Origin of the sequence: Klebsiella sp. CN_Kp075, from assembly GCF_040065055.2 — a bacterium.
Classification (GTDB): domain Bacteria; phylum Pseudomonadota; class Gammaproteobacteria; order Enterobacterales; family Enterobacteriaceae; genus Klebsiella; species Klebsiella aerogenes.
The window spans coordinates 345262-402932 of sequence record NZ_CM198050.1 but is presented as its reverse complement, the minus strand read 5'-3'; the positions used below and the strand labels follow the sequence as shown (position 1 = coordinate 402932).

Below are 57671 nucleotides of genomic sequence, written 5' to 3'. Positions count from 1 at the left end.
AGCGCGATTCTTTTTCATGCTGCCTAACTAATTACACTTTCTCCGGCTGTGGAGAAATCGCTCCGACAGCATCCTGCGCTTAAGACTACTCGCGGCATTACTTCAGGTCAGCTTGTACCTGATGCAGCGGTTTTGCCCATGGATTTTTCGCCTGAACATCCGCAGGGAGCGTGGCGACGGCACGTTTCGCTTCATCTTTCGAAGCGTAGATGCCGCTGACCAGCACATACCACGGTTGACCGTTGCGAGTCGTCTCATAGACAACATATTTTTCCAGCTTCTCTTTCTTCGCCCAGTTGTTCAGGTTGTTGTAGTTAGAGGAGCTGCTGAGCTGCAACGTATAGTTACCTGACGGCGCAGACTTCATCGAACCAACATCGCCAGCCGTTTTGCTACCAGCCGCTGCGGTCGCCGCAGGCGCAGTGGCCGCCGGGGTGGAGGTCGTTGCGGCAGGCGCAGTCGCGGTAGCCGTTGGCGCGGTTGTCGCAGCCGGTTTAGTCTGCGCAGTGGCGACAGGCTTGCTGGCGGTAGCCGCCGGCGCGCTCTCTACGCGCTTAGGTTTGGTTTCAACCGGCGCTTTGGCGGTAGCCTGCGGCTTGCTTTGCGGTTTCGGTTCAATCACCACCTGTTTACGCTCGGCAGGACGCGGCGCGGCAGCCGTCTGGCGTTCGGTCGTTTGACGCGGCGCGGCGCCATTACGCATTGGCGCAACGGTCGCAGGTTCGGTCGGTAAGGTGGAGTTAGCAACGGCGCTATCCAGTTGACCCTGCTGCTGAGTCAGTGCGTTGTTCAGGTCGCCCTGAACTTCCACACGCTGCTGGCCCTGCGGCTCAGAGGCGGGTTGACCCTGAGTCGGATTAGAGGCGATCGGCGGCAGAGAAACGTCCTGCGGCTGCTGCTGGTTGGTGTTGCCCGCAGTTTGATCGACCGGCTGCGCGGCATTGTTGTTCTGGTCAGCGGTCATGCTTTGATCGCCTGACAGGTTAACGCTCTTCTCACCAGAAGCGGATTCATTGGAAGAAGATGGCGATTTCAGCGCCGAACCCACGCCGACAATCAGCAGCAGGAGTACCAGCACCCCGACGCCCATCATGACATACTGGCGGGAAGCCGGTTTAGCAGGGGCCTTTTTGCGTTTACGCGGACGGCGTTCAACCTGCTGCTCTTCTTCTGCTTCTTCTTCGGACTCAAGGTCCTCTTCATACTCTTCTTCATCGCGTTCACGACGGGCTTTGTTCGCGCGCGTCGGACGGCTTTCATCAGCCTCGAGATCGAGATCGTCGAAATTGATCTGCGGATCGGCGTCACGCTCGGAAGACTGACGGGAACGACCAGTACGACGATCGTTGCGATCGGCTTTCATATCGTCTTCTGGTTTGAAATCATCCATTTAACACCCCACTAAAAGGCTTATGCTCACGATTATTGCATGTTGCCCGAAATGATAACGCCGCGCGGACGCGGCTAGACCTTCTTATTGTTGCGCCTGCTGAGTATCAGCAATCGCGCCAAGAACTACATCGTGCGACACTCCGCCGCGGACCTCGCTCTTTCCTATAGCGAGCGGCAATACCAGGCGCATTTCGCCTGCCAGTACCTTTTTATCACGCATCATGTGAGGCAAGTACGCTTCTGCAGACATTTCCTGCGGCCCGCATACCGGCAACCCTGCTCGTTGCAACAGCGCAATCATACGCTGCGTATCCTGCACGCTAAACTGCCCTAAACGCTCGGACGTATGCGCCGCCATGACCATTCCTGCCGCCACAGCTTCGCCATGTAGCCAGTTACCGTAGCCCATTTCAGCTTCGATGGCATGACCAAATGTATGTCCCAGATTCAGTAAAGCACGTAACCCGGTTTCGCGCTCGTCGGCAGCGACAACTTCGGCTTTTAGCTCACAACAACGGCGAATACAGTACGCCATCGCTGATTCATCCAGCGCCATCAGCGCATTGATGTTGTCTTCAAGCCAGCAGAAGAACTCGCCGTCGAGGATAATGCCGTACTTAATGACCTCAGCCAGGCCGGAGGAGAGCTCGCGCTTCGGCAATGTTTTGAGACAATTAAGGTCGACGACCACGGAAACCGGCTGCCAGAAGGCGCCAATCATATTTTTACCGAGGGGATGGTTTACGGCCGTTTTGCCGCCAACCGAAGAGTCCACCTGCGAAAGCAGCGTGGTGGGAACTTGAATAAAACGTACGCCGCGCTGATAGCTCGCCGCGGCAAAACCGGTTAAATCGCCAACCACGCCGCCGCCGAGCGCCACGAGTGTGGTGTCGCGGCCATGTGGTTTTTGCAACAGCGCGGTAAATACCGTATCCATCACCGCCAGGCTTTTATACTGCTCGCCATCCGGCAGGATCACGCTGTCGACATTGACACCCGCTTGCTCCAGTACGGAGCGAACGGTATCAAGATAAAGCGGCGCCAGCGTTTCATTGGTGACCAGCATAACCTGGTCGCCTGATTTCAGTGGCAGAAAAGAAGCTGGATCGTTAAACAAACCAGCCGCGATGGTAATCGGGTAACTACGTTCCCCGAGAGTTACAGTCAGCTTCTCCATAACGCGACGTCCACCTCAGTTGCTTTACTCTGACGCACTTTATTAAGCCAGAATCAGTTGCTTTCCAGCATATGAATAATCTGGTTTGCAACGACTTTCGCGCTTTGATCGTCGGTGCGGATAGTCACATCGGCAATCTCTTCATACAGCGGATTACGCTCATCTGCCAACGCTTCAAGAACTTCACGTGGCGGCGCATCTACTTGTAATAAAGGACGCTTTTTATCGCGCTGCGTACGAGCAAGTTGTTTTTCGATCGTTGTTTCCAGGTAGACCACCACGCCGCGGGCGGAGAGACGGTTACGCGTTTCACGGGATTTTACTGAGCCGCCGCCAGTGGCGAGTACGATTCCCTGTTTTTCCGTCAACTCATTGATGATTTTTTCTTCACGATCGCGGAAGCCTTCTTCGCCTTCGACATCGAAGACCCAGCCGACGTCTGCGCCAGTGCGTTTCTCAATCTCTTGATCAGAATCGTAAAATTCCATGTTGAGCTGTTGGGCTAACTGGCGCCCAATAGTGCTTTTGCCGGCACCCATAGGCCCAACCAGAAAGATATTGCGTTTCTCTGCCATTTTTTCGGTACTACTAAGACTATTCGTTAATGATAAACCCGCTTCGCAGACACCCAGCGCAGCAGGACATGAACTGAAACCTCATATGCAATAGAGCGAGAGTCAGACTAAAAATTATCTCAATACTCCGGCTGGTTTGGCAACAGAATAAAATCACCGGACATAAAGGGAGGATTGATGTCGTACCCGACTCTCAAATCGGTACCCCTTGTATGCTAAATCCGTCCCCGCGTCAAACACCTGAAACGTGTTTAGCATGAAAAACCCGCTTAATGTACTGCCAGAATACGCGGCGTGATGAAGACAACCAGTTCACGTCGTTCATTATCTTTACCATCATGGCGAAACAACTGCCCGAGTAAGGGGATTTCGCCAAGCAACGGCACGCTGTCGCGCGCCCACTTATTCTTCTGCGAAAAAATACCGCCCAGCGCCAGGGTCTCGCCGCTTTTCACCTCGACTAAGGTTTCAATCTCTTGCTTATCAATTGCCAGCGCTTCGCCGTTTTCCTGCTGCAGTACCTGGCCTGGCGTATTTTCGCTAATGCGCAGTTTCAGGCGCACGCGATCCTGCTGTAGCACCGTCGGCGTCACCTCCATACCCAGGACCGCCTCTTTAAACTCAACCGAGGTGGCGCCGCTTTCTCCGCTGGAGACCTGATAGGGGATCTCGCTGCCCTGTTTGATACTAGCGGGTTGCATATGCGACGCCAGCAGGCGCGGACTGGCGATGATGTCCACCTGCTGCTTTTGCTCCAGCGCGGAAAGCTCAAGCTCCAGTAGCCGCCCGTTAATCCGGCCGATATTAAACCCGCCGCGGGTGGTCGCGTCTGATACCGCCAGATTACTGCTCAGGTTGGTCATTTTCCCCATCCCCGGCGTGCTGCTGGCCTCCGCCAGGCTCCACTTCACGCCAAGCTCACGCAGGCTGGTCGCGCTCATTGACACAATGTGCGCCGCCAGCTCCACCTGGCCGACCGGCAGATCCATCTCCTCAGCCCACGCCTTCAGCGCCGGCAGATGCCGATCGTCGTCGCGGATTAACAGACGATTAGTTCGCCGATCGACGGTCATCGTGCCGCGGGCGCTCAACAGCTTGCCCCCGGATTTCGCCAGTTCGTCTGCGTCGGCATAGCGAAGCGGGATACTGTGGTTACGTAATGGCAGATTCTGCCAGCGTTTAGCCTGCTCGGCTTCCTGCTGCGTCCGTTTCGCTTGCTGCCACGCCAGCGTGTGGATGTACAACACCGTGCCCTGACGGGCCATTGTCAGTCCAGCGCTATCGAGAACCGACTGGAGCGCCTGTTGCCAGGGGACGCTATTTAAGTGGAGCGACAGCGTGCCGCTGACCTCCGGCGCCACGATTAAATTAAGATGTTGCATTTCCGCCAGGCTTTGCAGTACCTGGGCCACCGGTACATCATCAACCACCAGCGATACCGGCGGTTCTTTTTTCGCCGCCGCGGCCAGCAGCGGCAGCAGCAGAAGTAGCAGGCTTATCCTTCGCATCATGTTGGCTTTCCTTACGTGACCAGACCCAGCGTGCGGGTTCACACCCGGTATTGGCCTCCAGAGTTAATGTTTCTGCCGTTAGCTGTCGAATTCGCCAGCCGCCAGGCAAAACGTCGTTAATTCGTACACGCCGCCACTGACCGGTATGATCCTGAACAAGACCCAGCCACTGGGCCGGGCGGCCAACCCCGCCGCCGTAACGCCACTGCGTCAGCTGCGCGGTCTGGCAGTGGTCCTCGACCGGTAAAAAAGGATCGCGCGCTCCTGCCAGCAGCGGGCAAACCAGCAGCAGCATGTATCCTTTATATTTCATCGTCGCGCTCCAGTTGCAACGACATCTGTAGTACCCCTTTTTCATCATTTAGTGAAAAAGCGCTAGCGTGTACCCCGCAATCGGCAAGCCAGGCGAACAGCGGCGGCACCGACTGCCAGTTAACCGCCGCCAGCATCTCACCGCCGCGCCCTCGCGGTTGCCAGGCCTGTAACAAGATACCGGCCACGGGTGGCTCCAGCGGTGAAAAACGCCGGGCCGTCCAATCATCAACCACGCGCTGCTGCAGCGTGGCCCGCAGCGGCATTACTCGCCGCCATTGCGTCTGTAGGGGCGGCGGCGTGGGCTGCGAAGCGCTGACAACAACAAGCGAAAACGCCAGATACACTGCCGCAGCCAAAACTGTGGCGCAAAGTAACGCTAACGGCCATCCGCGCAGCGCCTGCAGGCGTTCAATCGCTGTCCGCATCGGCAGTGTCTCCAGGTAGAAAAAAACTAAATGACCAGCGTCCCTGTGTATCGCGATGCGTTCCTCCTGCCATCGCCGGTTGAAACCCCTCCAGCTTGCCAAGCGCCTTTTCCAGCGCCACCACCGCCTTGAGGTTCAGCGCCAGGCCGCTGAGGGTGATGCCCTGCGGTTGGTAGTCCAGTCTGGTTAACCACAGCGGCTCCGGCAACAGCGACGCTAACGTGAGCAATCGTGTCTGCCAGGCCTGCATTTCGGCTCGCCGCTGCGCTTGCCGTGCCTGTCGCTCACCGCGCTGTATTTCTTCGCGCATCTCCCGCTCGCGTTGCAACAGCATGGAATAAAGCAGATTGTCGGCTTGGACGCGCATCGCCTGCTGCGCCGCGTCCATCTGACGCAACGCGCGCGTCGCTATTGTCAGGGCGGCGATGTTTAGCGCCATCGCCACCGCCAGCAGCCCGCCCAGACGCAAGCGTTGCCGCCGTCGCGTCTCGCGCCACGGTAGAAGATTAATCGGCTGCGCCATGGTTATTTACCTCCCAGCGCCAAACCAAGCGCGATAGCAAAGCGATCGCCGCAGGCGGGAAGCGGCGGCTGCAGGCGGTGGATTACGCTCCAGCAATCAAAGCTATTTTCCGCCAACGGCAGGCTGCTACAGAGCTGGAACTGTTCATCGTTGAGGCGCGAGGTTAAGTGCGAGAAAGAGGGGGCTTCAGCGCATGGACAATAGCCCCAGCGCTCCTGGGTCGCCCATAACCACTCCGCGTCCCCCTGCCAGACCAATCCCTGAGTCGCGTCAGTAAGCCAGGGAAAAAAAGAAGTGAGAGCAGCCGCATCCGGCACGATCGCCGCCAGGCGCAGCTTCAGCCGCCGAGCCAGTTGACGCAGCGCGTCGATATCCAAACGCTGAGCCGCCGTCGCCTGCCAGCCATCGTTAGCCGCGCGGGCGGTGTAATCGATACACAGCGAAGAGGCAGGCATTTCCAGCTGACGCGCCATCGTACCCGCTATCCACATCGCTCTTTCGTTTTCCCGCAGCGACACCTGTGGCGCCGGCAACTGCTTTTGCAGCGTACGGCTGGCAGGAAGCGCAATGCACACCTGATGCTGTAACGGCAGCTCGCGGCGCCAATCACGTAACCGCTTCACCGCCTCATTGATGTCAACGATGCTGCCCTGCGCCACCAGGCCGGGCGGCAGCGGAATTCGCCACCAGCGACGTAACGCCCAGCGTCCACGTTCGTACAATAGTGCCACTATGGCGACGCTATCCTGTTGAATGTGAATTCCTATACGCCAATTTCTGAAAGTCATGCTTAGATCTCCTTATCCGCGATTGCGATTCAAGGAGCAGCCTGGATATACCATGTGGCGAAATGGGGGCTTTTAGCGTCGATCGACACGCCGTCTGGAAGACATAGCGCCAGCAAGCCGCCCCGTGGGGGTATATCAATGCTCCTGGCTTGCCTTTATACTACCGCGCGTTTGTTTATAAACTGCCCAAATAAAACTAAATGGGAATTCTCCGGTGAAGTTCGTAAAGTATCTTTTTATCCTTGCAGTTTGTTGCGTTCTGCTGGGAGCAGGCTCGATTTATGGCCTCTACAAATTTATAGAGCCGCAACTCCCCGACGTCGCGACCTTAAAGGATGTGCGCTTGCAGATCCCGATGCAGGTTTATAGCGCGGACGGCGAGCTCATTGCGCAATATGGCGAAAAGCGCCGCATCCCCGTCACTCTGCAGCAGATGCCGCCGGAGCTGATAAAAGCGTTTATCGCGACTGAAGATAGCCGCTTCTATGAGCATCATGGCGTCGATCCGGTGGGGATTTTCCGCGCCGCCAGCGTGGCGATGTTCTCAGGCCATGCCTCGCAGGGCGCCAGTACCATTACTCAGCAGCTTGCGCGTAACTTCTTCCTCAGCCCGGAAAAAACGATAACGCGTAAGATCAAAGAGGTTTTCCTTGCGATCCGCATCGAACAGCTGCTGAATAAAGACGAAATTCTCGATCTTTACCTCAATAAAATTTACCTCGGCTACCGCGCCTATGGCGTCGGCGCCGCCGCGCAGGTTTACTTCGGTAAAACGGTCGATCAGCTGACGCTGAGCGAAATGGCGGTCATCGCCGGTCTACCAAAAGCGCCTTCCACCTTTAACCCGCTCTATTCGCTGGATCGCGCGACCTCGCGTCGCAACGTGGTGCTGTCGCGTATGCTGGGCGAAGGCTATATCACCCAGGCACAGTACGATCAGGCGCGCAGCGAGGCGATTGACGCCAGCTACCACACGCCGGAAATCGCCTTCTCCGCCCCGTATCTGAGCGAAATGGTGCGTCAGGAGATGGTCAACCGCTACGGCGAGCAGGCCTACGAAGACGGCTATCGCGTCTACACCACCATCACGCGTAAAAACCAGCAGGCCGCTCAGCAGTCGGTGCGTAAAAACGTGCTCGATTACGACATGCGCCACGGCTATCGCGGCCCGGCCAACGTGCTGTGGAAAGTTGGCGAGACCCCGTGGGATAACAAAAAAATCCTCGATACGCTGAAAAAACTGCCGGGCGTCGGCCCGCTGGCGCCGGCGGTAGTCACCTCCGCGAACCCGCAGGAAGCCGTCGCGTTGCTGGGCAACGGCACGTCGGTGGCGTTAACGATGGATGGCGTCCGCTGGGCGCGTCGCTACGTTTCCGATACGCAACAAGGCTCGACGCCGCGCAAAGTGACCGACGTCATTCAGACCGGGCAGCAAATTTGGGTGCGCAAAGAGGGCGACAAATGGTGGCTGTCGCAGGTGCCGGAAGTGAACTCCGCGCTGGTCTCTATCAACCCGCAAAATGGCGCGATTATCGCTCTGGTCGGCGGCTTTGACTTCAATCAGAGTAAATTCAACCGCGCTACCCAGGCGCTACGTCAGGTTGGCTCCAATATCAAGCCGTTCCTTTATACCGCGGCGATGGACAAAGGCTTAACCCTCGCCAGTATGCTTAACGATGTGCCGATCTCCCGCTGGGATGCCGGCGCGGGCTCCGACTGGCGGCCGAAAAACTCGCCGCCGCAGTACGCCGGCCCTATTCGTTTGCGTCAGGGATTAGGTCAGTCGAAGAACGTGGTGATGGTGCGCGCGATGCGCGCAATGGGCGTCGATTATGCGGCAGAGTATCTGCAGCGTTTCGGCTTCCCGGCGCAGAACATCGTCCATACCGAATCACTGGCGCTGGGTTCCGCTTCCTTTACCCCGCTACAGGTCGCCCGCGGCTACTCGGTAATGGCTAACGGCGGCTTCCTGATTAACCCGTACTTCATTAGCAAGATCGAGAACGACCAGGGCGGCGTGCTGTTTGAAGAGCGGCCTAAGGTCGCCTGTCCGCAGTGTAATTCGCCGGTGATCTACGGCGATACGCCGAAATCCAACGTGCTGGAAAACCAGGATGTCGAAGAGGTCGCCACCTCTCAGGAGCCGCAAAACGGCGACGTCCCGCCGCAGCCGCAGCTTGAGCAGGCTAATCAGTCGCTGGTCGCGCAAAGCGGCGCGCCGGAGTATGCCCCGCATGTTATCAACACGCCGCTGGCCTTCTTGATTAAGAGCGCGCTGAATACCAATATTTTCGGCGAACCGGGCTGGATGGGCACCGGCTGGCGTGCGGGCCGCGATCTGCAGCGTCATGATATCGGCGGCAAAACCGGTACCACCAACAGCTCGAAAGACGCGTGGTTCTCCGGCTACGGTCCGGGCGTAGTGACTTCGGTGTGGATTGGTTTCGATGACCACCGTCGCGATTTGGGCCGTACCACCGCTTCCGGCGCGATTAAAGATCAGATTTCGGGTTATGAAGGCGGCGCTAAAAGCGCCCAACCGGCTTGGGATGATTTTATGAAACGGGTGCTGGAAGGCGTGCCGGAAGAGCCGTTAACGCCGCCGCCGGGTATTGTGACGGTGAATATCGACCGCAGTACAGGTCAACTGGCTAACGGCGGCAATAGCCGCGCCGAGTACTTCATCGAGGGCACGCAGCCTACCCATCAGGCGGTGCGCGAAGTCGGCACCACCATTACCGATAGCGGTGGCGAAACCCACGAGTTGTTCTAGTGAAAACCACTTTCTAAAAGGTGGCCTGAGAGCAGCAAAAAAACCGCCGAAATGAACTGCACCCGAAAAGTTGGACACCCAACGAAGTAAGGTGCAGTTTTTTTATGGGCAAGGAATTCCAGCAGGCTCTCAGGTTGCTGATGGCCTTCTATCATTGCTATCTCAGACAAAAAAAGGCTTACTGTTCTAAAAAACTTCCGATGTCCCTTTCCATGGAAACAACTAAGACAAGGATTTTTTATGTCAAGAAAACTAGCTCCTGGTTACTGTATAGTCGAACAGCCGGGCTCTATATCTCTTCAAGCTGGGTTGTTATTCCGAAACCGCAATAGCAGTGCCGCGCGTTACTTTGAACAGCTAAATGCAGGTACGCCCTGGGTCAAACCCGGGCAAATACTCATTGTCGCCGACCCAAATAGCACGATGACAGAACAGACACTCCGTTTGCTCCATCAGGCAAAACAACAGGTAAATAACAATCTGGTAGGAGTCAGTACCGATGAGGCCAGTTTTCTTCAAAGAAACTATGGAATGATTGCCGGAATAACGACTGCAGGAGATAAAATTTTTGGCGCTATCGGGGATGCTGGAGAAAAATACTTCAAAGCTATAGAAACCACGCTAAAAAAAATAGAGGCCAGCTATCAAAATCAGTTTCGGACGCAAGGTACGCTTATAGGACAACAGTTTTTTGTTGAGAGAAATCAACTACTGGCTGAACTTAAAATATTAGTTAATAAACCTATTATTAAATATTTAGCAAAACACTCAATCAAATTCCGGCCATATGAGGATATGCGAAGAGCATTAAACCTATCCAGTCGTTCAATTGTCCATGAATGGTCAACGGTTGGAGTAGGTGCTATCCCTGGATATTCCACCTATACCGGTAATGCTGCCAGAGCGGCCCGCTTTTTAAAGTATGGCGGATATATTGGCATTGCATTTTCGTTTGCTGGGGCAACAAATAACATTATAAAATCTTTGTACTACTGGAAGAGAAAGTGAATGTGGTAATACAGCATTTAAAGAATATTTTAAATTTGGTGCAAGCACGACGTTAGGTTTAGCCGGAGGTGCTTATGGCTCCACCGGCGCAGTAGCCCTTTGCGTGGGCGTAGGGCTAGCAACAGCTGGAACGGGGGCATTGCCATGCGCGATTATCGGGGGTCTTGCCGGAGGATATATAGGTGGTAAATTCGGCGAGTACTCGTCAAAAAAAATATTGGAATTAACAGGATACTAGTAATATGCAATACCTGAGCTATGCGTTATTGATTTGTTGTGTGATAGGCATCCTGTTAATGATCGTCTCGTATTTCATATTCATTTCTCACAGAAAAGAATATAGTGCCATCTTAGAAAGTTATTTAGCAAGCAAGCTTGAATTCCCAATGCTATACAACATCCAATCGATGACTGGTTTTTTTGGAGCTTATCCTGTATCACGTTTCTTTCTGGGATTAAAAGAAAATAAAAAAATCCTTTTCATCACAAAAGAAAGCAACGCATATTCATTCTTCTTACAAAAACCAACATTATCAATAGAATGGATGAAGAAATTCTGTTTTTTCTGGAAGACATCTGTAATGTTAGTTCTTATTCCTTGTATTACCGCTTCAATTATTCACGTACTAAGTTTGGCATAACTTTCGTTTTCTTCACCATCAGTAAAGCGCCAGCAATGTTTCCAGCAGGTTTAAGTCAAAGCCACTTTCAGCGAAAATGGCTTTGACGATGGCGACAACAATGTTAGCCGCTTACAAACGCCCCTGCGCCTGTAGCCATTCACGCACCAGAAACAGCGCGCTGACGTTACGCGCTTCATTGAAGTCTTCTTCTTCCAGTAGCGACATCAGCTGCGACAGCGGCCAGCGCACCTGCGGTAGCGGTTCCGGCTCATCGCCCGGCAGCGATTCCGGATAGAGATCTTCCGCCACCATGATGTTCATTTTGCTGGAGAAATAAGATGGCGCCATGCTGAGCTTCTTCAGGAAGGTCAATTGACGGGCGCCGAAACCCACCTCTTCTTTCAGCTCGCGGTTGGCGGCTTCCATGGCGGTTTCGCCAGGGTCGATAAGCCCTTTGGAGAAACCCAGCTCGTAGGATTCGGTGCCGACCGCATATTCGCGGATTAAAATAATGTGGTCGTCAACAATCGGCACAATCATTACGGCTTCACGCGCGGTGGGCCGCATGCGTTCATAAACGCGACGCACGCCGTTGCTGAACTCCAGGTCCACGCTTTCAACATTAAAAAGACGCGAACGCGCTACCGTTTCAACGTTGAGAATGGTGGGTTTTTGTAATGATTTGCTCATTGTCATCGGTCTATGCTGTGATTACAGAAGTCATTGTGCGATACGCAGCACGGTTTCGGCAATCCAAATTGCCACTAATTTACATAGTTGCAACGTTTTGCTTGCAATGCAAAGATTCATAAAGATAAAAAAGTCAATAGGTTGAATTTGTTTTGAGAATTTACCGATTCCTGAGTTTTCCCGTTTTTGATAAGCTTACATGCTGCTGCATTGCACAATAAAATTTCCTGCATTAGACAACATGTGCCGATAAACAATTAAAATTACTATGACGATGGGATGGGCATGGGCACCTTTCTGACCTTTTTCACAGCTCTGCTACTCTGTGTCTTGCTTATCGGGTGGTGGTATCGATCTCATGCCAGACGTCGTCGCCTCCCCTTACTGCAAGCCTTTAGCGACGCGACGACCCGCAAGCTTTCTGATGATGAACGCCAGGCGGTCGAAAAGTATCTCAATGGCCTCAGCCAGTCGCAACAGGTACCGGCGACAGGCGCCAGCGTCGCGCCTGTCGCCCTGAAACTGAATGAGCAGAGCGACACCGTTTATACCGTCACCCGCGCCGTCACCCGCTATGGCATTTCGTCTGATGAGCCCAACAAATGGCGATACTTCCTCGACTCGGTGGAGGTTCACCTGCCGCCGTTCTGGGAACAGCATATCAACGACGAGAACAGCGTCTCGCTGATCCCAACCGACAGCCTGCCGCTGGTGATTGTTCTCAATGACCACACCTTGCGCGACTATCCGCAGGAAGCCCGCAGCTACGCGCTTGAACGCGCATCGGCTACCCAGGCGTCGATTCGCGGTGAGGAGAGCGAGCAGGTCGAGCTGCTGAACATCCGCCAGGAAACTCAGGAAGAGCATGCTCTCAGCCGTCCTGACAGCCTGCGCGAAGGGATCATGATCGTCGCAGCCTTCCTGCTGTTCTATTGCTGCCTGATCTCCCCTGACGTCTTTGCGCCGTGGCTGCTCGGCGGCGGCGTACTGTTGTTGGCAGCGGGCTTATGGGGCATCTATGCGCCGCCGCTGGCCGGTTCGCTACGCGAGATCCACTGCCTGCGCGGAATGCCGAAACGCTGGGGACTGTTTGGCGAGAACGATCAGGAACACGTCAATAATATTTCGCTGGGGATTATCGACCTTATCTATCCGCGCCACTGGCAACCGTGGATCGCCCAGGACCTGGGGCAGCAAACCGATATTGATATTTATCTTAACCGCCATGTGGTTCGCCAGGGGCGCTTCCTGTCGCTGCACGATGAAGTGAAAAACTTCCCGCTGCAGTACTGGCTACGCAGCGCGATTATCGCCGCCGGCGCGCTGCTGGTCGTTATCATGCTGTGGATTAGCGTCCCGCTGAATATGCCCTTTAAATTCACGCTCTCCTGGCTTAAGGGGGCGCAGACCATCGAAGCCACCACCGTCGGCCAGCTTGAGAAGGCGAAAGTCCGCATCGGCGACACGCTGCAATTAAAAGGTACCGGGATGTGCAACATCCGTACGCCGGGCGCCTGGAGCGCGAAAGACGCGTCACCGTTTACGCCGTTCGACTGTTCGCAGATCATCTGGAACGACGCGCCTCCCCTGCCGCTGCCGGAGTCCGATATCGTCGGGAAGGCCACGGCGCTGGTCCAGGCGGTACAGCGCCAGTTGCATCCTGACCCGGACGACGATTCGCACGTTAGCCCGGCATTACGTTCGGCAATTCAGAAATCAGGAATGGTGCTGCTGGATGACTTCGGCGATATCGTGCTGAAAACCAACGATCTCTGCTCGGCGAAAGATGACTGCGTGCGTCTGAAGAACGCGCTGGTCAACCTTGGCAATACCCGCAACTGGGAAGCGCTAACCAAACGCGCCACCGCCGGTAAGCTCGATGGGGTGAACGTGTTGCTGCGCCCGGTAAGCGCCGAATCGCTGGAGAATCTGGTGACCACCTCCACCGCGCCGTTTGTGATGCGTGAAACCTCGCGCGCGGCGCAGGCGCTAAATAGCCCGGCCCCTGGCGGATTCCTGATCGCCAGCGATGAAGGCAGCGAACTGGTCAATCAGCCGTGGCCGGCTATCAGCCTGTACGATTATCCCGCCCACGAGCAGTGGGGCGAGCTGCAGCGCCTGGCGGGCATGTTGATGCACACGCCATTCCATGCGGAGGGAATTGTCACTAATCTTTATACCGACGCCAATGGCACCCAGCATATCAACCTGCACCGCATTCCCGATCGCAGCGGGCTGTGGCGCTATCTTGGCACCACTCTGCTGCTGCTGGCGATGCTTGGTTGTATGTCGTGGCACGGCGTGCAGGCGATCCGCCGCTATCAGCGCCAGCGCCTGCGCATGGAAGAAATTCAAAAATATTATGAAAGCTGCCTGAATCCGGTTCTTATCCCTTCCCCGGATCATCAAGATTAATTCCTGCGCGACAGGGTGTGATACCCTGTCGCGCATTTCCCCCTCGCTGGAGACTCACCATGCAAATCAATATCGCGTGGCAGGAGGTTGATACCGTTCTGCTGGATATGGATGGTACGCTGCTCGACCTCGCCTTCGACAACTACTTCTGGCAAAAATTGGTCCCGGAAACCTGGGGCGCCGCGCGCGGACTCAACCTGCAGGAAGCCAAAGCGGCAATGCACCAGGAGTATCACGCCGTGCAGCATACGCTAAACTGGTACTGTCTTGATTACTGGAGCGAGCGACTGGGTTTGGATATTTGTGCGATGACCAGCGAGCAGGGACCGCGGGCAAAACTGCGGGAAGATACCGTGCCATTCCTTGATGCGCTGCGGGCCAGCGGCAAGCGCCGCATCCTGCTGACCAACGCGCACCCGCATAATCTGGCGGTGAAGCTTAAGCACACCGGTCTGGACGCGCACCTTGATTTATTACTTTCCACCCACACATTTGGTTATCCGAAAGAGGATCAGCGCCTGTGGCGCGCGGTGGCGGAAGAAACCGGCCTTGATGCGCGCAAAACGCTGTTTGTCGATGACAGCGAGGCTATCCTGGACGCGGCGGCGCAGTTCGGCATTCGTTATTGCCTGGGCGTCACCAATCCGGATTCCGGCCTGGCGGAAAAACAGTATGCCCGCCATCCTGGCGTGAACGATTACCGGCGGCTGATCCCTTCCCTGACTCCGGAGGAGAGGCCATGAAAGATAAGCCCGCTGAAAGCGTCAGGCTGGACAAATGGCTTTGGGCAGCCCGCTTTTATAAAACTCGCGCCATTGCGCGCGAAATGGTTGAAGGCGGCAAGGTGCACTACAACGGACAACGTAGTAAGCCGAGCAAAATCGTCGAGCTGAATGCCACCCTGACCCTGCGCCAGGGCAACGACGAGCGCACCGTTATCGTCAAAAGCGTTACCGAACAGCGCAGGCCAGCCAGCGAAGCCGTCATGCTGTACGAAGAGACGGCGGAGAGTATCGAGAAGCGCGAAAAAGTGGCGCTGGCGCGTAAGCTGAATGCGCTCACGATGCCGCACCCAGACAGACGTCCGGACAAAAAAGAGCGCCGCGACCTGATGAGATTTAAACACGGCGACAGCGAATAGCGCTGCCGCCAGCAAGAGAGATGATTATGACTCAACACGATCAATTACATCGTTATCTGTTTGAAAACTATGCCGTGCGCGGTGAACTGGTCACCGTATCGGACACGTTGGAACAGATCCTGGCCAACCATAGCTACCCGCAGCCGGTGAAAACCGTGCTGTCGGAGCTGCTGGTCGCCACCAGCCTGCTGACCGCCACGCTGAAGTTCGCCGGCGATATTACCGTTCAGCTGCAGGGCGACGGCCCGCTCTCGCTGGCGGTGATCAACGGCAATAACCAGCAGCAGCTGCGCGGCGTCGCTCGCGTTCAGGGTGAAATCCCGGAAGGCGCAGACCTGAAAACGCTGGTCGGCAGCGGCTATCTGGTCATTACCATCTCTCCACAGGAAGGCGAGCGCTATCAGGGCGTTGTTGGCCTGGAAGGCGATACCCTGGCGGCATGCCTGGAAGATTACTTCCAGCGTTCCGAACAGCTGCCGACCCGTCTGTTTATTCGTACCGGCGAGCACGACGGTAAAGCGGTGGCCGGCGGCATGCTGCTGCAGGTGATGCCGGCTCAGGACGCGCAGCTTAACGACTTCGAGCATCTGGCGACCCTGACCGAGACCATCAAGGCGGAAGAGCTGTTCACCCTGCCAGCGACCGATGTATTATGGCGCCTGTACCATGAGGAAGAGGTGACGGTATACGACCCGCAAGACGTCGAGTTCAAATGCACCTGTTCTCGCCAGCGCTGCGCCGATGCGCTGAAGACGCTGCCGGATGAAGAAGTCGACAGCATCCTCGCCGACGAAGGCGAAATTGATATGCATTGCGACTACTGCGGTAATCATTATCTGTTCAACGCGATGGACATCGCCGAGATCCGCAATAACGCCTCGCCGGCGGATCCGCAGGTACACTAATCGCCCCTCTCGCCGGGCGTGCCGGTTTTTTCTAACCCGCCGCGCCTGGCGTCAACTATTTCGACCGCGTGTTGAATCGATTTTCACTGAAAGAGTTACGTAACTTTCTTTCAAGAAAGCGATTACATTCACATTTCAGCAGTTTTTTTAATTACTTTTTAACCATTCGGAAACATCTATCGCCACCTGCGGCCGTTTTCCTGAGATAATCACGCGCACTTCGTGACAGGAGTCACTGTGTTTTTCGTAAGAAAGGCGTTTGTCGAGATACGTAAATCTATGAGCCTGGTCGCGGTCTATTCCCTGAAAGAAACCCTACAATTTAAAGCAGTACATATTGGCTAAGGAGCAGTGACATGCGCGTTAATAGTTTAACCCCGCAGGATCTCAAGGCTTACGGTATCAATGACGTCCAGGAAATTGTCCACAACCCGAGCTTCGATACGCTGTATCAGGAAGAGCTCGACCCGAAACTGGAAGGTTATGAGCGTGGCGTATTAACCAATCTTGGCGCCATCGCCGTCGATACCGGCATTTTCACCGGCCGTTCGCCGAAAGATAAATATATCGTCCGTGACGATACCACTCGCGATACCGTGTGGTGGTCTGATAAAGGCAATGGCAAGAACGACAACAAGCCGCTCTCCCAGGAAACCTGGCAGCACCTGAAAGGCCTGGTGACTCACCAGCTGTCGGGCAAACGCCTGTTTATCGTCGACGCCTTCTGCGGCGCCAACGCCGACACCCGCCTCAGCGTGCGCTTTATTACTGAAGTCGCCTGGCAGGCACACTTTGTTAAGAACATGTTCATTCGCCCGAGCGAAGAAGAGCTGGCAGCCTTCGAGCCGGACTTTATCGTCATGAACGGCGCGAAGTGCACCAACCCGCAGTGGAAAGAGCAGGGTCTGAACTCCGAAAACTTCGTGGCTTTCAACCTGACCGAGCGCATCCAGCTTATCGGCGGCACCTGGTACGGCGGCGAAATGAAGAAAGGGATGTTCTCGATCATGAACTACCTGCTGCCGCTGCAGGGCATCGCTTCGATGCACTGCTCCGCTAACGTCGGAGAAAAAGGCGATGTCGCCGTGTTCTTCGGCCTGTCCGGCACCGGTAAAACCACCCTCTCCACCGACCCGAAACGCCGCCTGATTGGCGATGACGAGCACGGTTGGGATGATGACGGCGTGTTTAACTTCGAAGGCGGCTGCTACGCGAAGACCATTAAGCTGTCGGAAGCCAACGAGCCGGATATCTATCACGCGATCCGCCGCGATGCGCTGCTGGAAAACGTCGTGGTACTGGCTGACGGCACCATCGATTTTGATGACGGTTCGAAGACCGAGAACACCCGCGTCTCCTACCCGATCGACCATATCGAAAATATCGTTAAGCCGGTGTCGAAAGCCGGTCACGCTACCAAGGTCATCTTCCTGACCGCCGACGCCTTTGGCGTATTGCCGCCGGTTTCACGTCTGACCGCTGACCAGACTCAGTACCACTTCCTGTCTGGCTTTACCGCCAAGCTGGCCGGTACCGAGCGCGGCGTCACCGAGCCGACCCCAACCTTCTCCGCCTGCTTCGGCGCCGCGTTCCTGTCGCTGCACCCGACGCAGTACGCTGAAGTGCTGGTAAAACGCATGCAGGCTTCCGGCGCCCAGGCCTACCTGGTCAACACCGGTTGGAACGGTACCGGCAAACGTATCTCAATTAAAGATACCCGCGCGATTATCGACGCCATCCTCGACGGTTCGCTGGATAACGCCGAAACCTTCACTCTGCCGATGTTCAACCTGCAGATCCCAACCGAGCTGCCGGGCGTCGATACCCATATCCTCGACCCGCGTAATACCTACGGTTCTCCGGAGCAGTGGCAGGAGAAAGCCGATCAGCTGGCGAAACTGTTTATTGAGAACTTCGAGAAGTATACCGATACCCCGGCCGGCGCTGCGCTGGTTGCGGCTGGTCCGAAGCGTTAATCAGGTCGCAGAGACAACAAAGCCGGGCGATGCCCGGCTTGAGATTGATGACAAACCTCATGCAACCATTGAACTTACAGATTGCAAGAGACAAATAACAAGGAAAATCAATTTATTGATTTTCGGCTGATAACCACAAAGAAGGAAAAACCACGCTTTTTCCTTCTTTGTCAGCAGTCTGAAGCCGGGCGATGCCCGGCTTTTTTATATTTATACGCTAATCAACTCTCTTTCGCGGGCTTCGCCGGCGACAACGCGCGATGCACCGGAATCGGTAGCCAGGCGCGGATCAGCAGGCCGCCGCGTTCGCTGGTGCCAATCTCCAGGCGACCGTTATGATTGTCGATAATACGCTGCACTATCGCCAGCCCCAGCCCGGTGCCGCTGGTGCTACGGGCGCTATCACCGCGCACAAACGGCTGGAACAGATGTTCGCGCTGTTCCGGTTTAATCCCCGGGCCGTCATCTTCCACCTGGAACCAGGCGCGGCTGGCTTCGCTGCCGCTGCTGACTTTAATCCAGCCCTTACCGTAACGAGCGGCGTTCACCACCATATTGGCTAACGCGCGTTTGATCGACAGCGGATGCAGGCGCAGCGGAATTTCTCCGGCCTGCAGATCGGTGGCGATTTCCCGCTCGTAGCCGCTTTCGGCGGCGATCACTTCGCCTAACACGGCGTTGAGATCCGCAAGCTCCATCGGCATCTCCTGGCCGGTGCGCAGGTAATCAATAAACTGCTCGATGATGGCGTTGCACTCTTCGATATCTTTATTGATCGACTCGGCGAGATAGCCGTCCTGCTCGCCCATCATCTCCGTCGCCAGCCGGATCCGCGTCAGCGGCGTGCGCAAATCGTGACTGACCCCGGCCATCAGCAGCGTACGGTCATCCGCCAGCTGTTTGACCCCGGCGGCCATATGGTTGAAGGCGCGGGTCACCGAACGCACTTCCGACGCGCCGTATTCGCGCAGCGGCGGCGGAATAATCCCGCGCCCGACCTGCAGCGCGGCATGTTCAAGGTCGACCAGCGGCCGGTTCTGGATACGGATAAATAGCCACGCGCCGCCAATGGCCAGCAGCATTATCGCCAGCGTATAGCGGAACAGCGGCGAGAAATCGCCCTGATGGATTTCAGTCAGCGGTACCCGCACCCAGATATTCGGCGACAGCCAGGTCTTCAGCCACACCACCGGCGAGCTTTTGTTGACCTCAACCCGCACTTCGGTCGGCCCGCCAAGCTGGTGCGCCATCTGCTGGCTTAAGAATTCATAATGCTGCGCCCAGCGCAGGCCTGCGTCTTCCGCCGCCTCATTGGAATAGAGCGAAATCCCCAGCTCGCGGTAAATTTCGCGGCGAAACGCCGGCGGTACCACCAGTTGAGTGCCGTCTTCCAGCTGCAGTTTATCGGTCATCAGCATACGGACTTCGTATGCCAACACCTTGTTAAACTGCTGCAGGCTCGGCAGGATCGCGAAATTCAGCACCACCAGATAGGTCGTCACCAGGCTGACGAACAGCAGGGTGACGATCAGTAACAGGGTGCGGGCAAATGAGCTTCGCGGCGAAAAACGCACGCGCTTCATGCCTTAGAACCGTCCGGTACGAAGACGTAGCCCAGTCCCCAAACGGTCTGGATGTAGCGCGGGTGCGCCGGATCTTCTTCCACCATGCGGCGCAGGCGGGAGATTTGTACGTCGATGGAGCGCTCCATCGCCGAGTATTCGCGGCCGCGAGCAAGGTTCATCAGCTTATCGCGGGACAGCGGCTCGCGCGGATGGCTAACCAGCGCTTTTAATACCGCGAACTCACCGCTGGTGAGCGGCATCGGCTCATCTTCACGGAACATCTCGCGGGTGCCGAGGTTCAGTTTGAACTTGCCAAAAGCAATCACCGCTTCTTCTTGCGATGGCGCGCCCGGCAGCTCGTTCGCCTGGCGGCGCAGCACGGCGCGGATACGGGCCAGCAGTTCGCGCGGGTTAAACGGTTTAGGAATGTAATCATCGGCGCCGATTTCCAGGCCCACGATACGGTCCACTTCTTCCCCTTTCGCCGTCACCATAATGATCGGCATCGGGTTGCTCTGGCTACGCAGACGGCGGCAGATAGATAAACCATCTTCGCCCGGCAGCATCAGATCCAGCACCATCAGGTGGAAGGATTCACGGGTCAGCAGGCGATCCATCTGTTCGGCGTTCGCCACGCTACGAACCTGGAAGCCCTGCTCGGTCAGATAACGTTCCAGCAGCGCGCGCAGGCGCATGTCGTCATCCACAACCAGAATCTTATAATTCTCTTGCATTGTTTGTACTCCCAAAGGTTCACTGCAATCGTTAGTGCGTATTCTTAAAAACCCACGCTAATACGACCAGCCAAATCTGGTATATATTCTAGTCGAAATTGTTACAAAGCATATTAAACAGCAGTTTATACCCGTCATTCTTCAAGTTGCACGTGCGTTGGCTGCGTGCGCTCACCCCAGTCACATAGTTATCTATGCTCCTGGGGATTCACACACTTGCCGCCTTCCTGCAACTCGAATTATTTAGGGTAAACCCGTCATTCTGAGCAAAATTTACCACCGGCGCGACAAAAAAGAAAAAGGCGGAGGGTCTCCTCCGCCTTTTTAGCTAATTTTGCCGCTTACGCGCGTCGTTGGCTCATGCCGTACCACAGCACCACCAGGAAGCATAGCAGCGGCAACCCATAGGCCAACGCGGTACTGTAGCGGTCGGCCAGCGCCCCCATGAAGTAAGGCATAATCGCCCCGCCGACGATGGCCATAATCATAAACGAGCTGGCGCGTTTGGTATGGCTGCCCATATTTTTAACGCCCAGCGCGAAAATGGTCGGGAACATAATCGACATAAAAAAGAAGACCGCAATCAGCGCCACCACCGACACGCCATCAATGCTCATCATCACCAGACCACAGAGCACGATATTGACCAGCGAGTAAACCATCAGCAGCGTCGCCGCCTGCACCCGCCCCATCAGCCAGGTACTAAAGAAACGACCGACCATAAAGCTAATCATCGCAATCGACAGCAGATAGGAAGCGTGCTGGTTTGTCACGCCATGCCAGTGCTCGGTCGCATAGTTGATAAAGAACGCCCCCACGCCGACCTGCGCGGCAACGTAAAAGAACTGGGCGATGACCCCGCCGGTAAAGTGGCGATGCTGCCACAGCCCTTGTGCCGCTTCTTGCTGACAGCCCTCCTCTTCGCGAATATCCGGCATCGGCGTGCGGCGGAACAGCAGCGCGATGGCCAGCACCAGCACGGCGATAGCGACATAGGTGATTTTTACCGAGCTCTGATCGCCGGTATCGCTCTGAGTGGCTGAAAAGAACAGCGTGCCGCCGATCAGCGGGCCAATAAACTGCCCCAGTCCGTTAAACGACTGCGCCAGATTCAACCGCCGCTCGGCGCCTTTACTATCGCCAAGTACCGTCGCATAAGGGTTCGCCGCGGTCTCAAGGCAGCCTAATCCACAGGCAATCACAAACAGCGCGAAGAGGAATAGCGCAAAGCTATTCACGCTCGCCGCCGGCACAAACAGCAGCGCGCCAAGCGCATACAGGCACAAACCGACCAGGATCCCCGCTTTATAACCGCGTTTATCCATAAAATAGCCGGCGGGCAGCGCCACCAGGAAGTAGGCGCCAAAATAGGCCGCCTGCAGTAAACCGGACTGCGCTTTGGTGACGTGCAGGGTCTCCTGAAAGTGTTTATTGAGAACATCGAGCAGGCCGTAAGAGAGCCCCCACATAAAGAACAGGCTGGTGACCAGCATAAATGCCCAGCGCAGATTAGGGGTCGCCCCGGCGCGGGCCGCCAGCGGCTCCGCCGTTTTATTCACTAGCATGGTGAGATCCTCAGTAGAGTACAGAGTTGTTTTATTGATCCTGCAAAGAGAATATGCGCTCCATCGACACCCATTTTTCGCCTGCCGGCGTCCAGGGGGTGGGAACCTGGTATTGCCACATCAGCGCTTCCCAGCGCTGAATGACCGGGTGGTTCAGGCTGTGCTGAGCAAAGCGTTCGCCATCGAAATCCCCGGCGACCTCCATCACCATAAACAGCCGCGTGCCAAGCCGGTAAATCTCCATATCCAGCACGCCATGGGCGCGCAGGTGCCCGGCGACTTCCGGCCAAATACGTTCATGCAGACGCTGGTATTCGGCGATTTTCTCCGCCGAATCGACTAAATCCAGCGCCTGACACAGCCGCCGCCGCGCGGCGATGGCGTTCATGACAGCGCCCTGTCGAGATGCAAATATCCGCCGTCCACCGATAGCCACTGCCCGGTAGTGTGCGACGCGCGCGAGGAGATAAGAAACACCACGGTGTTGGCGATTTCTTCCGGCGTGGTCATGCGTTTGCCCAGCGGAATGCGTTGGTTAATCGCCGCCATCTGCCGCTGCGGATCGGGGAAGGTATTTATCCAGCGCTGGTACTGCGGCGTCAGCACTTCCGCCGGAACCACCGCGTTGACGCGCACGCCGCTCTCGCGCAGCGATACCGCCCATTCACGGGTTAATGCCAGCACCGCCCCTTTCGCCGCGGTATAGCCGCTGGTGCCGCCCTGGCCGCTGAGCGCGGTTTTCGAGGCGATATTGACGATAGCGCCCCGCGCCGCCTCTAACGCTTCGCGGCACAGGTGAGCCATCTGGTAGTAGTGGATCAGGTTTTTCTCAAGCGATCCGAGAAACGCCTCACGCCCGGCCTCGAGCCCTACGCCATCGTTCACTCCGGCGTTATTCACCAGCGCATCAATGCGGCCAAATCGCGCCAGCACCTGACCTACCGCCCCGGCACATTCGGCCTCCTGGCACAGGTCGGCGATAATGAGCTCACTTTGCGGCGCGATTTGCTTCAACCTATCCATAAACCCCTGCTCTGGCAGGGCGTTAGTGACGATGACCGGCACCGCCCCCTCTTCCGCCAGCAGTTGCGTCACGGCCGCGCCGATCCCCGAGCCGCCGCCGGTGACGATAACCACTTTGTCTTTAAGAAATAGATCCACGCTTCGCCTCCGTTAAACCATAAACCCGACAGGCAGTGCCGCCCCAAATAGCTGACCGCTGCGTTTCCGTCAGCGGAGCCAGCGCCGTTTCGCACAGCTGGTAAACCTGGCGGTACTCCGCCGCCAGCAGGCATACCGGCCAGTCGGAACCAAACATCAGCCGCTGTGGGCCAAACAGCTCCAGCGCGGCGTCGAAGAAAGGCAGTAGCTGTTCCTCAGTCCAGCATCCGCGCCCAGCTTCGGTCACCAGGCCGGAAAGTTTGCCCACCACATGCGGTAATGCGGCCAGCGGCCGCGCCTGTTCGGCCCAGTGGGCCGCGCCGCGCGCGATATCCGGCTTGCCGAAATGATCGAGCACCAGCCAGTGGTCATCGTGGCGGGCGGCAAAGCGTGCCGCCGCCGCGAGATGACGATGGGTAACCAACAGATCCCAGCTATAGCCCTGGCGCTGCAACTGCTGCATTCCTCGCGAGACCGCCTCGCACTCAAGCCACGCTGCCGGGTCGGCTTCATCCTGCACCTGATGGCGCAATCCGCACAGCTGGCCGCGCCACTGCGTCAGCTTGTCTTCGAGATCCGCGGCGGTAATATCCAGCCAGCCCACCACGCCGCGTACGCCTACTGCTTGAGAAATCTGCGCCACCAGCCAGGCGGTTTCGTTTTCGTCATGACGCGCCTGCACTACCACCGCGCCATCGAGCTGGTGCTGCGCCAGCAGCGGCTGGAGCTGCGGGGGGTAAAAATCCCGGCGCAGTTGCGGCATGTCGTCATCAATCCACGGGTAATCCTGTGGCTGATAGCGCCAGTAGTGGTGGTGGGCGTCAATGCGCAACATGCGCTTCTCCACGGTAGCGGTACTGCTCGATAGAAGCCTGATGCATTTCAATCGAGTAGCCCGGCGCCTGCGGTGGCATATAAGCTGCGCCGCGGATTTCGCAAGGGTGCAGGAAGTGCTCGTGCAGATGGTCGACAAACTCAATCACCCGCCCTTCATGGGTACCGGCGATGCACAGGTAGTCAATCATCGACAGGTGCTGGACGTATTCGCACAGTCCGACGCCGCCGGCGTGCGGGCAAACCGGTAGGTTGTACTTCGCCGCCATCAGCATCACCGCCAGCACTTCGTTGACGCCGCCTAACCGGCAGGCATCGATCTGCACCACGTCAATCGCGCCGCGCATAATGAACTGTTTGAACATAATCCGGTTCTGGCACATCTCGCCGGTGGCGACCTTCACCGCGCCGATGTTCTCGCGGATCTTGCGGTGACCTTCGATATCATCCGGGCTGGTCGGCTCTTCGATAAACCACGGGTTGGCGAAGGCCAGCGCTTTGACCCACGGAATCGCGGCATCCACTTCCCATACCTGGTTGGCGTCAATCATCAGTTTCCGCTCGGGGCCAATCACTTCCCGGGCAATGCGCACGCGGCGGATATCGTCTTCAATGTCGCGCCCGACCTTCAGCTTGATATGCGAGAAACCGGCGTCCACCGCTTGCTGACAAAGGCGACGCAGTTTTTCATCACCGTAACCCAGCCAGCCCGCTGAGGTGGTGTAACACGGATAACCCTGCGCCTGTAGCTGTTCGAGACGCTGGGCTTTGCCCTCCTCACGGCTTTCCAGCAGGCGCAGCGCCTCCTCCGGGGTAATGCAGTCAGTGATGTAGCGAAAATCGATACAGCGCACCAGCTCGGCCGGGCTCATATCGGCGACCAGTCGCCAGACCGGTTTGCCTTCGGCCCTCGCCCACAGATCCCACACCGCATTGACCACCGCGCCGGTCGCCAGGTGAATCGCGCCTTTGTCCGGGCCAATCCAGCGCAGCTGGCTATCGCTGGTAAAGCGCCGCCAGAAGGAGCCCATATCGTCGGCGATCGTCTCGAGTTGCTCGCCGACGATTAAATGCTCCAGCGCCTGAATCGCCGCGCAGCAAATTTCGTTGCCGCGGCCAATGGTGAAGGTCAGCCCGTGACCGGTGAGCTTAGGATTGTCGGTTTCGAGGATCACGTAGGCGGCGGAGTAATCCGGATCGGGATTCATCGCATCGGAGCCGTCCAACTGCTGCGAAGTGGGGAAGCGAATATCCTCTACCCGCAGGGCGGTAATTTGCGTCATTGTTTGTCCTCCACGGTCAGCTGCTGCTGTTCGCCCAACCCTTCAATGCCCAAACGAATAGTCTGGCCGGCGCGTAGATAAACCGGCTGCGGTTTCTGGCCCATCCCCACCCCCGGCGGCGTGCCGGTGGAGATGACATCGCCCGGCTGCAGGCTCATAAAGCGGCTCAGGTAGCTGATGATATAGGGCACTTTGAAAATCATGGTGCGGGTGTTGCCGTCCTGATAGCGCTTGCCATCGACCTCCAGCCACAGGTTGAGGGAGTTGGGGTCGGGGATTTCATCGGCGGTCACCAGCCAGGGGCCGGTCGGCCCGAACGTGTCGCAGCCTTTGCCCTTATCCCAGGTGCCGCCGCGCTCGATTTGATACTCGCGCTCGGAGACGTCATTAATCACGCAGTAGCCAGCAACGTGCTGCATGGCGTCGCGCTCGTCGATATAGCGCCCGCCTTTGCCAATCACCACCCCTAATTCGACTTCCCAGTCGGTCTTTTGCGAACCGCGCGGGATAATCACGTTGTCGTTAGGCCCGACCACCGCGCTGGTCCACTTGCTGAATACCACCGGTTCCTGTGGAATGTCGGCGCCGGTCTCTGCGGCGTGATCGGCATAGTTCAGGCCGATGCAGATAAACTTACCGATACCGCCGACGCAGGCGCCAATACGCGGATTGCCTTCAACCAACGGCAGGCTGTAGAGATCCAGCTGGCGCAGACGCGCCAGACTCTCCGGCAGCAGCGCGTCGCCGCGCAGATCGTTAATATATTGCGACAGGTCGCGCAGGCGGTCGTCGTTATCGAGTACGCCCGGACGCTCGCTGCCGGGATTGCCAAAACGAAGTAATTTCATGCGTTTTCCTGATAGTGAAATAAAGCGCCGTACGGTTAGTTGCTCCAGCCGCCGTCAATAATCTGTACCGTACCGGTGGTGTAGGCGCTGGCGTCGGAAGCCAGATACAGCGCCAGCTGGGCGATCTCTTCCGGCTTGCCGATGCGGCCAATAGGCTGGCGGGCGACAAACGCCTCATAAACTGCCTCTTCGCTCAACCCTTGTTCACGCGCCTGCTCGGCAATACGTCCGCGCAGCGAAGGTGAATCGACGGTGCCCGGACAAATCGCATTACAACGAATGCCCTGGGTGACGAAATCCGCCGCCACCGAGCGGGTCAGGCCAATGACCGCCGCTTTACTGGCGCTGTAGGCGAAGCGGTTTGGTACCCCTTTCACGCTGGAAGCCACCGATGACATGTTGATAATCGAGCCGCCACCGCGGGCGATCATCGCCGGCAAAAAGGCGCGAATCGTGTGGAACATGGCGGTGACATTCAGATCGAGAGCGAACTGCCACTCCCGCTCGCTACATTCAAGAATGCTGCCGCTATGCACCACCCCGGCGCAGTTGAACAAGACATCCAGCGGGCCCAGCGTTTCCGCAGCGGCGGCAATAGCGTCGGCGCGGGTGACATCCAGCTGCAGCGGCTGCACGCCGGGGATATCGCTCAATCCGGCAATGTTGATATCGCTGGCAATCACTTCCGCGCCAGCGGCGGCAAATAGCCGCGCGCAGCTATTGCCAATCCCCTGCCCTGCGGCGGTAATCAGAACGCGTTTTCCGGTTAGTTCCATTTCTCTCCCCTGGTCTAAAGGACTAATGGTCAGGCCATTGGTGGTAGTCAAAGGCCTGACCTTTCGCATGACAAGTCAGGCATAACCCGCTATCGTGAAGCTTAGATGTTGCAAAAACGGCCACAAACGGCACATTGGTTAACCAATTAATTACACTCGACTAACAAACACTCAAGTGTGCTGGCCAATATTTGTGCGCTTTATCACTGTCTATCGCATGAGCAAAGGTGAAACATGCCGATTACCAGACTGGAAAACCCAAGGATTTACAGACAGATAGCAGACCAACTCAAGCGATTAATTGAGAACAACGAATTTCCGCCCGGCAGTCGTCTCCCGTCTGAGCGAGATTTAGCCCAGCAGTTGAACGTCAGCCGCGCATCGGTACGTGAAGCGCTGATTGCGCTGGAGGTGATTGGCCTGGTGGACGTGCGCGTCGGCAACGGGGTAATCGTCAAATCGCAGACGCCGCTCGCCGCCACCAAAGAACCGGTGATGGCGCAGGCCGGTCGCGACCAGTGGACGGAGATCGACGACGAACTCAACATAGACCTTGATTTTAACGCCGAACTCCCGCCCTTTTCTCTGCTGCAGGCGCGCCTGTTAATCGAACCGGAAACCGCCGCGCTGGCGGCGCGCCACGCCAGCGCCGAAGAGCTGGCCGCTATCCGCGAGGCCTTTGAGCAAAACTGTCGCGATAACCGTGCCGGTTCAACCACCCATCCCGGCGACCGCCTGTTCCATATCCGTATCGCTCAGGCCAGCGGCAACCCGGCGTACGCGTTTATCATCGGCCACCTGCTCGGCCACCGCTACGGCAGTATGTTCCGCATGCTGCAGCGCCATTACACCCCGGACGATATGCCACATCGCTCGGAACAGGAGCATCGCGCGATCCTTGAAGCCATTGAGGCTCACGACGTACGTGCGGCAAAAAAAGCAATGAAAAATCATATTGATCAGGTGATTACCATTTTTACCCGCAGCCAGTAGCCGCGATTTCTGCGCCTGGCGCTTTACCTTGCCGAAACGGCTGGTTAAGGTACGGCGGGACGAGATTATTTTGGATGAACCACAGATGAAAACGCCGCTGATCACCCGTGAAGGGTATGAAAAACTGAAGCAAGAGATGGATTACTTGTGGCGTACAGAGCGCCCGGAAGTCACCAAGAAAGTGACCTGGGCGGCGAGTCTTGGCGACCGCAGCGAAAACGCCGATTATCAGTACAATAAAAAGCGCCTGCGCGAAATCGACCGCCGGGTGCGTTATCTCACCAAGTGTCTGGAAAATCTCAAAATCGTCGATTATTCCCCGCAGCAGGAAGGTAAAGTCTTCTTCGGCGCGTGGGTGGAAATCGAGAACGACGATGGTGATACCAAGCGCTTTCGCATTGTCGGCTACGATGAAATCTTCGGCCGCAAAGACTATATCTCTATCGATTCGCCAATGGCGCGCGCTTTACTGAAGAAAGAGGTGGGCGACCTGGCTATCGTTAACACCCCGGCGGGCGAAGCCAGCTGGTACGTCAATGAAATTGAATACGTGAAATAGCGCCGGAACATTCCGAGAGAACCCGGTCGCGGCTGGCATTTTAGCCTGGCAGCCCGTATAACTATCCCCTGATTTTGACCCTAATGATGAATAAAACCGATGATGAATGATTCGCTCTGCCGCATTATTGCGGGTGAACTTCAGGCCAGAGCCGAACAGGTAGAAGCTGCCGTTCGCCTGCTTGATGAAGGGAACACCGTGCCGTTTATTGCACGTTATCGTAAGGAAGTCACCGGCGGTCTGGATGACACGCAGCTGCGTAATCTGGAAACTCGCCTCGGGTATCTGCGCGAACTGGAAGACCGCCGCCAGGCGATCCTCAAATCGATCGGCGAACAGGGCAAGCTCAGCGAAGCGCTGGAAAAAGCCATCAACGCCACCCTCAGCAAAACCGAGCTCGAAGATCTCTACCTGCCGTACAAACCTAAACGCCGCACCCGCGGGCAAATCGCCATTGAAGCCGGTCTCGAACCGCTGGCCGATCTGCTGTGGAATGAGCCTTCCCACGATCCGGAAACCGAAGCGGCAAACTATATCGATGCCGATAAAGGCGTGGCGGATAGCAAAGCTGCTCTCGACGGCGCGCGCTATATCCTGATGGAACGCTTCGCGGAAGACGCCGCCCTGCTGGCGAAAGTACGTGATTATCTGTGGAAAAACGCCCATCTGGTGGCCAGCGTCGTCAGCGGCAAGGAAGAAGAAGGCGCTAAATTCCGCGATTACTTCGACCACCATGAACCGATCGCTTCCGTGCCGTCGCACCGCGCGCTGGCGATGTTCCGCGGGCGCAATGAGGGCGTGCTGCAGCTGTCGCTCAACGCCGACCCGCAGTTTGACGAGCCGCCGAAAGAGAGCCACTGCGAGCAGATCATTATCGATCATCTCGGCCTGCGCCTGAACAACGCCCCGGCGGACAGCTGGCGCAAAGGCGTCGTCAGCTGGACCTGGCGCATCAAGGTGCTGATGCACCTCGAAACCGAATTAATGGGCACCGTGCGCGAACGCGCGGAAGACGAAGCGATTAACGTATTCGCCCGTAACCTCCATGACCTGCTGATGGCCGCGCCTGCCGGCCTGCGCGCCACCATGGGCCTCGATCCGGGCCTGCGTACCGGCGTCAAAGTGGCGGTAGTCGACGGCACCGGCAAACTGGTGGCCACCGATACCATCTACCCGCATACCGGCCAGGCGGCTAAAGCCGCCGTCGTGGTGGCGGCGCTGTGCGAGAAACATAACGTTGAGCTGGTGGCTATCGGCAACGGTACCGCTTCCCGCGAGACCGAGCGTTTCTTCCTCGACGTGCAAAAACAGTTCCCGAAAGTGACCGCCCAGAAGGTAATCGTCAGCGAAGCCGGCGCGTCGGTCTACTCGGCTTCCGAACTGGCGGCGCAGGAGTTCCCGGACCTCGATGTTTCCCTACGCGGCGCGGTCTCTATCGCCCGCCGTCTGCAGGATCCGCTGGCCGAGCTGGTGAAAATCGATCCGAAATCAATCGGCGTCGGTCAGTATCAGCATGACGTTAGCCAGACGCAGCTGGCGCGTAAGCTGGATGCGGTGGTGGAAGACTGCGTTAACGCCGTCGGCGTTGACCTTAACACCGCCTCGGTGGCGCTGTTGACCCGCGTCGCCGGCCTGACCCGCATGATGGCGCAGAATATCGTCGCCTGGCGCGACGAGAACGGCCAGTTCCATAACCGCCAGCAGTTGCTGAAGGTTAGCCGTCTGGGGCCAAAAGCCTTTGAACAGTGCGCCGGCTTCCTGCGTATTAACCACGGCGACAACCCGCTGGACGCCTCAACCGTTCACCCGGAAGCCTACCCGGTGGTCGAGCGTATTCTGGCCGCTACCCAGCAGGCGCTGAAAGATCTGATGGGCAACAGCAGCGAGCTGCGCAACCTGAAAGCCTCTGATTTTACCGATGATAAGTTCGGCGTGCCGACGGTATCCGATATCATCAAAGAGCTGGAAAAACCGGGCCGCGATCCGCGTCCTGAGTTTAAAACCGCCCAGTTCGCCGACGGCGTTGAGACGATGAACGACCTGCTGCCGGGGATGATTCTGGAAGGCGCGGTCACCAACGTCACCAACTTTGGCGCCTTCGTCGATATCGGCGTGCATCAGGATGGCCTGGTCCATATCTCTTCGCTGTCGAATAAGTTCGTTGAAGACCCGCATACGGTGGTCAAAGCGGGCGATATCGTCAAAGTGAAGGTGATGGAAGTCGACCTGCCGCGTAAACGCATCGCGTTAACGATGCGACTCGATGAACAGCCGGGCGACAGCAACGCGCGCCGCGGCGGCGGCAACGATCGCCCGCAGGGTAACCGCCCGGCGGCAAAAGCGGCGAAGCCGCGCGGTCGCGATGCTCAGCCAGCCGGCAACAGCGCGATGATGGATGCGCTGGCCGCCGCGATGGGCAAAAAACGCTAATCCTTCCCTGCCCCTCAATACGAGGGGCAATTTTCCGCTTTTTAATGCCTGAGCCTCGATTAATATATTCCAGTAACCTTTTAATAAGTTCGAAATTTATAAAGTTTCATTCTGTTAACCAATGAAACCTTTATTAAACATTAAGTGAATAAATTAATTTTTCCCTTATTTTTAGCTACAGCAACGTTCTTGCGTCATATCAAAAAATAAGCAAATTCCCCGGAAAACCGCATTTATTATCCATGTCATGTATTGATGATACAAACCATTCTCATTATCATCGTTATCAGTTAAGTTTTATTCTTCTTCGTTGGCTATAGTCCCCAGCGCCGCTTTAATAGCCGCGCCTGGAAATTCTCTTTTCGGTTAGCGATAACAAGTAGGCCCTATGCAATTCACTCCTGATAGTGCGTGGAAAATCACCGGTTTTTCCCGCGATATTAGCCCGGCTTATCGGCAGAAACTGCTCTCCCTGGGAATGTTGCCCGGCTCTTCGTTTCATGTCGTGCGCGTGGCGCCGTTGGGCGATCCTATTCATATTGAGACCCGGCGGGTGAGCCTGGTATTACGTAAAAAAGACCTCGCGTTAATTGAACTGGAAGCGGTTGCGCAATAACACCTGACCCAGCACTAAGAGTCTGAAAAATGAAAAAATTAACCGTTGGTTTAATTGGTAATCCTAATTCCGGCAAAACAACGTTATTCAATCAGCTAACCGGCGCGCGCCAGCGGGTGGGGAACTGGGCGGGGGTCACCGTTGAGCGCAAAGAAGGCGCCTTCGCCACCACCGACCACCAGGTCACCCTGGTCGACCTACCGGGAACCTATTCGCTGACCACCATCTCCTCGCAAACGTCGCTCGATGAACAGATTGCCTGTCACTATATTCTCAGCGGCGATGCCGATCTGCTGATTAACGTCATCGACGCCTCGAACCTGGAACGTAACCTCTATCTGACCCTGCAGCTGCTGGAGCTGGGTATTCCCTGCATCGTCGCGCTAAACATGCTCGATATTGCCGAAAAACAGCAAATCCGCATCGACGTCGACGCGCTGGCGGCCCGTCTCGGCTGCCCGGTTATCCCGCTGGTCTCCACCCGCGGCCGCGGCATCGAAGCGCTGAAAATGGCGCTTGACCGCCATGAACACAATCAGCCGCTGGAACTGGTGCACTATCCGCAATCCCTGCAGCGCGAAGCCGATATGCTGGCGCAGGCGATGCCTGATGATATGCCGCTGCGTCAACGCCGCTGGCTGGGGCTGCAGATGCTGGAAGGCGATATTTATAGCCGCGCCTTCGCCGGAAACGCCGCCGACAAACTCGATCTGGCGCTGGCCAACCTGAGCGGCGAGATGGACGATCCGGCGCTGTACATCGCCGATGCCCGCTATCAAAGCATTGCCGCGGTATGCGATGCCGTCAGTAACACCCTGACCGCCGAGCCGAGCCGCTTCACCACGGCAATGGATAAAATTATCCTTAACCGCTTCCTAGGTTTACCAATATTCCTGTTCGTGATGTACCTGATGTTCCTGCTGGCTATCAACATCGGCGGCGCCCTGCAGCCGATTTTCGACGCCGGTTCGGTGGCTATCTTCATTCACGGCATCCAGTGGCTGGGCTACACCCTGCACTTCCCGGACTGGCTGACCGTGTTCCTCGCGCAAGGGCTGGGCGGCGGTATCAATACCGTGCTGCCGCTGGTGCCGCAAATCGGCATGATGTACCTGTTCCTCTCTTTCCTTGAGGACTCCGGGTATATGGCGCGCGCGGCCTTCGTAATGGACCGCCTGATGCAGGCGTTAGGTTTGCCGGGGAAATCCTTCGTGCCGCTGATCGTTGGTTTCGGCTGTAACGTGCCTTCAGTAATGGGCGCCCGTACGCTGGATGCGCCGCGTGAACGGCTGATGACCATCATGATGGCGCCATTTATGTCCTGCGGCGCGCGACTGGCGATTTTTGCGGTCTTCGCCGCTGCCTTCTTCGGGCAGAACGGCGCGCTGGCGGTCTTCTCACTGTACGTACTGGGCATCGTGATGGCGATTCTTACCGGCCTGATGCTCAAATACACCATTATGCGCGGCGAAGCCTCGCCGTTCGTGATGGAGCTGCCGGTGTATCACGTACCGCACATCAAGAGCCTGGTTATCCAGACCTGGCAGCGCCTGAAAGGCTTCGTCCTGCGCGCCGGTAAGGTCATTGTGATTGTCAGTATTTTCCTCAGCGCGCTGAACAGCTTCTCGCTTAGCGGCAAAGTGGTCGATAACATCAACGACTCGGCGCTGGCTTCGGTTAGCCGAGTGATCACCCCAGTGTTTAAGCCGATTGGCGTGCACGAAGATAACTGGCAGGCAACCGTCGGCCTGTTTACCGGCGCGATGGCGAAAGAGGTGGTGGTCGGTACGTTGAACACCCTCTACACCGCGGAAGATATCCAGAATGAAGAGTTTAACCCACAGGAGTTTAGCCTTGGCGACGAGCTGTTGGCCGCCGTCGATGAAACCTGGCAGGGGCTGAAAGACACCTTTAGCCTGAGCGTGCTGGCGAACCCGATTGAAGCAAGCAAAGGCGATGGCGAAATGGAAACCGGCGCCATGGGCGTGATGGGCAGCAAATTCGGCAGCGCCGCCGCCGCGTACAGCTACCTGATTTTCGTCCTGCTCTATATTCCATGCATTTCCGTGATGGGGGCAATTGCCCGTGAATCCAGCCGCGGTTGGATGATGTTCTCGGTGCTGTGGGGGCTTAATATCGCCTACTCGCTATCGACGCTTTACTACCAGACCGTGAGCTTTAGCCAGCACCCGCGCTACAGCCTGGTGTGTATTCTGGCGGTGATTCTGTTTAACGTCGTGGTCTTTGGCCTGTTACGTCGGGCGCGGAGCCGGGTGGATGTTTCCCTGCTGGCGACGCGTAAAACCCCGACGTCCTGCTGCCAAAGTCCGGCCGGCGACTGCCACTAAGGAGCAATCATCATGGCATCGTTAATCGAAGTACGCGATATGCTGGCCCTGCAGGGGCGCATGGAAGCCGCACAGCTGAGCGCCCGCCTGCATACGCCGCGGCCGCTGATCGACGCCATGTTAAGCCGCCTGGAAGCGATGGGGAAAGCGGTCAGAAAGACCGAAGATGCCGATGGCTGCCTTTCCGGCAGCTGTAAAAGCTGCCCGGAGGGTAAAGCCTGCCTGCGGGAGTGGTGGTCTTTGCGCTGAATGGACATCCCGGATGGCGGCGCGTAGCGCCTTGTCCGGGCTATCTGCGGTGCGATTTGCTAGCCCTGCCAGGCACAGCGCTGGCAGGGAAAATCGGGCTTACTTATAAACGTCGGCGTTCGCGTGAACCGTCTTCTCGTTCTTCTCGCCGGCAATCACCACGAAGTACTTACCGCCCAACTCATCCGCCTTCTTCGACAGATCGCGCTTCGCGTCCATCGGCGACGTGGTACGGGAAGTCGTGATGCTGCCGACCTTGGTCAGATTCATCTTCGCGACTTCATCTTTCTGGATCTCTTTCGCCGCGAACGCGCCAAAAGAGAGGGAGCCTATCACCAGAGATGCAACAATACCTGTAACAAGTTTCATAGCCTTTACTCTCCATAAGGTTGTTATTGTTAGTTTGCGGCGGCAAAAACGAAATAATCAACCACCGCAACAACCTAAGTATTGCCCGATCCTGATGATTTACCACGCGGCGCTAAAAATAATTATTCAGCCGCTCTTTCAGCGCGATCAGCGGTTCGCAAAATGCCTGCGGATGCGAAATAAACGGCGCGTGGGCCGCCTTTTCGAAGACGATAGACTCACTTTGCGGCCACAGTTCATCCAACAGAGGAACGATTTTACGCGGCACCAGCCCATCCAGTCGGCCATAGAGACGCAAAAACGGCATGGTTAGCGCGGCGAGCGGTTGACGCAAATCGGCGGTTTTGAGGATTTCCAGCCCGCCGTTGAGAACCTCGGCAGGCGGCATCGGCAGCGACAGAACGGTGCTTTTCAGCGCCCGGGCGTCCTGGCGCGCGCTTTCGGTGCCCATGGTTTGTAGGGCAAGAAAACGCTCGACGGTACGCTGGAAATCTTCACTCAGCTGTTGCTGGAAGCCGCTCAGCACTTCCGGTTTAATCCCCGGCCACTGGTCGCGCGCGCCAAAACACGGCGAAGAAGCGACGGTCACCAGCGCCTGCACGCGTTGCGGGTGCTGCAGCGCCACCAGGCTCGCCACCAGCCCGCCCAGGCTCCAGCCAAGCCAGATGGCCTGCTCCGGCGCTTTTGCAACGACCTGCTGCGCCATCTCTTCAAGCGTTAAAGCGCCAAAACCACCGCTGCGGCCATAGCCCGGCAGATCCACCAGGTGCAGGGTAAAATGCGTAGCCAGTTCCGGCGTGATGCAATCCCACACGTTGGCATTCAGCCCCCATCCGTGCAGCAGCACAAGATGACAATTTCCTTCGCCCGTGGTTTGCCACCAGATGTCATTCATCAGTTACTGTTCTCTTTCCATCACTATGAGGGGAATTATGCTAACAGCACACGGCTTATGCTGGCTATGCCAAATGCCGCTGGCTATCGCTCACTGGGGGATTTGCTCGCGCTGCACCGCCTCGTTGCTCATCTCACAATCACTCTGCCCGCAGTGCGGCCTACCGGCATCGGCCTCTAACGTCCCCTGCGGACGCTGCCTGCAAAAACCGCCGCCCTGGCAGCGGCTGGTGACGGTGAATAGCTATGCCCCGCCGCTAAGCGGACTGGTACATCAGTTCAAGTTTGCCCCTCATCCGGAGTTGGGACCCGCGCTGGCGCGGCTGCTTCTTTTACGCCTGCGCCTTTACCGCGCGCTGCCGCCGGTGGACCGGATTATCAGCGTGCCTCTCTGGCAGCGCCGCCAGTGGCGTCGGGGATTTAACCAAAGCGAGGCGCTATGTCGCCCGCTGGCGCGGTGGATGGGCTGCGCCTGGCGCGGCGATGCGCTGACGCGAACCCGGCGTACCGCAACGCAGCACCAGTTAAGCGCCAGATTACGTAAGCAGAACCTGAAAAATGCGTTCCAGGTTGAATTATCCGTTCGGGGCCACCATATCGCCATTGTGGATGATGTCGTCACAACCGGAAGCACCGTCGCCGAGATTTCCCGCCTGCTTTTGCGAAACGGCGCCGCGACGGTTCAGGTATGGTGTGTGTGCCGTACCTTGTAGACCCCCGCTGATGGGCGTATTATAACCCAGTAAAATAGTCAACTATTAGGCCAACGCTATGATCCGTATTTCCGATGCTGCACAAGCGCACTTTGCCAAACTGCTGGCAAATCAGGAAGAAGGGACGCAAATTCGCGTATTTGTGATTAATCCCGGCACCCCAAACGCTGAGTGCGGCGTATCCTACTGCCCACCGGATGCGGTGGAAGACACCGACACGGCGCTGAAATTTGAACAGCTGACCGCGTATGTTGATGAACTCAGCGCCCCTTATCTGGAAGATGCTGAAATTGACTTCGTCACTGACCAACTCGGTTCCCAGCTGACGCTGAAAGCGCCGAACGCCAAAATGCGTAAGGTTTCTGACGATGCCCCGCTGATGGAGCGCGTCGAGTATCTGCTGCAGTCGCAGATCAACCCACAGCTGGCAGGCCACGGCGGCCGCGTTTCGCTGATGGAAATCACCGAAGACGGGCTGGCTATCCTGCAGTTCGGCGGCGGTTGCAACGGCTGCTCAATGGTCGACGTGACCCTGAAAGAAGGGATCGAAAAGCAACTGCTGAACGAATTCCCGGAGCTGAAAGGCGTGCGCGACCTGACCGAACACCAGCGCGGCGAGCACTCCTACTACTAAGCTTTCGCCTTCTCGCCCGGCAACAACCATTTGCCGGGTGAATTTCCCCTCCAGCATGTTACCGCGCAACATTTCTGACTAGTCGACACGTCAAAAACCCGGCAGAGAGTATGACTTAAGTCTCATATTTAAAATTTACCCCGTTCAGGGCATTCTCAAAGCTCACATGTTACCCGTATCATCCACGACAAGCACCACCGACAAAAAAATAGCCAGCTATCCTTTCTCTGGGTCAGGTATAAGCCAGCTTTACGGTGCCAGACATCCTTGTTCCTCTGCGGAACGGATACTGTAGATGTTCAGACTTTAACGTTACCCATAACAAGTTAAGGCCAGGTAAATCATGCCATTAGTCATCGTAGCTATCGGGGTTGCCCTGTTATTGTTGCTGATGATCCGTTTCAAAATGAACGGCTTCATCGCTCTGGTTCTGGTGGCGCTCGCCGTCGGATTAATGCAGGGTATGCCTCTGGATAAAGTCATCGTATCCATCAAAAACGGCGTCGGGGGCACGCTCGGCAGCCTCGCGCTGATCATGGGCTTCGGCGCCATGCTCGGTAAAATGCTGGCGGACTGCGGCGGCGCGCAGCGTATCGCCACCACCCTGATTGATAAATTCGGTAAAAAACATATTCAATGGGCCGTTGTACTGACCGGTTTCACCGTCGGTTTCGCCCTGTTCTATGAAGTCGGTTTCGTGCTGATGCTGCCGCTGGTCTTTACCATCGCCGCCTCCGCGCGTATCCCGCTGCTGTACGTTGGCGTACCGATGGCCGCGGCGCTCTCCGTCACCCACGGTTTCCTGCCGCCGCACCCGGGCCCGACCGCTATCGCGACAATTTTCCACGCCGATATGGGCAAAACGCTGCTCTACGGTACGATTCTGGCTATCCCGACGGTTATTCTCGCCGGCCCGGTTTTCGCCCGTTTCCTGAAAGGTATTGATAAGCCGATCCCGGAAGGCCTGCACAACCCGAAAACCTTCACCGAAGAAGAGATGCCGGGCTTTGGCGTCAGCGTCTGGACCTCTCTGGTACCGGTGATCCTGATGGCGATGCGCGCCGTCGCCGAGATGGTTCTGCCGAAGGGCCACGCCTTCCTGCCCGTTGCCGAGTTCTTCGGCGACCCGGTGATGGCGACCCTGATTGCGGTGCTGATCGCGCTGTTCACTTTCGGCCTGAACCGCGGCCGCTCCATGGAGCAGATCAACGATACGCTGACCTCCTCTATCAAAATCATTGCCATGATGCTGTTGATCATCGGCGGCGGTGGCGCCTTTAAGCAGGTGCTGGTGGATAGCGGCATGGATAAGTACATCGCCTCTATCATGCACGAATCCAATATGTCACCGCTGTTTATGGCGTGGTCTATTGCTGCGGTGCTGCGTATTGCACTGGGTTCGGCTACCGTTGCCGCTATCACCGCGGGTGGTATCGCCGCGCCGCTGATTGCCACCACCGGCGTCAGCCCGGAGCTGATGGTTATCGCCGTGGGTTCCGGTAGCGTCATCTTCTCGCACGTGAATGACCCAGGTTTCTGGCTGTTCAAAGAGTATTTCAACCTGACCATTGGCGAGACCATCAAGTCCTGGTCAGTGCTGGAAACCATCATTTCCGTGTGCGGCCTGGTTGGTTGTCTGCTGCTGGGGATGGTGGTGTAACCCTCCCTCCCTGAAATAAAAAAGGCCGGGTGCGCATCATACGCCCCGGCCTTTTTATTATTCGTTTCCCGGATAGCGGCTAACGCCTTATCCGGGCTACCCGCGGTGCCGTTTTTGTCGGGTGGCGGCTAGCGCCTTATCTGACCTACGGTCCGCGCGGCCTGCATTTAATTTATTCACCATGCTGGCTGAAACTGCAGGTGTTGGCGGCCTCAAAATCGCTGAGACGTTCCCGGAAGGCCGGGAGTACAGGGGGCGGCGGCGACTGGCCGCCCCCTGTGCGCTCCCTGCGCCAGGAGAGACATAACGCAGAAGAAATATCGGGAGCGCAATGTGCCCGGAATTAACACAAAGCACATGTTTTCCCCGACCAAAACCGTTGCAAACCGATAACAGTATCTACCAGTAGCCCCGGTAAGCGCAGCGCCACCGGGGAATTCTCTCTGGATTAGCGGGCCTTGCGGCGCTTATCCAGGTCTTTAATCAGCTTATTCACCTGCGCATCGGCAAACATCTGCTCGAGCGTCACGGTAAGCTTACGCCGCCAGTTGGGATACTCGGTACTGGTGCCCGGGATGTTGACCGGTGAAGCCATCTCCAGCCAATCTTCCGGCTGCAGCCCAAGCAGGGCGCTGTTGCTGTCGGCGATATAGCGCTGCATCCCGCGATTGAGCGTTGAGGTCATCGCCATCAGCGAGGCTTTATGTCCGGCGCGCTTCGGCAAACAGCCGTGCCGATGCAGCGCATCCAGCAACCCCTGCTTCGCTTGTTCGCGATCGGCATATAATCCGCGCAGCACCACTTCATCCGGATACAGGCCCAGCGTCTTCCCAAGCGTCAAATCGCCGCTCTCCCAATAACCGCGCAGCGTCGGTAGATCGTGGGTCGTCGCGACCGCCATCGACTGTTGCGGATAAGCCTTCGGCGCGCGGAACGTTTTATCAGGGCCATTCTCGAAGTAGAGCACTTTGTACGAGTAGACCCCGCTTTTGCGCAGCTTGCCGACGATTTCGACCGGTACGGTGCCCAGGTCTTCGCCGATCACCATGCAGCGGTGCCGCTGGCTCTCCAGCGCCAGGATCGCCAGCAGGTCATCCACGGGATACTGCACATAGGCGCCGTGGTCGGCGGTTTCGCCATACGGTATCCACCACAAACGCAGCACCGACATCACGTGGTCAATACGTAACGCGCCGCAGTTTTGCATATTCGCCCGTAGCAGTTCGATAAACGGCTCGTAGGCGCGGGCAACCATGACGTGCGGATCCATCGGCGGCAGGCCCCAGTTCTGTCCCAGCGGGCCGAGGATGTCCGGCGGCGCGCCGACGGAAGCCTTCAGGCAATACAGCTCGCGATCGCACCACGTCTCCGATCCGCCTTCGGCGACGCCGACCGCCAGATCGCGATACAGGCCAATCGGCATCCCGTCCTGCTGGCTGGTGTGCCAGCAGGCGGCGAACTGCGTATAAGCCAGCCATTGCAACCATAGATAGAAGCTCACCTCATCGGCATGCTCCGCACAGAAGGCTTTCACCTGCGGGCTGCTCGTACTCTGATACGCCTCCGGCCATGCCGGCCAACCCCAGCGCATTGGATCCTGCTGGCTTTGCCAGGCATGCAGCGCATCAAACGCCGCCTGCCAGTAGAGACTTTCTCCCTCGCGCAGCACGAACTGGCGGAACTCCGCCATCTGCTCGTCTTCACGCTTAGAAAACTCAGCCCACGCCAGACGCAGCGCGGTCAGCTTCAGCGCGGTGACGGCGGTATAATCGACATCAGCGGTCTGCCGCGCGGTCTGCAAGGCCTGCTGGGTTTCCGCAAGCTGCCACCATGCCTGCGCGGCAGGGCTACGCTGGAAATCTTCCACCGCGTTGACGTCGATATAGATGACGTTGAGCCAGCGGCGCGATGACGGACTGTACGGGCTGGCGCTCTCCGGGTTCGCCGGATAGAGCGCGTGAATCGGGTTGAGGCCGATAAACGCGCCGCCGCGACGGGCGATTTCCGGCAGCATGGCGCGTAGATCGCCGAAGTCGCCGATGCCCCAGTTATTCTCAGAACGCAGGGTGTAAAGCTGTACGCAGGCGCCCCATAGCTTTTTGCCCTCTTTGAGCGCCTGCGGTTCGTAGCAACGCGCCGGGGCGACGATCGCCCGGCAGTGCCAGCGTTCGCCGTCCCGCGTGAGGGTCAGGGTGTGATAGCCCGTCGGCAATCGCCCCGGCAGGGTGAGCGCTTCGCCGCCGCACGTCTCGCCCTGATACTGCTTACCTTCTTCGGTCGTCAGCAGCCAATGAAACGCGCCGCTTCCCGCGACCGACAGCTGCATTTTTTTACCGTGGGTAAAAACCTTGACGCTGGGCAGCGGTTCTACCGCCGCTTTCGCGGCAGTAGACGTACGATGCATAGCATCCAGCAAACGTTGTTTGGTGGCCGCCGCGATCGACTGCGGCTGCCCGTGCGCGTTGATATAGCTGGGGCTGATCCCCGCCGCCAGCGCGGCGTTATCAAGGCGTTTATTCTCCATAGGCCTGTCCTTAGCGTTTTGCCTGCCAGATACGTTGCTGATAATCACGGATAGAACGGTCGGAGCTGAACATGCCACAGCGCGCGGTGTTGAGGATCGCCGCACGGGTCCAGGCTTCCTGGTCGCGATACAGTTCATCCACCTGCTTCTGCGCCGCGACGTAAGCGCTAAAGTCAGCCAGCACCAGGTACGGATCGCCGCCTTGCAGCAGGCTATGCAGCATCTGATCAAAGGCGTGTTTGTCGCCGCCGCTATATTTTCCGCTCTCCAGCTCTTTCAGCACCGCGTCCAGCAGTTTATCTTTTTTGCGCCATTTCAGCGGATCGTAGCCTTTCGTTTTCAGCGCCTTAACTTCTTCTACGGTATGGCCGAAGATAAAGATATTGTCCTCGCCAACCTGCTCGGCGATTTCAACGTTGGCGCCGTCAAGGGTGCCGACGGTCAGCGCGCCATTCAGCGCCAGCTTCATGTTGCCGGTACCGGAGGCCTCTTTACCCGCCGTAGAAATCTGCTCGGAGACGTCCGCCGCCGGGATCAGCATTTCCGCCGCCGATACGCAGTAATCCGGCAGGAAGACCACTTTTAGCTTATCGCCCACCAGCGGATCGTTGTTGATCGCCTCGGCCACCTTGTTGATCGCCAGAATAATATTCTTCGCCAGGTAGTAGCCCGGCGCCGCTTTGGCGCCAAACAGGAAGACGCGCGGTACGCGGTCGGCCTGCGGGTTTTCGCGGATCTCTTTATACTGCGCCAGAATATTCAGCAGGTTGAGGTGCTGGCGTTTGTACTCGTGCAGACGCTTAATCTGGATATCGAAAATCGCCTGCGGGTTGATGTCGATACCGGTACGCCGCTTCACGAACTCAGCGAGACGCACTTTATTCGCCTGCTTAATGTCGCGATAAACCTGACGGAATTTGGCATCGTCGGCGTACTTCTCCAGCTTGATCAACTGGTCGAGATCGTTGGCCCACTCTTTCTTCAGCGTCTTATCGAGCAGGGCAGCGAGCGCCGGATTACACTGTTTAATCCAGCGACGCGGCGTAATGCCGTTGGTCACGTTATGGAATTTGTTCGGCCACAGCTGGTGATATTCCGGGAACAGATCCTTCACCACCAGATCGGAGTGCAGCGCCGCGACGCCGTTGACCGCAAAGCCGCTCACCACGCACATGTTGGCCATGCGAACCTGTTTATCATGGACCACCGCCAGCTTCGCCCACACCTGCTTATCGCCCGGCCAGGTTTTCTCCACCAGCAGTTTAAATCTGTCGTTAATCTCTTTGATTATCTGCATATGACGCGGCAGCAGCGCCTTCACCAGCTTCTCATCCCAGCACTCCAGCGCTTCCGGCATCAGGGTATGGTTGGTGTAAGCGAAGGTTTTGCTGGTGATGGCCCACGCATCGTCCCAGCTCATCTGGTGCTCATCAATCAGCACGCGCAGCAGTTCCGGGATGGCGATGGTCGGGTGGGTGTCGTTCAACTGGATCACTTCATAATCCGCCAGCTGATGCAGCTTGCGGCCAGCCAGATGGTGGCGACGCAGAATGTCCGCCACCGAGCAGGCGCACTGGAAGTACTGCTGCATCAGGCGCAGTTTTTTCCCCGCCAGGTGGTTGTCATTCGGATACAGCACCTTGGTCAATTTTTCGGCGTCGATACCCTGTTGCTCCGCGCGCAGGAAATCGCCGTCGTTGAATTTGGTCAGGTTGAACGGATGGGCATGTTTCGCCTGCCACAGGCGCAGCGGTTGCGCGACGTTATTGCGATAGCCAAGCACCGGTAAATCCCAGGCTTCGCCGGTAATCACGAAAGCCGGTTGCCATTCGCCGCTTTTGCTGACTTTACCGCCGATACCCACCTGCACATCCAGCGCTTCGTTGTGGCGGAACCACGGATAGCTGCCGCGTCCCCAGTCATCCGGCGCTTCCATCTGCTGGCCGTCAGCGAAGGATTGACGGAACAGACCGTATTGGTAGTTCAGGCCGTAACCGGTCGCCGACTGGCCAACGGTGGCCATAGAATCCAGGAAGCAGGCCGCCAGACGGCCCAGGCCGCCGTTGCCCAGCGCCGGATCGGTCTCTTCTTCCAGCAGGTCGGTCAGCTGAATGTCATACGCCTTCAGCGTCTCGCTCACTCCTTCATACCAGCCCAGGTTGAGCAGGTTATTACCGGTCAGGCGACCGATCAGGAACTCCATCGAAATGTAGTTAACGTGGCGCTGTCCTTTAACGGCTTCCGCCGCCGGTTGCGCCGCCAAAAGCTCCGCCAGCGCGCCGCTGACCGCGCGCCACCACTGGCGTTGAGTCATCTCTGCGGCTGACGATAAACCGAAACGCTGCCACTGACGCGTCAGTGCAGCCTGAAACTGAGCCTGGTTAAAAGAAGTCTGTGACATAAGAAATCCTGGTCCTTTACTAAAACGTTAGCCTTAGTGTGCCGACCTCCTGATGCCGCTGCCTCCTCCCGAGGGGGATTAGACAGGGAGGAGTAGCGGGGATGAGCGAAAATTGTGATCGCGGCCACTTTAACGTTAGCTCGTCGTCGGGAATTCGCCGCCTTATTGCGCGTGTAGAACAATAATTTCGCCAGCGCGACGAACGGCAAATTTGTTACAGCGCAATTCATATCGCCAGGCAAAATTTGCTCGTACCATTATCGTGAAATAAAAAACAAACAACTGACAGAATAAAAAGATGCCATGACAAAAATACGTGAAATAGATTAACCCTAAGAATCCACTGACGATAATTTAATAAAAACAATCAACTACGAAAAACACTGTGTAAAGTAATTTCGTCCCGGACGAAACCGTCGTAAACCGAGGCATGGCGCGTACTGGTACCGGTTTAAAGCTAATTAAAAACCGAAGCGAGAAATTGTGACCCAGAGCAAATTCAAGAGCATCAATTTTGGACATAACTTGCAATAACTTTCATTATCGCCGACCTTAGGAGTCATTAATTACGAAGCGCAAAAAAAATCCCCATCCCTTTCTTGCACAGCGAAAAAGTGAACTATGTTGATTCCGTCAAAATTAAGTCGTCCATCCCGTCTTGAACACACTGTGGTTCGCGAACGGTTGCTGGCGAAACTTTCCGGCGCGAACAATTATCGTCTCGCGTTGGTGACCAGCCCGGCAGGTTACGGCAAAACCACGCTCGTTTCGCAGTGGGCTTCGGGTAAGCATGACCTTGGCTGGTTTTCGCTCGATGAAGGCGATAATCAACAAGAGCGCTTCGCCAGCTATCTGATTGCGGCGATTCAACAGGCGACAGGCGGCCACTGCGCCGCCAGCGAAGCCATGGTGCAAAAGCGCCAGTACGCCAGCCTGCCGTCGCTGTTTGCGCAGCTGTTTATTGAGCTTGCCGACTGGCAGCGTCCGCTGTACCTGGTCATTGATGATTATCACCTGATTACCAATCCGGTGATCCACGACGCCATGCGCTTCTTCTTGCGCCATCAGCCAGAGACCATGACGCTGGTAGTGCTGTCGCGCAACCTGCCGCAGTTGGGGATCGCCAATCTGCGGGTGCGCGAGCAGTTACTGGAAATCGGCAGCCAACAGCTGGCTTTTACTCATCAGGAGGCGAAACAGTTCTTTGACTGCCGTCTCGCCTCCCCCATTGAAGCCGATGACAGCAGTCGCCTGTGCGATGACGTCGCCGGCTGGGCCACCGCCCTGCAGCTCATCGCCCTCTCCGCCCGGCAGAAAAACACCTCAGCCCAGCACTCCGCCCGTCGTCTCGCCGGGATTAACGCCAGCCACCTTTCCGACTATCTGGTCGATGAAGTGCTGGATAACGTCGATGCCCGTACCCGCAGCTTCTTGTTAAAAAGCTCGCTGCTGCGCTCGATGAATGACGCGCTTATCGTCCGCGTCACCGGCGAAGAGAACGGCCAGATGCAGCTGGAAGAGATCGAACGTCAGGGGCTGTTCCTGCACCGAATGGATGACTCCGGCGAGTGGTTCCGCTATCACCCGCTATTCGGCAACTTCCTGCGCCAGCGCTGTCAGTGGGAAATGGCCACCGAGCTACCGGAAATTCACCGCGCCGCCGCCGAAGCGTGGATGGCGCAGGGATTCCCCACCGAAGCCATCCATCATGCGCTTGCCGCTGGCGATGCCGCCATGCTGCGCGATATTTTGCTCAACCACGCCTGGGGCATGTTCAACCACAGCGAGCTGGGTCTGCTGGAACAATCGCTGGCGGCGCTGCCGTGGTCGAACCTGCTGGAAAACCCGCGGCTGATCCTGCTGCAGGCCTGGCTGATGCAGAGCCAGCATCGCTATAGCGAAGTGAATACCCTGCTGGCCCGCGCCGAACAGGAGATGGATGTCGAAATGGATACCGCGATGCACGGCGATTTCAACGCCCTGCGCGCGCAGGTCGCAATCAACGCCGGCGATCAGGACGAAGCCGAGCGTCTGGCAATGGTGGCGCTGGATGAACTGCCGCTGGCGAGCTATTACAGCCGCATCGTCGCCACTTCCGTTCACGGCGAAGTGCTGCACTGCAAAGGCCACCTGAGCAAATCGCTGGCGGTGATGCAGCAAACAGAACAGATGGCTCGCCGTCATGACGTCTGGCACTACGCCCTGTGGAGCATGATCCAGCAGAGCGAGATTCTGTTTGCCCAGGGCTTCCTGCAGGCGGCATGGGAGATTCAGGATAAAGCTTTCCAGCTTATCCGCGATCAGCATCTTGAACAGCTGCCGATGCATGAGTTCCTGTTGCGCATCCGCGCGCAGCTGCTGTGGGCATGGGCGCGTCTTGATGAAGCAGAAGAGAGCGCCCGCAGCGGCATCGCGGTGCTGGCAAACTACCAGCCGCAACAGCAGCTGCAGTGCCTGGCGCTGATGGTGCAGTGCTCGCTGGCGCGCGGCGATCTCGACAACGCCCGCAGCTTATTAAACCGACTGGAGAATCTGCTGGGCAACGGCCACTATCACAGCGACTGGGTTTCCAACGCCGACAAAGTACGGGTGATCTACTGGCAGATGACCGGCGATAAAACCGCAGCGGCCAACTGGCTGCGCCAGACGCCGAAACCTGAATTCGCTAATAACCACTTCCTGCAAAGCCAGTGGCGCAACATTGCCCGCGCGCAGATCCTGCTCGGTGATTTTGATTCCGCCGAAATGGTGCTGGAAGAGTTAAATGAAAACGCCCGCTCGCTGCGGCTGATGAGCGATATCAACCGTAACCTGCTGCTGTTGAACCAGCTGTACTGGCAGGCGGATCGCAAGGGTGAGGCGCAAAAAGTGTTAATGGAAGCCTTAACCCTCGCTAACCGCACCGGCTTTATTAACCACTTCGTGATTGAAGGGGAAGCCATGGCCCAGCAGCTGCGCCAGCTGATTCAACTGAATACGCTGCCGGAGCTTGAGCAGCACCGCGCGCAGCGCATCCTGCGCGATATTAACCAGCATCATCGACATAAATTCGCCCACTTCGACGAGAGCTTCGTCGAACGGCTGTTAAACCACCCGGAAGTGCCGGAGCTTATCCGCACCAGCCCGCTGACCCAGCGCGAGTGGCAGGTGTTAGGGTTAATCTATTCCGGTTACAGCAACGAGCAGATCGCCGGCGAACTGGATGTCGCGGCCACCACGATTAAAACGCATATTCGCAATCTGTATCAGAAACTGGGCGTCGCGCACCGCCAGGATGCCGTTCAGCATGCCCAGCGGTTGCTCAAAATGATGGGATACGGCGTATAACGCCGTTTAGCAAAGCTCCAGCTGCAGGTTGTTGTCTTTAATCACCTTCAGCACGCCTGCGGGCGGCATGATATCGGTATAAACCGCATCGACCATACTAATGCTGCCCATGTTCACCATCGCATTACGCCCAAACTTCGAGTGATCCACCACCAGCATCACGTGGCGCGAGTTTTCGATAATCGCCCGCTTGGTGCGCACTTCATGGTAATCAAACTCCAGCAGCGAACCGTCGCTATCAATGCCGCTAATACCGAGAATGCCGAAGTCGAGGCGGAACTGGGAGATAAAATCGAGCGTCGCTTCGCCGATGATCCCGCCGTCGCGGCTGCGTAGCTCGCCGCCGGCAAGGATAATGCGAAAATCATCTTTCACCATCAGCGTATTTGCGACGTTGAGATTGTTGGTCACAATCCGCAGGTCATTATGGTCGAGCAACGCGTGGGCCACCGCTTCCGGCGTTGTGCCGATATCGATAAACAGGGTTGCGCCGTCGGGGATTTCGCTCGCCACTTTCCGCGCGATACGCTCTTTTTCCGCCGTCTGGGTCGCTTTCCTGTCGTGCCACGAGGTGTTGACCGAGCTGGAAGGCATCGCCGCGCCGCCGTGGTGGCGCAGGATCATTTTTTGTTCCGCTAAATCATTCAGGTCGCGACGAATAGTCTGCGGGCTGACGGCAAACTGCTCCACCAGTTCTTCGGTACTGACGTATCCCTGTTTTTTTACCAGCTCGATAATCGCGTCATGACGTTGTGTTTGTTTCATGAAATATCCCTGGGAATCTCTACGTTCGTTTTCGCACATTTAGCGTATCGACAAACGCCATCGCCAGCCCGACTGCCAGGCCCGCCACGTGCGCGCCATTGGCGATCGACATGCCGAAAACATCAAACCATCCTGCCACTAACCACACTAAAGAGAAGAGGATCAGACCACGCTGCAGATAAATACCGCTCTGCGGGTCGCGCTCGCCGCGCAGCCAGACATAGCCCATTAATGCATAGACTACCCCCGACAAACCGCCGAACCACGGGCCGCTAACCTGATGCTGGACGAATCCGCTCAGCAGAGCGCTGATAATGGTAATCACCACCAGCTTACCGCTACCGATGCGCTTCTCCACCGCACCGCCGAGGTACCACCACCATAGCAGGTTAAACAGAATATGCATCAGCGAGAAGTGCATGAAAGCGTGGGTAAGATAGCGCCAGGCTTCGAATTTCAGCGAAGGATCGTAGGGCCAGGCAAGCCAGATCATCATCGTCTGATCGCCCAGAACGTTTTGCAGTATGAAGACCAGGATACAGGCCAGCAAAATCGCCCACGTAAACGGCCCGGCGTTGTTACGCAGGGTAGCTAAAAACGGGAAGCGTTGGTAATGCAATCCGCTATTGGTATGCCCCGATTGCCAGCTGGCGGCGAGATAGCGTGGGTCGGCCGGGTTTTCGAGAAAACGGGCCAGCTCGGCCTGCACCCGCGCGGCCTGGCTTTCATCTGCCAGCCAGACATCGCTCTGCGTGTGCTGTTGGATAGTCAGGATGACCCCCTGCGTCGCCATATAGTCGACAAACGCCTGGGCCACGCGCGGGTTGGCAAAAGAGGTAATCATTAACATACAGCGGATCGCTTATTCCACACAAAGGGGGCTAGTATATACCGTACCGCGCTTATAGCGAGCCGTGCGCGACTTCCGCCGGGAAATGACGATGCCAGGCGTCAAAACCGCCATCGACGCTGTAGACGTTCTCGAAGCCCTGCTGCAGCAGATACTGCGCGGCGCCTTTACTGCTGTTGCCGTGGTAGCACATCACCATCACCGGCGTCTCAAAATCGTTATCGCGCATAAAAGCGCCCAGGGTATCGTTGGTCAGATGAAACGCGCCCGGCGTGTGCCCCATGGCATAGCTTTGCGGGTCGCGGATATCGACCAGCACCGCCTTCTGCTGATGCAGTTTCTGATGCGCTTCTTCTACATTGATACATTCAAATTGTTCCATGATTCTCTTCTCTATTGCACTTCATGACGGGCGGTGACCGACCCTGATTTTACCCGCTAGTGTACCGTCAGGCGGTAAATAAACGCCAATATGTTACATGCATCACTCTGAAATGTTTTTTTGATGTTACCAAAAGCGCGTTTGTTTGCTATAGTGAGCGATATCGAACATTTATGAGCTTAAACGAAAGCGAACGAGGTGCGAGCGTGGAAATCAAAGATCTGATTGTGATAGGCGGAGGCATCAACGGTGCCGGTATCGCGGCAGACGCCGCCGGGCGCGGTTTATCCGTGCTGATGCTGGAAGCGAGAGACCTTGCCTGCGCCACCTCAAGCGCCAGCTCGAAACTGATTCACGGCGGCCTGCGCTATCTGGAACACTACGAATTCCGCCTGGTCAGCGAAGCGCTGGCGGAGCGCGAGGTGTTATTAAAAATGGCGCCGCATTTGGCCTTCCCGATGCGCTTCCGCTTACCGCATCGCCCGCATCTGCGCCCGGCGTGGATGATTCGTATCGGTCTGTTTTTATACGATCACCTCGGCAAACGTACCAGCCTGCCGGGCTCGACCGGTTTGCGCTTTGGCGCGGAATCGGTACTTAAGCCGGAAATCGTGCGCGGTTTCGAATATTCCGACTGCTGGGTCGACGATGCGCGTCTGGTTCTTGCCAACGCCCAGATGGTGGTACGTAAAGGCGGCGAAGTTCGCACCCGCACCCGCGCTATCTCGGCAAAACGCGAAAACGGCCTGTGGGTGGTGGAAGCGGAAGATATCGATAGCGGCGAAAAATTCACCTGGCACGCGCGCGGTCTGGTTAACGCTACCGGCCCGTGGGTGAAACATTTCTTCGACGAAGGCATGCATCTGCGCTCGCCGTATGGCATCCGCCTGATCAAAGGCAGCCATATCGTGGTGCCGCGCGTACACACCCAGAAGCAGGCCTATATCCTGCAAAACGAAGATAAACGTATCGTGTTTGTCATCCCGTGGATGGATGAGTTCTCGATTATCGGCACCACCGACGTCGAGTACAACGGCGATCCGAAAGAGGTGGCGATCGATGATAAAGAGATCAACTACCTGCTGAACGTCTACAACGCGCACTTTAAAAAGACGCTGTCGCGCGACGATATCGTCTGGACTTACTCCGGCGTGCGTCCGCTGTGCGACGATGAATCCGACTCACCGCAGGCGATTACCCGCGACTATACGCTCGATATTCACGATGAGAACGGTCAGGCGCCGCTGCTGTCGGTATTCGGCGGCAAGCTCACCACCTACCGTAAACTGGCGGAACATGCGCTGGAAAAACTGACGCCGTATTATCAGGGGATTGGCCCGGCGTGGACCAAAACCGCCGTTCTGCCCGGCGGCGATATCGGCGGCGACCGCGACGACTATGCGGCGAAACTGCGCCGTCGCTTCGCGTTTATCAGCGAATCAATGGCCCGCCACTACGCCCGCACCTACGGCAGCAACAGCGAGTGGATCCTTGGCGAAGCGACTTCGCTTGCCGATCTGGGAGAAGATTTTGGCCACGAGTTTTATGAAGCCGAGCTGAAGTACCTGGTCGAACACGAGTGGGTTCGCAGCCTGGATGACGCTATCTGGCGCCGTACCAAACAGGGGATGTGGCTGAATGCCGAGCAGCAGGCGCGTATCAGCGAGTGGCTGGCGCAACATACGGGAAAGTCTGAACTGTCGTTAGCGTCCTGACATACCCCGGGCGGCGGCTGACGCCTGGCCCGGGCTACATCACCGCACACACAAAAACGGGGCCTACTGGCCCCGTTTTGCTGATGCTTAACCGATTACAAACGAACCGGGTCGATATGCCAGATATGTTTGGCGTACTCCTGGATCGTGCGGTCGGATGAGAAATAGCCCATGTTGGCGATGTTCATCATCGCTTTATTGGCCCACTCCTCCGGATGGCGGTATAGCTCGTCCACCTTATCCTGGCAATCAACGTAGCTGCGGTAGTCCGCCAGTACCTGATAGTGGTCGCCGAAGTTGATCAGTGAATCCAGCAGGTCGCGGTAGCGACCAGGCTCCGACGGGCTGAACAGGCCGGTGCCAATCTGCGTCAACGCCTGATGCAGCTCCTCATCCTGCTCATAGTAGTCGCGCGGTTTATAGCCGTTGCTGCGCAGGGCTTCCACCTGTTCCGCGGTATTACCGAAGATAAAGATATTGTCCTCGCCGACGTGCTCCAGCATCTCGACGTTAGCGCCATCCAGCGTACCAATGGTCAGTGCGCCGTTGAGCGCAAACTTCATATTACTGGTACCGGACGCTTCCGTTCCCGCCAGCGAGATCTGCTCGGAGAGATCCGCCGCCGGGATAATCAGCTGCGCCAGGCTCACGCTGTAGTTGGGGATAAACACCACTTTCAGCTTATCGCCAATCTGCGGATCGTTGTTCACCACCGCCGCCACATCGTTGATCAGATGAATAATATGCTTCGCCATATAGTAGGCCGACGCGGCCTTACCGGCGAAGATATTTACTCGCGGCACCCACTCCGCCTGCGGATCGGCTTTGATCCGGTTGTAGCGGGTGATGACGTGCAGGATATTCATCAGCTGGCGTTTATATTCGTGGATGCGTTTGATCTGCACATCAAACAGCGCCTTAGGATTGACCACCACGTTCAACTGCTGGGCGATATAGTTCGCCAGCCGCTGCTTATTCTCAAGCTTGGCGCGGCGCACCGCCTGGTTCACCGTCGGGTAATCAATATGCTGTAGCAGATCGCTCAACTGGCTTAAGTCGGTGCGCCAGGTGTGGCCGATATTCTCATCCAGCACCTGCGACAGCGGCGGGTTCGCCAACGCCAGCCAGCGCCGCGGCGTGACGCCGTTGGTGACGTTGGTAAAGCGCATCGGGAAAATCTTCGCAAACTCGGCAAACAGCGACTCGACCATTAAGCGCGAATGCAGCTCGGATACGCCGTTGACTTTATGGCTGACGACAACCGCCAGCCACGCCATGCGCACCCGGCGCCCATTCGATTCATCAATGATGGAGGTACGGCTGAGCAGCGCGGTATCGTTGGGATACTGCTCCTGCAGCGTCTTGAGGAAGTAATCGTTAATCTCGAAGATAATCTGCAGATGGCGCGGCAGGATTTTCCCCAGCATATCGACCGGCCAGGTCTCCAGCGCTTCGCTCATCAACGTATGGTTGGTATAGGAGAAAACCTGACAGGTCACCTCAAAAGCTTCATCCCAGCTAAATTTGTGCTCATCGATCAGCAGACGCATCAGCTCAGGGATCGACAGCACCGGGTGGGTGTCATTGAGGTGAATGGCGATTTTTGCCGCCAGATTGTCGTAGGTGCGGTGCAGCTGGTAGTGGCGGCTGAGGATATCCTGTACCGTCGCCGAGACCAGGAAATACTCCTGACGCAGGCGCAGCTCGCGCCCGGAATAGGTGGAGTCGTCCGGATAAAGTACCCGCGAAACGTTCTCGGAGTGGTTCTTATCTTCCACCGCTGCGAAGTAGTCGCCCTGGTTGAATTTACCGAGGTTGATTTCGCTACTGGCCTGCGCGCTCCACAACCGCAGGGTGTTGGTGGCATCGGTATCGAAACCGGGGATAATCTGATCGTAGGCTTCGGCGATAATCTCTTCGGTCTCTATCCAGCGGGTATTTTTTCCTTCCTGCTGCACGCGGCCGCCGAAACGCACTTTATAGCGCGTATTGTGCCGTTCGAACTCCCACGGGTTGCCGTACTCCAGCCAGTAATCCGGCGACTCTTTCTGTCGCCCGTCGACGATGTTCTGCTTGAACATCCCATAATCGTAGCGGATACCGTAGCCGCGGCCCGGCAGACCCAGCGTCGCCAGCGAATCGAGGAAGCAGGCGGCCAGGCGCCCTAAACCGCCGTTGCCTAAGCCGGGGTCGTTTTCTTCATCAATAAGCTCTTCCAGATCGAGCCCCATATCGGCCAGCGCATTATTCACATCTTCATAAATCCCTAACGACAACAGCGCGTTAGAGAGGGTGCGGCCAATCAAAAACTCCATCGACAGATAGTAAACCTGCCGCACTTCCTGCGACAGCTGGGCGCGGTTTGAACGCAGCCAGCGCTCGACCATGCGGTCGCGAACGGCGAACAGGGTGGCATTCAGCCATTCGTGTTTGTTGGCGATCGCCGGATCTTTGCCGATGATAAACATCAGCTTATACGCGATAGAATGCTTTAACGCCTCAACGCTCAGCGTGGGTGATGCATAACTAAAGGGTGCATTCATAGCCATAGCTCCTGTGGTTACATCAAGCGTTGATAGAGTTCACGATAGGATTTCGCCGCCACCTGCCAGCTAAAGTCCATATTCATCGCCTGACGCTGAACATAGCGCCACAGCGACGGCCGCGACCACAACACAAAGGTGCGCCGGATGGCCCGCAGCAACGACACCGCGTTACTGTCCTCAAAGACAAAGCCGCTGGCGACGCCGTCGGCGAGGTTTTCCAGCGAACAGTCGGCCACGGTATCGGCGAGACCGCCGGTGCGGCGCACCAGCGGCAGAGTGCCGTATTTCAGGCCATACAGCTGAGTCAGGCCGCACGGTTCAAAGCGGCTGGGAACCAGAATCACATCGGCGCCGCCCATGATGCGGTGCGAAAACGCCTCGTGATAGCCAATCTGCACGCCGACCTGGCCCGGATGTTCGGCGGCGGCGGCGAGGAAGCCCTCCTGCAGTACCGGATCGCCGGCGCCGAGCAGCGCCAGTTGCCCGCCCTGCTCCAGCAGGCCCGGCAGCGCCTCCAGCACCAGATCCAGCCCTTTTTGGCTGGTCAGACGGCTCACCACGGCGAACAGCGGCGCTTTGTCATCCACCTTCAGCCCCATGGCGATTTGCAGCTGCCGTTTATTCTCGGCTTTCTCCTCCAGGCAATCGCGGTCATAGCGTGCCGCCAGCAGCAGATCGCTTTGCGGATTCCAGATACCATCATCGACGCCGTTAAGGATACCAGACAAGCGGCCCTCGTGTTGGCGCTGACGTAGCAGCCCTTCCATGCCGTAGGCATATTGCGGTTCGGTGATTTCCCGCGCGTAGGTTGGGCTCACCGCCGTGATATGGTCGGCATAGTACAGACCGGCTTTGAGGAACGAGATCTGGCCGTTAAATTCGAGGCCGTGCATGTTATAGAACGACCACGGCAGCTCTATCTCATTCATATGCCAGGAGTAAAACATCCCCTGGTAGGCGAGATTGTGCACCGTAAACACCGATTTCGCCGGACGCCCACGCGCCGCCAGGTAGGCCGGCGTCAGGCCCGCATGCCAGTCATGGGCATGCACCACCTCCGGGCGCCAGAATGGATCCAGCCCGCAGGCCATTTCGCTACCTACCCAGCCGAGCAGCGCAAAGCGCAGCACGTTGTCGGTATAGGCGTTCATGTTGGCGTCGTGATACGGGCTCCCTGGGCGATCGTAGAGATGCGGCGCGTCGATCAGATAGATACCGACGCCGTTAAAATGGCCGAACAGCAGGGTGATACGCCCGGCAAAGGTATCCCGGCGGGTGACGACCTGCGCGTCGGTAATTCCGCGGCGGATATCCGGATACCCCGGCAGCAGCACGCGGGTATCCACGCCGTCTGCGATCTGCGCCGCCGGCAGCGCGCCGATAACGTCAGCCAGACCGCCGGTTTTTAACAACGGGAACATCTCTGAACATACGTGTAAAACCTGCATTATCGCTCCTGTTTGTGCCCCAGTTTCCGCAGCATGTCGCGCGTAACCAGCACGATCCCTTCTTCTGAACGATAGAAGCGGCTGGCATCTTCTTCCGCATTCTCCCCAATCACCATCCCTTCCGGGATGACGCAGGCGCGATCTATCACGCAGCGGCGCAGGCGGCACGAGCGCCCGACCCAGACATCCGGCAATAAGACTGCCGAATCAATGTTACAAAACGAATTCACCCGCACCCGCGGGAACAGTACCGACTGCACCACTACTGACCCGGAGATAATGCAGCCGCCGGAAACCAGCGAGTTCAGCGTCATGCCGTGACTGCCGGAGCGGTCCTGGACGAACTTCGCCGGCGGCAGCGATTCCATATGGGTACGGATAGGCCAATGCTGGTCGTACATATCGAGCTCCGGCGTCACCGAGGCCAGATCGAGGTTGGCCTTCCAGTAGGCTTCCAGCGTCCCGACATCGCGCCAGTACGGCTCGGCTTGCGGGTCGGACTGCACGCAGGAGAGCGGGAAAGGATGTGCATAAGCCATGCCAGCTTCGGTAATTTTCGGGATGATATCTTTGCCGAAGTCGTGGCTGGAGTTTTCGTCGAGATCGTCGGCGGCCAGCAGTTCATAAAGGTAATCCGCATCAAAGACATAGATGCCCATACTGGCAAGCGAGCGGGTAGCGTCGTTCGGCATCGCCGGCGGGTTGGCCGGTTTCTCGACGAACTCGATGATCTTCTCGCTTTCATCGACCGCCATCACGCCAAAGGCGGATGCTTCTTCGATGGGCACCGGCATACAGGCGACGGTGCAGCGCGCGCCTTTTTCGACATGGTCGATCAGCATGCGCGAGTAGTCTTGTTTGTAGATGTGGTCGCCGGCGAGGATCACCACATATTCGGCTTTATAGCGACGAATAATGTCGAGGTTCTGCGTCACCGCATCGGCCGTACCGCGATACCAGTTTTCACCGTGTACCCGCTGCTGCGCCGGCAGCAGATCGACAAACTCATTCATCTCTTCGCTGAAGAAAGACCAGCCGCGCTGGATATGCTGCACCAGGGTGTGCGACTGATACTGGGTAATCACGCCGATGCGGCGAATACCTGAGTTAAGACAGTTAGATAACGCGAAGTCGATAATACGGAACTTACCGCCAAAGTGGACGGCAGGCTTCGCGCGCTTAATGGTTAAATCCTTAAGCCGGGTACCACGCCCGCCAGCAAGGATCAGCGCCACCGATTTGAGAGGAAGTTGACGCGCCAGCATCAACGGATCGTTCTTTTCAAGCCCAACCATGATTAACTCCTTTTGATTCCCCTGCTTCACGGCCCATTCATCATGAACGCGCCGAAAACCCCCAGGGACTATGACCTTTGAAATACGCAAACTCCGTGCGCGGGCCCATGCCAGACAGCCATGATGACCGGATTATCCTCTCCGGCGAATGGAGGAACGGCGCGCCACTCCCCCGCGGGTAAAACCATATCCGCCACCTCAGCGGTGGCATTCAGCGCGATCAGCCAGCGATCGGATAACAGGATTTGCAGCCGCGCGGCGCCATGCTGCCACTCGTCGGCGTTTAACGGTTCTCCGCGCTGATTGAGCCAGCTCACATTGCCGTCATGCTCCTGCCACCACTGATTACGGGTTAACGCCGGAATGCGCCGACGCAGGTGGATAAGCGCGGCGACAAACGCGGTTAACCCGTGATTTGCCCGCCGCCAGTCCAGCCAGGTCAAAGCATTGTCCTGACAGTACGCATTATTGTTGCCATGCTGGCTATGGCCATGCTCATCGCCCGCCAGCAGCATCGGCGTTCCTTGCGACAGCAGCAGCGTGGTCAAGAGCGCATGTACGCTATCGCGCCGCCGCTCAATCACGGCAAGATTGGCTTCTAATCCCTCTATACCATGATTGTTGCTGTAGTTATTGTTAGTCCCATCGCGATTCTCTTCGCCGTTCGCCTGATTGTGTTTCTGATTGAAACAAACACAATCACGTAGGGTGAATCCATCATGCGCCGTGATCAGATTGATCGTCGCCGCAGGCCGTTTGCCATCGCGGGCAAAGAGATCGCTGGAGGCGGCGAAGCGCTGGGCGAAGTCACCCAACGATACGTTTTGTTGCAGCCAGAAACGGCGCGCGGTATCGCGAAAATGGTCGTTCCATTCGGCAAACAGCGGCGGGAAGTTCCCCACCTGATAACCGCCCTGGCCAATATCCCAGGGTTCGGCAATCAGCTTGATCGCCGACAATACCGGGTCGCGGCGAATGGCTTCAAACAGCGGCGCGTCCTGACGAAATTCGGGCGTGCGCCCCATCACCGACGCCAGGTCGAAGCGAAAACCGTCAACGTGGCACTCATCAACCCAAAAGCGCAGGCACTGCAGGGCATACTCCACCACGCCGGGATGACTGAGGTTGAGCGTGTTACCGCAGCCGGTCCAGTTGTGATAATCGCCGTCGTCCCTGATCCAATAATAGCTGCGGTTATCGATACCGCGCAGGGAGATGGTCGGCCCTTCAAGATCGATTTCCGCGCTATGGTTCAGCACGATATCGAGGATCACCTCGATGCCCGCCGCGTGCAGCGCTTTCACCGCATCGCGGAACTCATCGAGCGCCCGCTGCGGCTGGCTGGCGTAGCGCGGCTCCAGCGCAAACAGCGCCAGCGGGTTATAGCCCCAGTAGTTGCTCAGCCCCATCCGCTGCAGGCGAGGTTCGCTGGCAAACTGCGCCACCGGCATCAGCTCCAGCGCGGTAATCCCCAGGCGGCGGAAATAGTCGATCATCAGCGGGTGGCCCAGCGCCTGATAGGTGCCGCGGATGGCCTCCGGTAGCTCCGGATGCAGCCAGGTCAACCCTTTGACGTGGGCTTCATAAATGACCGTTTCGCCCCACGGCGTGCGCGGCGGTTTATCACCGAGCCAGTCGTAATGCAGATCGACCACCTGCGACTTTGGCGCAATGGCTGCGCTATCGCGGGCATCCGGTTCATGCATACCGCCATGCAGACGCTCGTCGTCCAGCAGTTCGCCCGCCACCTGATGCGCACAAGGGTCGAGCAGCAGCTTAGCCGGATTGAAGCGATGCCCCTGCGCCGGATCCCACGGCCCGTGCACCCGATAACCGTAGCGTAGCCCCGGACGCGCATCGGCCAGCCAGCCGTGCCAGATGTCGCCGCTGCGCGCCGGTAGGTCGTAGCGCCGCTCGTTGCCCTGCTGGTCGAACACGCAGAGCTCCACC

48 protein-coding genes and 1 pseudogene (2 of these 49 only partly in view) are annotated in these 57671 nt (G+C 57.2%); 19 read left to right on the top strand and 30 right to left on the bottom strand.

The genetic code is table 11. The annotated features are described in order from the left end of the window. From dam to ABLV78_RS01810, 9 genes are all read right to left on the bottom strand, one after another. Nucleotides 1–18, bottom strand: the 5' end (the start) of a protein-coding gene (dam, locus tag ABLV78_RS01850; protein ID WP_045394863.1) for an adenine-specific DNA-methyltransferase. The gene continues 810 nt to the left of window position 1, outside the view; only the first 18 of its 828 coding nucleotides appear in the window; its start codon is at nucleotides 16–18; its stop codon lies off the left edge, out of view. Nucleotides 19–97: 79 nt separating this feature from the next. Continuing rightward, complete coding sequence (damX, locus tag ABLV78_RS01845) at nucleotides 98–1390, bottom strand: cell division protein DamX (protein WP_047048011.1); 1293 nt, start codon at nucleotides 1388–1390, stop codon at nucleotides 98–100. 84 nt (nucleotides 1391–1474) lie between these two features. Beyond that, on the bottom strand, nucleotides 1475–2569 hold the full coding sequence (gene aroB / locus ABLV78_RS01840) for a 3-dehydroquinate synthase (RefSeq protein ID WP_047048008.1): 1095 nt from the start codon (nucleotides 2567–2569) through the stop codon (nucleotides 1475–1477). Nucleotides 2570–2622: 53 nt separating this feature from the next. Next, nucleotides 2623–3144 carry a shikimate kinase AroK gene (aroK, locus tag ABLV78_RS01835; RefSeq protein WP_002920267.1) on the bottom strand — a complete coding sequence of 174 codons (522 nt, stop codon included), beginning with the start codon at nucleotides 3142–3144 and terminating at the stop codon, nucleotides 2623–2625. A gap of 269 nt (nucleotides 3145–3413) precedes the next feature. Continuing rightward, on the bottom strand, nucleotides 3414–4655 hold the full coding sequence (hofQ, locus tag ABLV78_RS01830; RefSeq protein ID WP_047048005.1) for a DNA uptake porin HofQ: 1242 nt from the start codon (nucleotides 4653–4655) through the stop codon (nucleotides 3414–3416). Then, the gene (locus ABLV78_RS01825; RefSeq protein ID WP_047048002.1) at nucleotides 4567–4968 is read right to left on the bottom strand and encodes a HofP DNA utilization family protein; all 402 of its coding nucleotides are present in this window, start codon (nucleotides 4966–4968) and stop codon (nucleotides 4567–4569) included. Before ABLV78_RS01825 ends, hofQ begins: the two co-directional genes overlap by 89 nt. After that, entirely contained in the window at nucleotides 4958–5395 is a 438-nt protein-coding gene (locus tag ABLV78_RS01820; protein WP_047047999.1) for a HofO family protein, read from the bottom strand. Before ABLV78_RS01820 ends, ABLV78_RS01825 begins: the two co-directional genes overlap by 11 nt. Then, a complete protein-coding gene (locus tag ABLV78_RS01815; protein ID WP_047047996.1) occupies nucleotides 5379–5918 on the bottom strand; it encodes a PilN domain-containing protein in 540 nt (179 codons plus the stop codon). The genes ABLV78_RS01820 and ABLV78_RS01815 overlap by 17 nt, the downstream gene beginning before the upstream one ends. Nucleotides 5919–5920: 2 nt before the next feature. After that, nucleotides 5921–6706, bottom strand: coding sequence for a type IV pilus biogenesis protein PilM (locus ABLV78_RS01810; protein ID WP_047047991.1), 786 nt, complete (start codon nucleotides 6704–6706; stop codon nucleotides 5921–5923). A gap of 214 nt (nucleotides 6707–6920) precedes the next feature. Between ABLV78_RS01810 and mrcA the strand changes: the two genes are divergently transcribed. From mrcA to ABLV78_RS01795, 3 genes and pseudogenes are all read left to right on the top strand, one after another. Beyond that, a complete protein-coding gene (gene mrcA, locus ABLV78_RS01805; RefSeq protein ID WP_045394849.1) occupies nucleotides 6921–9479 on the top strand; it encodes a peptidoglycan glycosyltransferase/peptidoglycan DD-transpeptidase MrcA in 2559 nt (852 codons plus the stop codon). A gap of 240 nt (nucleotides 9480–9719) precedes the next feature. Continuing rightward, nucleotides 9720–10725 (top strand): annotated as a pseudogene (locus ABLV78_RS01800) (hypothetical protein). A gap of 4 nt (nucleotides 10726–10729) precedes the next feature. Then, nucleotides 10730–11128: a hypothetical protein gene (locus ABLV78_RS01795; RefSeq protein WP_015703661.1), complete on the top strand. Its 399-nt coding sequence runs from the start codon at nucleotides 10730–10732 to the stop codon at nucleotides 11126–11128. A gap of 111 nt (nucleotides 11129–11239) precedes the next feature. Here the strand turns inward: ABLV78_RS01795 and nudE are convergent, their stop codons facing one another. Beyond that, complete coding sequence (gene nudE / locus ABLV78_RS01790; protein ID WP_015703662.1) at nucleotides 11240–11800, bottom strand: ADP compounds hydrolase NudE; 561 nt, start codon at nucleotides 11798–11800, stop codon at nucleotides 11240–11242. A gap of 285 nt (nucleotides 11801–12085) precedes the next feature. On the opposite strand from nudE, the gene ABLV78_RS01785 reads away from it, so the two are divergent. From ABLV78_RS01785 to pckA, 5 genes are all read left to right on the top strand, one after another. Next, nucleotides 12086–14215, top strand: coding sequence for an intracellular growth attenuator family protein (locus tag ABLV78_RS01785; RefSeq protein ID WP_047047987.1), 2130 nt, complete (start codon nucleotides 12086–12088; stop codon nucleotides 14213–14215). Nucleotides 14216–14274: 59 nt separating this feature from the next. After that, the gene (gene yrfG / locus ABLV78_RS01780) at nucleotides 14275–14958 is read left to right on the top strand and encodes a GMP/IMP nucleotidase (RefSeq protein ID WP_047047984.1); all 684 of its coding nucleotides are present in this window, start codon (nucleotides 14275–14277) and stop codon (nucleotides 14956–14958) included. Continuing rightward, entirely contained in the window at nucleotides 14955–15356 is a 402-nt protein-coding gene (gene hslR / locus ABLV78_RS01775) for a ribosome-associated heat shock protein Hsp15 (protein WP_015369376.1), read from the top strand. The genes yrfG and hslR overlap by 4 nt, the downstream gene beginning before the upstream one ends. A 26-nt stretch (nucleotides 15357–15382) precedes the next feature. Continuing rightward, nucleotides 15383–16261, top strand: a complete 879-nt coding sequence (hslO, locus tag ABLV78_RS01770; RefSeq protein ID WP_047048061.1) for an Hsp33 family molecular chaperone HslO — start codon at nucleotides 15383–15385, stop codon at nucleotides 16259–16261. Nucleotides 16262–16617: 356 nt separating this feature from the next. After that, on the top strand, nucleotides 16618–18237 hold the full coding sequence (gene pckA / locus ABLV78_RS01765) for a phosphoenolpyruvate carboxykinase (ATP) (protein WP_045375850.1): 1620 nt from the start codon (nucleotides 16618–16620) through the stop codon (nucleotides 18235–18237). A gap of 221 nt (nucleotides 18238–18458) precedes the next feature. On the opposite strand, the gene envZ is transcribed toward pckA, so the two are convergent. From envZ to ABLV78_RS01720, 9 genes are all read right to left on the bottom strand, one after another. Next, nucleotides 18459–19820: a two-component system sensor histidine kinase EnvZ gene (envZ, locus tag ABLV78_RS01760; RefSeq protein ID WP_015369373.1), complete on the bottom strand. Its 1362-nt coding sequence runs from the start codon at nucleotides 19818–19820 to the stop codon at nucleotides 18459–18461. Then, a complete protein-coding gene (gene ompR / locus ABLV78_RS01755) occupies nucleotides 19817–20536 on the bottom strand; it encodes an osmolarity response regulator transcription factor OmpR (RefSeq protein WP_001157751.1) in 720 nt (239 codons plus the stop codon). Before ompR ends, envZ begins: the two co-directional genes overlap by 4 nt. A 341-nt stretch (nucleotides 20537–20877) precedes the next feature. Further along, nucleotides 20878–22101, bottom strand: a complete 1224-nt coding sequence (locus ABLV78_RS01750) for a sugar MFS transporter (RefSeq protein ID WP_047047982.1) — start codon at nucleotides 22099–22101, stop codon at nucleotides 20878–20880. A gap of 31 nt (nucleotides 22102–22132) precedes the next feature. Further along, complete coding sequence (locus ABLV78_RS01745; RefSeq protein ID WP_047047979.1) at nucleotides 22133–22489, bottom strand: L-rhamnose mutarotase; 357 nt, start codon at nucleotides 22487–22489, stop codon at nucleotides 22133–22135. Next, nucleotides 22486–23262: an L-fucose dehydrogenase gene (locus tag ABLV78_RS01740; protein WP_047047976.1), complete on the bottom strand. Its 777-nt coding sequence runs from the start codon at nucleotides 23260–23262 to the stop codon at nucleotides 22486–22488. The genes ABLV78_RS01745 and ABLV78_RS01740 overlap by 4 nt, the downstream gene beginning before the upstream one ends. Next, on the bottom strand, nucleotides 23246–24097 hold the full coding sequence (locus tag ABLV78_RS01735; protein WP_047047973.1) for an amidohydrolase family protein: 852 nt from the start codon (nucleotides 24095–24097) through the stop codon (nucleotides 23246–23248). Before ABLV78_RS01735 ends, ABLV78_RS01740 begins: the two co-directional genes overlap by 17 nt. After that, nucleotides 24084–25379, bottom strand: coding sequence for an L-fuconate dehydratase (locus ABLV78_RS01730; RefSeq protein WP_047047970.1), 1296 nt, complete (start codon nucleotides 25377–25379; stop codon nucleotides 24084–24086). Before ABLV78_RS01730 ends, ABLV78_RS01735 begins: the two co-directional genes overlap by 14 nt. Further along, nucleotides 25376–26227, bottom strand: a complete 852-nt coding sequence (locus ABLV78_RS01725) for a fumarylacetoacetate hydrolase family protein (RefSeq protein WP_047047967.1) — start codon at nucleotides 26225–26227, stop codon at nucleotides 25376–25378. The genes ABLV78_RS01730 and ABLV78_RS01725 overlap by 4 nt, the downstream gene beginning before the upstream one ends. A 35-nt stretch (nucleotides 26228–26262) precedes the next feature. Next, nucleotides 26263–27003: an SDR family oxidoreductase gene (locus tag ABLV78_RS01720; protein WP_015703673.1), complete on the bottom strand. Its 741-nt coding sequence runs from the start codon at nucleotides 27001–27003 to the stop codon at nucleotides 26263–26265. Nucleotides 27004–27237: 234 nt separating this feature from the next. Here ABLV78_RS01720 and ABLV78_RS01715 point away from each other — a divergent pair, with 234 nt between their 5' ends. The 6 genes from ABLV78_RS01715 (at nucleotide 27238) to feoC (ending at nucleotide 34198) form a co-directional block, all read left to right on the top strand. Further along, nucleotides 27238–27996 (top strand): FadR/GntR family transcriptional regulator, encoded by a 759-nt coding sequence (locus ABLV78_RS01715; RefSeq protein WP_047047964.1) that lies wholly within the window; start codon nucleotides 27238–27240, stop codon nucleotides 27994–27996. Between the two features lie 85 nt (nucleotides 27997–28081). Then, entirely contained in the window at nucleotides 28082–28555 is a 474-nt protein-coding gene (greB, locus tag ABLV78_RS01710) for a transcription elongation factor GreB (protein WP_015703675.1), read from the top strand. Nucleotides 28556–28654: 99 nt separating this feature from the next. Then, nucleotides 28655–30985 carry a Tex family protein gene (locus ABLV78_RS01705; protein WP_015703676.1) on the top strand — a complete coding sequence of 777 codons (2331 nt, stop codon included), beginning with the start codon at nucleotides 28655–28657 and terminating at the stop codon, nucleotides 30983–30985. Nucleotides 30986–31373: 388 nt separating this feature from the next. Then, nucleotides 31374–31601: a ferrous iron transporter A gene (gene feoA, locus ABLV78_RS01700; RefSeq protein ID WP_015703677.1), complete on the top strand. Its 228-nt coding sequence runs from the start codon at nucleotides 31374–31376 to the stop codon at nucleotides 31599–31601. A 29-nt stretch (nucleotides 31602–31630) separates the two neighbouring features. Beyond that, complete coding sequence (gene feoB / locus ABLV78_RS01695; RefSeq protein ID WP_088389903.1) at nucleotides 31631–33949, top strand: Fe(2+) transporter permease subunit FeoB; 2319 nt, start codon at nucleotides 31631–31633, stop codon at nucleotides 33947–33949. A gap of 12 nt (nucleotides 33950–33961) precedes the next feature. Next, a complete protein-coding gene (gene feoC, locus ABLV78_RS01690; RefSeq protein WP_047047957.1) occupies nucleotides 33962–34198 on the top strand; it encodes a [Fe-S]-dependent transcriptional repressor FeoC in 237 nt (78 codons plus the stop codon). A gap of 99 nt (nucleotides 34199–34297) precedes the next feature. Here the strand turns inward: feoC and ABLV78_RS01685 are convergent, their stop codons facing one another. After that, nucleotides 34298–34567, bottom strand: a complete 270-nt coding sequence (locus ABLV78_RS01685; RefSeq protein WP_015369359.1) for a YdgH/BhsA/McbA-like domain containing protein — start codon at nucleotides 34565–34567, stop codon at nucleotides 34298–34300. Between the two features lie 112 nt (nucleotides 34568–34679). Next, on the bottom strand, nucleotides 34680–35462 hold the full coding sequence (gene bioH, locus ABLV78_RS01680) for a pimeloyl-ACP methyl ester esterase BioH (protein ID WP_047047954.1): 783 nt from the start codon (nucleotides 35460–35462) through the stop codon (nucleotides 34680–34682). A gap of 37 nt (nucleotides 35463–35499) precedes the next feature. On the opposite strand from bioH, the gene gntX reads away from it, so the two are divergent. The 3 genes from gntX to gntT all read left to right on the top strand — a co-directional run bounded on the left by gntX (nucleotide 35500) and on the right by gntT (nucleotide 38468). Then, a complete protein-coding gene (gntX, locus tag ABLV78_RS01675; RefSeq protein WP_047047951.1) occupies nucleotides 35500–36174 on the top strand; it encodes a DNA utilization protein GntX in 675 nt (224 codons plus the stop codon). 58 nt (nucleotides 36175–36232) lie between these two features. Next, on the top strand, nucleotides 36233–36808 hold the full coding sequence (gene nfuA / locus ABLV78_RS01670) for a Fe-S biogenesis protein NfuA (RefSeq protein ID WP_015369356.1): 576 nt from the start codon (nucleotides 36233–36235) through the stop codon (nucleotides 36806–36808). A 343-nt stretch (nucleotides 36809–37151) separates the two neighbouring features. Beyond that, nucleotides 37152–38468 carry a gluconate transporter gene (gene gntT / locus ABLV78_RS01665; protein WP_015369355.1) on the top strand — a complete coding sequence of 439 codons (1317 nt, stop codon included), beginning with the start codon at nucleotides 37152–37154 and terminating at the stop codon, nucleotides 38466–38468. A 448-nt stretch (nucleotides 38469–38916) separates the two neighbouring features. On the opposite strand, the gene malQ is transcribed toward gntT, so the two are convergent. After that, a complete protein-coding gene (gene malQ / locus ABLV78_RS01660) occupies nucleotides 38917–40992 on the bottom strand; it encodes a 4-alpha-glucanotransferase (protein WP_047047948.1) in 2076 nt (691 codons plus the stop codon). A gap of 10 nt (nucleotides 40993–41002) precedes the next feature. After that, the gene (gene malP, locus ABLV78_RS01655) at nucleotides 41003–43393 is read right to left on the bottom strand and encodes a maltodextrin phosphorylase (protein WP_047047945.1); all 2391 of its coding nucleotides are present in this window, start codon (nucleotides 43391–43393) and stop codon (nucleotides 41003–41005) included. 621 nt (nucleotides 43394–44014) lie between these two features. Here malP and malT point away from each other — a divergent pair. Continuing rightward, entirely contained in the window at nucleotides 44015–46720 is a 2706-nt protein-coding gene (malT, locus tag ABLV78_RS01650) for an HTH-type transcriptional regulator MalT (RefSeq protein ID WP_045394833.1), read from the top strand. Between the two features lie 6 nt (nucleotides 46721–46726). Here the strand turns inward: malT and ABLV78_RS01645 are convergent, their stop codons facing one another. From ABLV78_RS01645 to glpE, 3 genes are read right to left on the bottom strand one after another with little or no spacing between them, the layout of a single operon-like run. After that, nucleotides 46727–47485: a DeoR/GlpR family transcriptional regulator gene (locus ABLV78_RS01645; RefSeq protein WP_015369351.1), complete on the bottom strand. Its 759-nt coding sequence runs from the start codon at nucleotides 47483–47485 to the stop codon at nucleotides 46727–46729. 19 nt (nucleotides 47486–47504) lie between these two features. Continuing rightward, a complete protein-coding gene (gene glpG / locus ABLV78_RS01640; RefSeq protein ID WP_015703685.1) occupies nucleotides 47505–48335 on the bottom strand; it encodes a rhomboid family intramembrane serine protease GlpG in 831 nt (276 codons plus the stop codon). Nucleotides 48336–48387: 52 nt separating this feature from the next. After that, complete coding sequence (glpE, locus tag ABLV78_RS01635; protein WP_015369349.1) at nucleotides 48388–48717, bottom strand: thiosulfate sulfurtransferase GlpE; 330 nt, start codon at nucleotides 48715–48717, stop codon at nucleotides 48388–48390. Between the two features lie 206 nt (nucleotides 48718–48923). Here glpE and glpD point away from each other — a divergent pair, with 206 nt between their 5' ends. After that, entirely contained in the window at nucleotides 48924–50432 is a 1509-nt protein-coding gene (glpD, locus tag ABLV78_RS01630) for a glycerol-3-phosphate dehydrogenase (protein ID WP_020077778.1), read from the top strand. 95 nt (nucleotides 50433–50527) lie between these two features. Here glpD and glgP read toward each other — a convergent pair whose 3' ends face one another. From glgP to glgX, 4 genes are all read right to left on the bottom strand, one after another. Continuing rightward, nucleotides 50528–52975 (bottom strand): glycogen phosphorylase, encoded by a 2448-nt coding sequence (gene glgP / locus ABLV78_RS01625; RefSeq protein ID WP_047047942.1) that lies wholly within the window; start codon nucleotides 52973–52975, stop codon nucleotides 50528–50530. A 17-nt stretch (nucleotides 52976–52992) separates the two neighbouring features. After that, nucleotides 52993–54426: a glycogen synthase GlgA gene (gene glgA, locus ABLV78_RS01620; protein WP_045394829.1), complete on the bottom strand. Its 1434-nt coding sequence runs from the start codon at nucleotides 54424–54426 to the stop codon at nucleotides 52993–52995. Beyond that, nucleotides 54426–55721, bottom strand: coding sequence for a glucose-1-phosphate adenylyltransferase (gene glgC, locus ABLV78_RS01615; RefSeq protein ID WP_015703688.1), 1296 nt, complete (start codon nucleotides 55719–55721; stop codon nucleotides 54426–54428). The genes glgA and glgC overlap by 1 nt, the downstream gene beginning before the upstream one ends. A 68-nt stretch (nucleotides 55722–55789) precedes the next feature. Beyond that, nucleotides 55790–57671 carry the 3' portion of a glycogen debranching protein GlgX gene (gene glgX, locus ABLV78_RS01610; protein ID WP_047047939.1) on the bottom strand. 95 nt of this gene lie beyond the right edge of the window, so the window shows 1882 of its 1977 coding nt (coding positions 96–1977); its start codon lies off the right edge, out of view; the stop codon is at nucleotides 55790–55792.

Bases quoted from the DNA above. Each gene is read 5' to 3' on its own strand.
- damX (WP_047048011.1), bottom strand. From the start codon at position 1,390: ATGGATGATTTCAAACCAGAAGACGATATGAAAGCCGATCGCAACGAT.
- aroB (WP_047048008.1), bottom strand. From the start codon at position 2,569: ATGGAGAAGCTGACTGTAACTCTCGGGGAACGTAGTTACCCGATTACC.
- aroK (WP_002920267.1), bottom strand. From the start codon at position 3,144: ATGGCAGAGAAACGCAATATCTTTCTGGTTGGGCCTATGGGTGCCGGC.
- hofQ (WP_047048005.1), bottom strand. From the start codon at position 4,655: ATGATGCGAAGGATAAGCCTGCTACTTCTGCTGCTGCCGCTGCTGGCC.
- ABLV78_RS01825 (WP_047048002.1), bottom strand. From the start codon at position 4,968: ATGAAATATAAAGGATACATGCTGCTGCTGGTTTGCCCGCTGCTGGCA.
- ABLV78_RS01820 (WP_047047999.1), bottom strand. From the start codon at position 5,395: ATGCGGACAGCGATTGAACGCCTGCAGGCGCTGCGCGGATGGCCGTTA.
- ABLV78_RS01815 (WP_047047996.1), bottom strand. From the start codon at position 5,918: ATGGCGCAGCCGATTAATCTTCTACCGTGGCGCGAGACGCGACGGCGG.
- ABLV78_RS01810 (WP_047047991.1), bottom strand. From the start codon at position 6,706: ATGACTTTCAGAAATTGGCGTATAGGAATTCACATTCAACAGGATAGC.
- ABLV78_RS01795 (WP_015703661.1), top strand. From the start codon at position 10,730: ATGCAATACCTGAGCTATGCGTTATTGATTTGTTGTGTGATAGGCATC.
- nudE (WP_015703662.1), bottom strand. From the start codon at position 11,800: ATGAGCAAATCATTACAAAAACCCACCATTCTCAACGTTGAAACGGTA.
- ABLV78_RS01785 (WP_047047987.1), top strand. From the start codon at position 12,086: ATGGGCACCTTTCTGACCTTTTTCACAGCTCTGCTACTCTGTGTCTTG.
- yrfG (WP_047047984.1), top strand. From the start codon at position 14,275: ATGCAAATCAATATCGCGTGGCAGGAGGTTGATACCGTTCTGCTGGAT.
- hslR (WP_015369376.1), top strand. From the start codon at position 14,955: ATGAAAGATAAGCCCGCTGAAAGCGTCAGGCTGGACAAATGGCTTTGG.
- hslO (WP_047048061.1), top strand. From the start codon at position 15,383: ATGACTCAACACGATCAATTACATCGTTATCTGTTTGAAAACTATGCC.
- pckA (WP_045375850.1), top strand. From the start codon at position 16,618: ATGCGCGTTAATAGTTTAACCCCGCAGGATCTCAAGGCTTACGGTATC.
- envZ (WP_015369373.1), bottom strand. From the start codon at position 19,820: ATGAAGCGCGTGCGTTTTTCGCCGCGAAGCTCATTTGCCCGCACCCTG.
- ompR (WP_001157751.1), bottom strand. From the start codon at position 20,536: ATGCAAGAGAATTATAAGATTCTGGTTGTGGATGACGACATGCGCCTG.
- ABLV78_RS01750 (WP_047047982.1), bottom strand. From the start codon at position 22,101: ATGCTAGTGAATAAAACGGCGGAGCCGCTGGCGGCCCGCGCCGGGGCG.
- ABLV78_RS01745 (WP_047047979.1), bottom strand. From the start codon at position 22,489: ATGAACGCCATCGCCGCGCGGCGGCGGCTGTGTCAGGCGCTGGATTTA.
- ABLV78_RS01735 (WP_047047973.1), bottom strand. From the start codon at position 24,097: ATGTTGCGCATTGACGCCCACCACCACTACTGGCGCTATCAGCCACAG.
- ABLV78_RS01730 (WP_047047970.1), bottom strand. From the start codon at position 25,379: ATGACGCAAATTACCGCCCTGCGGGTAGAGGATATTCGCTTCCCCACT.
- ABLV78_RS01725 (WP_047047967.1), bottom strand. From the start codon at position 26,227: ATGAAATTACTTCGTTTTGGCAATCCCGGCAGCGAGCGTCCGGGCGTA.
- ABLV78_RS01720 (WP_015703673.1), bottom strand. From the start codon at position 27,003: ATGGAACTAACCGGAAAACGCGTTCTGATTACCGCCGCAGGGCAGGGG.
- ABLV78_RS01715 (WP_047047964.1), top strand. From the start codon at position 27,238: ATGCCGATTACCAGACTGGAAAACCCAAGGATTTACAGACAGATAGCA.
- greB (WP_015703675.1), top strand. From the start codon at position 28,082: ATGAAAACGCCGCTGATCACCCGTGAAGGGTATGAAAAACTGAAGCAA.
- ABLV78_RS01705 (WP_015703676.1), top strand. From the start codon at position 28,655: ATGATGAATGATTCGCTCTGCCGCATTATTGCGGGTGAACTTCAGGCC.
- feoA (WP_015703677.1), top strand. From the start codon at position 31,374: ATGCAATTCACTCCTGATAGTGCGTGGAAAATCACCGGTTTTTCCCGC.
- feoB (WP_088389903.1), top strand. From the start codon at position 31,631: ATGAAAAAATTAACCGTTGGTTTAATTGGTAATCCTAATTCCGGCAAA.
- feoC (WP_047047957.1), top strand. From the start codon at position 33,962: ATGGCATCGTTAATCGAAGTACGCGATATGCTGGCCCTGCAGGGGCGC.
- ABLV78_RS01685 (WP_015369359.1), bottom strand. From the start codon at position 34,567: ATGAAACTTGTTACAGGTATTGTTGCATCTCTGGTGATAGGCTCCCTC.
- bioH (WP_047047954.1), bottom strand. From the start codon at position 35,462: ATGAATGACATCTGGTGGCAAACCACGGGCGAAGGAAATTGTCATCTT.
- gntX (WP_047047951.1), top strand. From the start codon at position 35,500: ATGCTAACAGCACACGGCTTATGCTGGCTATGCCAAATGCCGCTGGCT.
- nfuA (WP_015369356.1), top strand. From the start codon at position 36,233: ATGATCCGTATTTCCGATGCTGCACAAGCGCACTTTGCCAAACTGCTG.
- gntT (WP_015369355.1), top strand. From the start codon at position 37,152: ATGCCATTAGTCATCGTAGCTATCGGGGTTGCCCTGTTATTGTTGCTG.
- malQ (WP_047047948.1), bottom strand. From the start codon at position 40,992: ATGGAGAATAAACGCCTTGATAACGCCGCGCTGGCGGCGGGGATCAGC.
- malP (WP_047047945.1), bottom strand. From the start codon at position 43,393: ATGTCACAGACTTCTTTTAACCAGGCTCAGTTTCAGGCTGCACTGACG.
- malT (WP_045394833.1), top strand. From the start codon at position 44,015: ATGTTGATTCCGTCAAAATTAAGTCGTCCATCCCGTCTTGAACACACT.
- ABLV78_RS01645 (WP_015369351.1), bottom strand. From the start codon at position 47,485: ATGAAACAAACACAACGTCATGACGCGATTATCGAGCTGGTAAAAAAA.
- glpG (WP_015703685.1), bottom strand. From the start codon at position 48,335: ATGTTAATGATTACCTCTTTTGCCAACCCGCGCGTGGCCCAGGCGTTT.
- glpE (WP_015369349.1), bottom strand. From the start codon at position 48,717: ATGGAACAATTTGAATGTATCAATGTAGAAGAAGCGCATCAGAAACTG.
- glgP (WP_047047942.1), bottom strand. From the start codon at position 52,975: ATGAATGCACCCTTTAGTTATGCATCACCCACGCTGAGCGTTGAGGCG.
- glgA (WP_045394829.1), bottom strand. From the start codon at position 54,426: ATGCAGGTTTTACACGTATGTTCAGAGATGTTCCCGTTGTTAAAAACC.
- glgC (WP_015703688.1), bottom strand. From the start codon at position 55,721: ATGGTTGGGCTTGAAAAGAACGATCCGTTGATGCTGGCGCGTCAACTT.